At 65.6% G+C, this 57,671-nt stretch carries 46 protein-coding genes and 1 pseudogene (2 of these 47 cut by a window edge); 33 read left to right on the top strand and 14 right to left on the bottom strand.

Annotation, left to right across the window (positions count from 1 at the left end):
* Positions 1 to 1,655, bottom strand: partial view of a phosphoenolpyruvate synthase gene (gene ppsA / locus CFK21_RS11640; RefSeq protein ID WP_096366817.1) — the 5' portion only. Its footprint begins 721 nt before the window's first position; the window shows 1,655 of its 2,376 coding nt (coding positions 1-1,655); the start codon lies at positions 1,653 to 1,655; its stop codon lies beyond the left edge, outside the window.
* A gap of 313 nt (positions 1,656 to 1,968) precedes the next feature.
* Here ppsA and gdhA point away from each other — a divergent pair, with 313 nt between their 5' ends.
* Together gdhA and CFK21_RS11630 are read left to right on the top strand one after the other, a co-directional pair.
* Positions 1,969 to 3,312: an NADP-specific glutamate dehydrogenase gene (gene gdhA, locus CFK21_RS11635; protein ID WP_096366816.1), complete on the top strand. Its 1,344-nt coding sequence runs from the start codon at positions 1,969 to 1,971 to the stop codon at positions 3,310 to 3,312.
* Between the two features lie 27 nt (positions 3,313 to 3,339).
* Entirely contained in the window at positions 3,340 to 4,158 is an 819-nt protein-coding gene (locus CFK21_RS11630) for a pyruvate, water dikinase regulatory protein (RefSeq protein ID WP_096366815.1), read from the top strand.
* A 31-nt stretch (positions 4,159 to 4,189) separates the two neighbouring features.
* Here the strand turns inward: CFK21_RS11630 and CFK21_RS11625 are convergent, their stop codons facing one another.
* Entirely contained in the window at positions 4,190 to 5,821 is a 1,632-nt protein-coding gene (locus CFK21_RS11625; protein ID WP_096366814.1) for an alpha-D-glucose phosphate-specific phosphoglucomutase, read from the bottom strand.
* Between the two features lie 155 nt (positions 5,822 to 5,976).
* Between CFK21_RS11625 and CFK21_RS11620 the strand changes: the two genes are divergently transcribed.
* Together CFK21_RS11620 and CFK21_RS11615 are read left to right on the top strand one after the other, a co-directional pair.
* On the top strand, positions 5,977 to 6,492 hold the full coding sequence (locus tag CFK21_RS11620) for a DUF1249 domain-containing protein (RefSeq protein ID WP_096366813.1): 516 nt from the start codon (positions 5,977 to 5,979) through the stop codon (positions 6,490 to 6,492).
* Between the two features lie 174 nt (positions 6,493 to 6,666).
* The gene (locus CFK21_RS11615; RefSeq protein WP_096366812.1) at positions 6,667 to 7,149 is read left to right on the top strand and encodes an Rrf2 family transcriptional regulator; all 483 of its coding nucleotides are present in this window, start codon (positions 6,667 to 6,669) and stop codon (positions 7,147 to 7,149) included.
* A 111-nt stretch (positions 7,150 to 7,260) separates the two neighbouring features.
* Here the strand turns inward: CFK21_RS11615 and CFK21_RS11610 are convergent, their stop codons facing one another.
* From CFK21_RS11610 to CFK21_RS11600, 3 genes are read right to left on the bottom strand one after another with little or no spacing between them, the layout of a single operon-like run.
* Positions 7,261 to 7,869 carry a DUF938 domain-containing protein gene (locus tag CFK21_RS11610; RefSeq protein WP_096366811.1) on the bottom strand — a complete coding sequence of 203 codons (609 nt, stop codon included), beginning with the start codon at positions 7,867 to 7,869 and terminating at the stop codon, positions 7,261 to 7,263.
* Positions 7,870 to 7,871: 2 nt separating this feature from the next.
* Positions 7,872 to 9,059: an iron-containing alcohol dehydrogenase gene (locus CFK21_RS11605; protein WP_096366810.1), complete on the bottom strand. Its 1,188-nt coding sequence runs from the start codon at positions 9,057 to 9,059 to the stop codon at positions 7,872 to 7,874.
* A complete protein-coding gene (locus CFK21_RS11600) occupies positions 9,056 to 9,364 on the bottom strand; it encodes an antibiotic biosynthesis monooxygenase (RefSeq protein ID WP_096366809.1) in 309 nt (102 codons plus the stop codon). The genes CFK21_RS11605 and CFK21_RS11600 overlap by 4 nt, the downstream gene beginning before the upstream one ends.
* A gap of 112 nt (positions 9,365 to 9,476) precedes the next feature.
* Here CFK21_RS11600 and CFK21_RS11595 point away from each other — a divergent pair, with 112 nt between their 5' ends.
* The 3 genes from CFK21_RS11595 (at position 9,477) to CFK21_RS11585 (ending at position 15,897) form a co-directional block, all read left to right on the top strand.
* Positions 9,477 to 10,988 (top strand): HDOD domain-containing protein, encoded by a 1,512-nt coding sequence (locus tag CFK21_RS11595; protein WP_096366808.1) that lies wholly within the window; start codon positions 9,477 to 9,479, stop codon positions 10,986 to 10,988.
* 21 nt (positions 10,989 to 11,009) lie between these two features.
* Positions 11,010 to 12,860, top strand: a complete 1,851-nt coding sequence (locus tag CFK21_RS11590) for a putative bifunctional diguanylate cyclase/phosphodiesterase (protein ID WP_096366807.1) — start codon at positions 11,010 to 11,012, stop codon at positions 12,858 to 12,860.
* Between the two features lie 169 nt (positions 12,861 to 13,029).
* Positions 13,030 to 15,897 carry a bifunctional diguanylate cyclase/phosphodiesterase gene (locus CFK21_RS11585; RefSeq protein WP_172844298.1) on the top strand — a complete coding sequence of 956 codons (2,868 nt, stop codon included), beginning with the start codon at positions 13,030 to 13,032 and terminating at the stop codon, positions 15,895 to 15,897.
* Between the two features lie 89 nt (positions 15,898 to 15,986).
* On the opposite strand, the gene CFK21_RS11580 is transcribed toward CFK21_RS11585, so the two are convergent.
* From CFK21_RS11580 to CFK21_RS11565, 4 genes are all read right to left on the bottom strand, one after another.
* A complete protein-coding gene (locus tag CFK21_RS11580; protein WP_096366805.1) occupies positions 15,987 to 16,661 on the bottom strand; it encodes a 3'-5' exonuclease in 675 nt (224 codons plus the stop codon).
* The gene (locus CFK21_RS11575) at positions 16,661 to 18,340 is read right to left on the bottom strand and encodes a putative nucleotidyltransferase substrate binding domain-containing protein (RefSeq protein ID WP_231971505.1); all 1,680 of its coding nucleotides are present in this window, start codon (positions 18,338 to 18,340) and stop codon (positions 16,661 to 16,663) included. The genes CFK21_RS11580 and CFK21_RS11575 overlap by 1 nt, the downstream gene beginning before the upstream one ends.
* A gap of 185 nt (positions 18,341 to 18,525) precedes the next feature.
* Positions 18,526 to 20,304 (bottom strand): sodium:solute symporter family protein, encoded by a 1,779-nt coding sequence (locus CFK21_RS11570; protein ID WP_096366804.1) that lies wholly within the window; start codon positions 20,302 to 20,304, stop codon positions 18,526 to 18,528.
* Between the two features lie 7 nt (positions 20,305 to 20,311).
* The gene (locus tag CFK21_RS11565; RefSeq protein ID WP_096366803.1) at positions 20,312 to 20,566 is read right to left on the bottom strand and encodes a DUF4212 domain-containing protein; all 255 of its coding nucleotides are present in this window, start codon (positions 20,564 to 20,566) and stop codon (positions 20,312 to 20,314) included.
* 175 nt (positions 20,567 to 20,741) lie between these two features.
* On the opposite strand from CFK21_RS11565, the gene CFK21_RS11560 reads away from it, so the two are divergent.
* From CFK21_RS11560 to CFK21_RS11490, 15 genes are all read left to right on the top strand, one after another.
* The gene (locus tag CFK21_RS11560) at positions 20,742 to 21,473 is read left to right on the top strand and encodes a BON domain-containing protein (RefSeq protein WP_096366802.1); all 732 of its coding nucleotides are present in this window, start codon (positions 20,742 to 20,744) and stop codon (positions 21,471 to 21,473) included.
* A gap of 111 nt (positions 21,474 to 21,584) precedes the next feature.
* A complete protein-coding gene (locus CFK21_RS11555) occupies positions 21,585 to 22,871 on the top strand; it encodes a hypothetical protein (RefSeq protein WP_096366801.1) in 1,287 nt (428 codons plus the stop codon).
* Positions 22,858 to 23,412 carry a hypothetical protein gene (locus CFK21_RS11550; RefSeq protein WP_197702949.1) on the top strand — a complete coding sequence of 185 codons (555 nt, stop codon included), beginning with the start codon at positions 22,858 to 22,860 and terminating at the stop codon, positions 23,410 to 23,412. The genes CFK21_RS11555 and CFK21_RS11550 overlap by 14 nt, the downstream gene beginning before the upstream one ends.
* Positions 23,413 to 23,481: 69 nt before the next feature.
* Entirely contained in the window at positions 23,482 to 24,270 is a 789-nt protein-coding gene (locus tag CFK21_RS11545) for a dienelactone hydrolase family protein (RefSeq protein WP_096366800.1), read from the top strand.
* A 74-nt stretch (positions 24,271 to 24,344) separates the two neighbouring features.
* Positions 24,345 to 24,812 carry a hemerythrin domain-containing protein gene (locus CFK21_RS11540; protein WP_096366799.1) on the top strand — a complete coding sequence of 156 codons (468 nt, stop codon included), beginning with the start codon at positions 24,345 to 24,347 and terminating at the stop codon, positions 24,810 to 24,812.
* An 8-nt stretch (positions 24,813 to 24,820) separates the two neighbouring features.
* Positions 24,821 to 27,325 carry a glycogen/starch/alpha-glucan phosphorylase gene (locus CFK21_RS11535; RefSeq protein ID WP_096367598.1) on the top strand — a complete coding sequence of 835 codons (2,505 nt, stop codon included), beginning with the start codon at positions 24,821 to 24,823 and terminating at the stop codon, positions 27,323 to 27,325.
* 82 nt (positions 27,326 to 27,407) lie between these two features.
* Positions 27,408 to 27,803: an HIT family protein gene (locus CFK21_RS11530; RefSeq protein ID WP_096366798.1), complete on the top strand. Its 396-nt coding sequence runs from the start codon at positions 27,408 to 27,410 to the stop codon at positions 27,801 to 27,803.
* A 16-nt stretch (positions 27,804 to 27,819) separates the two neighbouring features.
* Positions 27,820 to 28,098, top strand: a complete 279-nt coding sequence (locus tag CFK21_RS11525; protein ID WP_096366797.1) for an MTH1187 family thiamine-binding protein — start codon at positions 27,820 to 27,822, stop codon at positions 28,096 to 28,098.
* A 180-nt stretch (positions 28,099 to 28,278) separates the two neighbouring features.
* Entirely contained in the window at positions 28,279 to 28,665 is a 387-nt protein-coding gene (locus CFK21_RS11520) for a glutaredoxin family protein (protein WP_096366796.1), read from the top strand.
* Positions 28,666 to 28,889: 224 nt separating this feature from the next.
* Positions 28,890 to 30,254, top strand: coding sequence for a membrane-bound lytic murein transglycosylase MltF (mltF, locus tag CFK21_RS11515; protein ID WP_096366795.1), 1,365 nt, complete (start codon positions 28,890 to 28,892; stop codon positions 30,252 to 30,254).
* Positions 30,255 to 30,259: 5 nt separating this feature from the next.
* Positions 30,260 to 31,195, top strand: a complete 936-nt coding sequence (locus tag CFK21_RS11510; RefSeq protein WP_172844331.1) for an aldo/keto reductase — start codon at positions 30,260 to 30,262, stop codon at positions 31,193 to 31,195.
* 277 nt (positions 31,196 to 31,472) lie between these two features.
* Positions 31,473 to 31,946 (top strand): (2Fe-2S)-binding protein, encoded by a 474-nt coding sequence (locus tag CFK21_RS11505; RefSeq protein WP_096366794.1) that lies wholly within the window; start codon positions 31,473 to 31,475, stop codon positions 31,944 to 31,946.
* Positions 31,943 to 34,147 (top strand): xanthine dehydrogenase family protein molybdopterin-binding subunit, encoded by a 2,205-nt coding sequence (locus tag CFK21_RS11500; RefSeq protein WP_096366793.1) that lies wholly within the window; start codon positions 31,943 to 31,945, stop codon positions 34,145 to 34,147. Before CFK21_RS11505 ends, CFK21_RS11500 begins: the two co-directional genes overlap by 4 nt.
* 8 nt (positions 34,148 to 34,155) lie before the next feature.
* Entirely contained in the window at positions 34,156 to 35,145 is a 990-nt protein-coding gene (locus tag CFK21_RS11495) for an XdhC family protein (RefSeq protein WP_096366792.1), read from the top strand.
* 8 nt (positions 35,146 to 35,153) lie between these two features.
* On the top strand, positions 35,154 to 35,735 hold the full coding sequence (locus CFK21_RS11490; protein WP_231971504.1) for a nucleotidyltransferase family protein: 582 nt from the start codon (positions 35,154 to 35,156) through the stop codon (positions 35,733 to 35,735).
* Positions 35,736 to 35,810: 75 nt separating this feature from the next.
* Here the strand turns inward: CFK21_RS11490 and CFK21_RS11485 are convergent, their stop codons facing one another.
* Both CFK21_RS11485 and CFK21_RS11480 read right to left on the bottom strand, forming a co-directional pair.
* Positions 35,811 to 36,596: a phytanoyl-CoA dioxygenase family protein gene (locus tag CFK21_RS11485; protein ID WP_096366790.1), complete on the bottom strand. Its 786-nt coding sequence runs from the start codon at positions 36,594 to 36,596 to the stop codon at positions 35,811 to 35,813.
* Positions 36,597 to 36,790: 194 nt separating this feature from the next.
* Positions 36,791 to 38,401, bottom strand: a complete 1,611-nt coding sequence (locus CFK21_RS11480) for a LysM peptidoglycan-binding domain-containing protein (protein WP_096366789.1) — start codon at positions 38,399 to 38,401, stop codon at positions 36,791 to 36,793.
* A gap of 86 nt (positions 38,402 to 38,487) precedes the next feature.
* On the opposite strand from CFK21_RS11480, the gene CFK21_RS11475 reads away from it, so the two are divergent.
* The 11 genes and pseudogenes from CFK21_RS11475 (at position 38,488) to prsT (CFK21_RS11425) (ending at position 54,236) form a co-directional block, all read left to right on the top strand.
* Entirely contained in the window at positions 38,488 to 39,255 is a 768-nt protein-coding gene (locus CFK21_RS11475; protein ID WP_096366788.1) for a methyltransferase domain-containing protein, read from the top strand.
* Positions 39,256 to 39,267: 12 nt separating this feature from the next.
* The gene (gene rnhA, locus CFK21_RS11470; RefSeq protein WP_096366787.1) at positions 39,268 to 39,717 is read left to right on the top strand and encodes a ribonuclease HI; all 450 of its coding nucleotides are present in this window, start codon (positions 39,268 to 39,270) and stop codon (positions 39,715 to 39,717) included.
* 168 nt (positions 39,718 to 39,885) lie between these two features.
* Positions 39,886 to 40,614 (top strand): DNA polymerase III subunit epsilon, encoded by a 729-nt coding sequence (gene dnaQ, locus CFK21_RS11465; protein ID WP_096366786.1) that lies wholly within the window; start codon positions 39,886 to 39,888, stop codon positions 40,612 to 40,614.
* 109 nt (positions 40,615 to 40,723) lie between these two features.
* Positions 40,724 to 41,998 (top strand): annotated as a pseudogene (tviB, locus tag CFK21_RS11460) (Vi polysaccharide biosynthesis UDP-N-acetylglucosamine C-6 dehydrogenase TviB).
* A gap of 145 nt (positions 41,999 to 42,143) precedes the next feature.
* Positions 42,144 to 43,151 (top strand): NAD-dependent epimerase, encoded by a 1,008-nt coding sequence (locus CFK21_RS11455; RefSeq protein ID WP_096366785.1) that lies wholly within the window; start codon positions 42,144 to 42,146, stop codon positions 43,149 to 43,151.
* Between the two features lie 18 nt (positions 43,152 to 43,169).
* Positions 43,170 to 43,643 (top strand): cyclic nucleotide-binding domain-containing protein, encoded by a 474-nt coding sequence (locus CFK21_RS11450; RefSeq protein WP_096366784.1) that lies wholly within the window; start codon positions 43,170 to 43,172, stop codon positions 43,641 to 43,643.
* 143 nt (positions 43,644 to 43,786) lie between these two features.
* Positions 43,787 to 45,187, top strand: coding sequence for a TIGR03013 family XrtA/PEP-CTERM system glycosyltransferase (locus CFK21_RS11445; protein WP_096366783.1), 1,401 nt, complete (start codon positions 43,787 to 43,789; stop codon positions 45,185 to 45,187).
* A gap of 181 nt (positions 45,188 to 45,368) precedes the next feature.
* Complete coding sequence (gene prsK, locus CFK21_RS11440; protein WP_157745643.1) at positions 45,369 to 47,432, top strand: XrtA/PEP-CTERM system histidine kinase PrsK; 2,064 nt, start codon at positions 45,369 to 45,371, stop codon at positions 47,430 to 47,432.
* A 43-nt stretch (positions 47,433 to 47,475) separates the two neighbouring features.
* Positions 47,476 to 48,840: a PEP-CTERM-box response regulator transcription factor gene (gene prsR / locus CFK21_RS11435; protein WP_096367596.1), complete on the top strand. Its 1,365-nt coding sequence runs from the start codon at positions 47,476 to 47,478 to the stop codon at positions 48,838 to 48,840.
* Positions 48,841 to 48,861: 21 nt separating this feature from the next.
* Positions 48,862 to 51,624 (top strand): XrtA/PEP-CTERM system TPR-repeat protein PrsT, encoded by a 2,763-nt coding sequence (gene prsT / locus CFK21_RS11430; RefSeq protein WP_172844297.1) that lies wholly within the window; start codon positions 48,862 to 48,864, stop codon positions 51,622 to 51,624.
* A gap of 119 nt (positions 51,625 to 51,743) precedes the next feature.
* A complete protein-coding gene (gene prsT, locus CFK21_RS11425) occupies positions 51,744 to 54,236 on the top strand; it encodes an XrtA/PEP-CTERM system TPR-repeat protein PrsT (RefSeq protein WP_231971503.1) in 2,493 nt (830 codons plus the stop codon).
* 24 nt (positions 54,237 to 54,260) lie between these two features.
* Here the strand turns inward: prsT (CFK21_RS11425) and CFK21_RS11420 are convergent, their stop codons facing one another.
* The 3 genes from CFK21_RS11420 to CFK21_RS11410 form a co-directional block, all read right to left on the bottom strand.
* Entirely contained in the window at positions 54,261 to 55,133 is an 873-nt protein-coding gene (locus CFK21_RS11420) for a class I SAM-dependent methyltransferase (protein WP_096366779.1), read from the bottom strand.
* 389 nt (positions 55,134 to 55,522) lie between these two features.
* Positions 55,523 to 56,437, bottom strand: coding sequence for a flocculation-associated PEP-CTERM protein PepA (pepA, locus tag CFK21_RS11415; protein WP_096366778.1), 915 nt, complete (start codon positions 56,435 to 56,437; stop codon positions 55,523 to 55,525).
* 271 nt (positions 56,438 to 56,708) lie between these two features.
* Positions 56,709 to 57,671 carry the 3' portion of a ThiF family adenylyltransferase gene (locus CFK21_RS11410; RefSeq protein ID WP_096366777.1) on the bottom strand. The gene runs 1,005 nt beyond the window's last position, so 963 of the gene's 1,968 nt are visible here — the last part of the coding sequence; its start codon lies off the right edge, out of view; the stop codon is at positions 56,709 to 56,711.

Raw genomic sequence — 57,671 nt, 5'->3', positions numbered from 1 at the left:
AAACTGATCGGGTCGGTATAGCCGGCGCTGAGTCGGTCGATCTGCTGTTTGATCTCGTCCGACTGGCCGGCGTACTCCAATACCGCGCGTGGATGCACGGCGATGGACTTGTTGATGATGAACTCCAGCCGGGCCAGCCCGACGCCGTGATTGGGCAGGGCCTGGAAGTTGAAGGCCTGATCGGGGTTGGCGACGTTCATCATGATCTTCACCGGCAGTTCCGGCAGCCGGTCCAGGTCGTGGGTGCTGCGTTCGTAATCCAGTTTGCCGCGATAGACATTGCCGGCGTCGCCCTCGGCGCAGGAGACCGTCACGGCCGCGCCGTCGGGGACCTGTTCGGTGGCGTCGCCGCAGCCGACCACCGCGGGGATACCCAACTCGCGGGCGATGATGGCGGCGTGACAGGTGCGGCCGCCGCGGTTGGTGACAATGGCCGCGGCGCGTTTCATCACCGGCTCCCAGTCCGGGTCGGTCATGTCGGTGATCAGCACATCGCCGGCCTCGACCCGGTGCATGTCCTCGATGCGGTCGACGATGCGGGCCGGGCCGTCGCCGATGCGGCCGCCGATGGCGCGGCCCTCGGCTAAAATCTCGCCGCGTTCGTGCAGACGGTATTCCTCCAGCTGCAACGCGTCGCTGCGGCTCTTTACGGTTTCGGGCCGGGCCTGGACGATGAAGATGCCGCCGTCGCCGCCGTCCTTCGCCCATTCGATGTCCATGGGCCGGCCGTAGTGATCCTCGATGGTGATGGCCTGGCGCCCGAGCTCGATCAAGTCGTCGTCGTCGAGTGCAAACCGCAGTCGCTCGGCCTCGGGAACCTCCACGGTCTCCACCGGCGGCTCGCCCGGCGCGGCCTCGCGGTAGACCATCTTGATGGCTTTCTCGCCGCGGATGCGACGGATGATGGCGGGTCTGCCCTCGCGCAGCAGCGGCTTGTGCAGGTAGAACTCGTCGGGATTGACCGCACCCTGCACCACGGTCTCGCCCAGACCCCAGGCGGCGGTGATGAAGACGGCGTCGCGGAAGCCGGATTCGGTGTCCAGGGTGAACATCACCCCGGAGGCGCCGATGTCGCTGCGCACCATGCGCTGCACGCCGGCCGAGAGCGCCACCTGATCGTGCTCGAAGCCGTGGTGTTCGCGGTAGGTGATGGCGCGGTCGTTGAACAGGGAGGCGAATACGCCCTTGACCGCGTGCAGCACCGCGTCGATGCCTGCGATGTTGAGAAAGGTCTCCTGCTGACCGGCGAAGGAGGCGTTGGGCAGATCCTCTGCCGTGGCCGAGGAGCGCACCGCCACCGAGACGCCCTCGGTATGGCGACGCTCCATCTCGGCATAGGCGTCACGGATGGCGGTCTCCAGTTCGGCGGGGAAGGGTGTATCCATGATCCATTGTCGGATCTGACCGCCGGTGCGGCTCAGGGCCTGAACGTCCTCGATGTCGAGTTCGCGCAGCGCGGCGTAGATGCGCTGATCCAGTTCCTCATGGGCGAGGAAGGTGCGGTAGGCATCGGCGGTGGTGGCGAAGCCGCCGGGCACCTGCACGCCGGCCGCGGTCAGTTCGCGTACCATCTCGCCGAGCGAAGCGTTCTTGCCGCCGACGCTGGGTACGTCATCGATAGTCAGTTCCTCGAACCAGACAACCAGACTGTTCATTGTGTTCCTGCCTGCCGAAGGGGATGTGTGGGTGTGGATATGATCCGTCTGCGAGCCTAGCACGGGCCCGATCGGGATAAAACCAGAGTCGCCGGGCCGCCGTTCCCGCGGCCTGTTCCGGGCAGGCCGCAGAGGAGTGAACGGATTCCCAACAGGATGGTGGCATGAGGTGCCCGGCTGCTTACTCTTTCTGCGTCAGGTTGCTGTATCATGCGCGGCTGACCCCGCTGGTGCAGCGGCACCGTGAGGCCCGCTCCGGTTATGGTGATGTCGCAGCCTTATCGTAGCGGAAGGTGCCTTAAGGAGAGTTTCCATGAAATATCACTCGATTGATGAATTCCTCGCTCATGTAGCAGAACGCAATCCCGGCCAGCCGGAGTTCCTGCAGGCGGTCACCAAGGTGATGAAAAGCCTCTGGCCCTTCATCCAGACGCATCCCAGATATGCCGAACACGGGCTGCTGGATCGACTGGTCGAGCCGGAGCGCATTGTCATGTTCCGCGTTTCATGGGTGAACGACCAGGGCGAGGTGCAGGTCAATCGTGGCTATCGGGTGCAGTACAGTTCGGCGATCGGCCCCTACAAGGGAGGGCTGCGTTTCCATCCCTCGGTGAATCTGTCTATCCTGAAGTTCCTCGCCTTTGAGCAGACCTTCAAGAATGCGCTTACCACCCTGCCGCTGGGCGGGGGCAAGGGCGGCTCGGATTTCGATCCCAAGGGCCGCAGTCCCGGCGAGGTGATGCGTTTCTGCCAGGCCTTTGCCGCGGAACTGTTCCGGCATGTGGGTTCCGATACCGATGTGCCGGCTGGTGATATCGGTGTGGGCGCGCGCGAGGTCGGATTCATGACCGGCATGGTGAAAAAGCTCACCAATCGTGCCGACTGCGTGTTCACCGGGAAAGGGCTGAGCTTCGGCGGTTCTCTGATCCGCCCCGAGGCGACCGGCTATGGCACGGTATATTTTGCCGAGGAGATGCTCAATCGCATGGGCCGCGGCCTGGATGGCCTGCGCGTGGGCGTGTCCGGTTCAGGCAACGTGGCACAGTATGCAGTGGAGAAGGCCACGGCCCTGGGCGGCAGGGTGGTGACAGTCTCGGATTCCAGCGGCGTCATCGTGGATGAAGACGGCTTTACCGCCGAGAAGCTGGCCGAACTGATGGAAGTGAAGAACCACCTCTACGGACGAGTGAGCGACTACGCGGAACGGGTGCGGGTGAAATTCATCCCCGGCAAGCGGCCGTGGCATGTGCCAGTGGATGTTGCCCTGCCCTGCGCGACCCAGAATGAACTGGACGAGGGGGATGCCGAGCAGCTGGTGAAAAACGGTGTGCTGTGTGTGTCCGAGGGCGCCAACATGCCCTGCACACCCGAGGCGGTGAAATGCCTCGAGGATAACGGCGTGCTGTACGCACCCAGCAAGGCGTGCAATGCCGGCGGTGTGGCCACCTCTGGACTGGAGATGAGTCAGAATGCCATGCGCTTGTCCTGGCGTCGGGATGAGGTTGATGACCGTCTGCGCATCATCATGCGCAGTATCCACGAGGCCTGTCTCGAACACGGGCAACGCGAAGACGGCGGTTTCAGCTATGTGGACGGGGCCAATGTGGCCGGATTCGTCAAGGTGGCCGATGCCATGCTGGCGCAAGGTGTGGTATAGCCTTTCCTCTCCATGACGGGAAGCAAGATGAGCGATGAGACACCCTATCCGGTCTTTCTGCTGTCCGACCACACCGGCATCACGGTGGAGAAGCTGGCGCGCAGTCTGCTGTCGCAGTTCACCGGGCTGGAGTTCGATATCCATACCATACCCTTTGTCGATACCGCTGCAGCGCTCTGCTCGGCGGTCGACCGTATCGACGCCAGCGCCGAGGCAGCCGGCGTGCCGCCGCTGGTCTTCGCCACCCTGATCGATGCCCCCCTGCGCGAGCAGCTGCGCGGCTGTCGGGGTACGGTGTTCGACATCTACGCCGTCCTGCTGGGGCCGGTGGCCGAGGCCCTGCATGCCGAGGCCACGCCGCGCCGGGGCCAGACCCATGGCGGGGCCGACAATGGCTATCTCGATCGTATCGGCGCCCTGGAGTTCGCGCTCGCCACCGACGACGGGGTGGCGGTCAAGCGCTACCAGGATGCCGACCTGATCCTGATCGGCCTGTCGCGCAGCGGCAAGACCCCGACCTCGCTCTATCTGGCGCTGCAGTACGGCCTGCGTGCGGCCAACGATCCGTTGACCGAGGAGGATCTGGACAGTCCGCAGTTGCCCGGGCGCCTGCGATCCTTCCGTCACAAGCTGATCGCGCTGCGCATCGAACCGGAGCGTCTGCACCGGGTGCGCGAGCAGCGCCGCCCCGGCAGCCGCTATGCGTCACTGGAGCAGTGCCGCCGCGAGGTCAGGCAGTTCGAGACGATGCTGGCAGGACTGGACATTCCGGTGTTGGACAGCTCGCGCATGTCGATCGAGGAGCTGGCGGCGAGTGTGGTGAGGATGGTGAGGAGTGAGGAGTGAGGATAGCTTCCCCTTCACTCCGCACTCGACTTCATGTAATCACCGACGGCGCCTCGCGTCCGGTATGGGTGCGGATACCGGCCACCTCGTCGGCCAGGCGGATCAGTCCGGCCAGCGCGGTCTGGGCATCCTGGTGTTGCTGGTCGGGGTCGGCCTCGTAGCGTTCCAGGTAGACGCGCAGGGTCGCGCCCTGGGTGCCGGTGCCGGAGAGTCGGAATACCATGCGCGAGCCGTCGCTGAAGCCGATGCGCACGCCCTGAGCCTCGCTCACACTCTGATCGATGGGATCCTCGTAGCGGAAGTCGTCGGCATAGGCGACTTCGTGCTCGCCCAGCCGCCGGCCCTGGAGCTCGGGCAGGCGCTGCCTGAGGGCCTGCATCAGGGTGTGCGCGCCCTCACTTTCCACATCCTCGTAATCATGGCGGGAGTAGTAATTGCGGCCATAGGTGGCCCAGTGATCATGTACCAGCTGCTCGACCGACTTGCCGGTCACCGCCAGCAGATTGAGCCAGAACAGTACCGCCCACAGGCCGTCCTTCTCCCGCACATGCGCGGAGCCGGTGCCGAAGCTCTCCTCGCCGCACAGGGTGACCTCGCCGGCGTCCAGCAGGTTGCCGAAGAACTTCCAGCCGGTCGGGGTCTCGTAGCACTTGATCCCGAGTGCCGCGGCCACCCGGTCGGCGGCCTGGCTGGTGGGCATGGAGCGGGCCACGCCCTTGAGGCCCTCGGCATAGCCGGGCACCAGGGTGGCATTGGCGGTGAGCACGGCCAGGCTGTCGCTTGGCGTGACGAAGAATCGGCGGCCCAATATCATGTTGCGATCGCCGTCGCCGTCGGAGGCCGCGCCGAAGTCCGGGGCGTCGTCGGCGTAGAGGATATCCACCAGTTCGCGCGCATAGGTGAGGTTGGGGTCGGGATGGCCGCCGGCAAAATCCTCCAGCGGCACGGTGTGCATCAGGCTGCGGGTCGGGGCGCCGAGGCGCCGCACCAGGATCTCCTCGGCGTAGGGACCGGTCACGGCATGCATGGCATCGAAGCGCAGGCTGAAATCGCCCTGCAGCAGGGTGCGGATGCGGTCGAAGTCGAACAGTTCCTCCATCAGGCCGGCATAGTCGTCCACCGGATCGATGACATCCACCGTCATGCCTCCCAGTTCAGTGCTGCCGGTACGGGACAGGTCGATGTCCCCGGCCTCCAGGATGCGATAGCGGTCGAGTTCGCGGCTGCGGCTGAAAATGGCCTCGGTGATGCGTTCCGGCGCCGGACCTCCGTTGGCGGTGTTGTACTTGATGCCGAAATCCGCATCCGGGCCGGCCGGATTGTGGCTGGCCGAGAGAATGATGCCGCCGAAGCAGTGATACTTGCGGATCACGCAGGAGGCGGCCGGCGTGGAGAGGATGCCGTCGCGTCCGACCAGGATGCGGCCCACGCCATTGGCCGCAGCCATTCTCAGGATGATCTGGATGGCGCTGCGGTTGTAATAGCGTCCGTCGCCGCCGACGACCAGGGTCTGACCCTCGAGCCCGTCCAGGCTGTCGAAGATGGACTGGACGAAATTCTCCAGGTAATGCGGCTGTTGAAAGACCCTGACCTTCTTGCGCAGCCCCGAGGTACCTGGGCGCTGGTCGGGGAAGGGCTGGGTCGGGATTTCAAGGCTGGACATCGAGGCTCTCTGCGGCTGCTGAGGGTAGGGATGGTATCGTTATATTATGGGGTCTGCCGACACCGCTTTGAAGTGGTACTGAAAGATATTGCGTGACGGCCGCTAGAGGTATAGCTTTCGGTTGAAATGCGAACGACTGTGGTATCCTGACAAGTATGCTGGTTACTGATCACAAAACCCGGTTGCACGGTCGCCAGAACGATCTGAGTGATCTGATGGCCATCTACGAGTGCAACTATATCCGCCTGCGCCAGCTGCTGCGGGAGCTGGACGCCTACGCGCTGGATACCAGCTATGTCTCGCAGGCGGCGCGGGCGCTTGACCTGCATCTGCACCTGCATGAACGCAGCCGCTACACCACCACCCTGTCACTGACCTATCTGTTCCAGGACGCGTTGGGTGAATTCCCCGCGCCGGACATCCGCGTACGCCTGTATCACGATGCCCGCCTCGCCGAGGTCATCGCCTGCGGCCGGCGGCGCGGGCGGCGGGACGCCGTCTATGACCGGATGCGCAACCGCTACAGTCTGGACCGCAAGTGGCACATGAACCGTTTCCTGCAGAAATGGCTCGGCTACTGCCTGCGCCAGGGACACCGTTTCCTCCCGCCCGGGGAGGCCGATGCGGCGCTGCCGGACTGGGAAGGCCTGGCCGGCGGTCCGCTCCGCTAGCCGCGCGCCTCGCGACTTTATTCCACTCTGTTGATTTCGCTGATATAACCGCCGTCGCCGGCCGGCTCCGCCGGCAGTGTCCCGGCAAAAACCCTGCACGCCTTATAGTTGACTGATTTGCTCAGGATTAGTATAAAGCCTTACTAATCATGTAAGGATTTGCAGGTATACCTCATGCGACTTTCAACCAAGGGCCGTTATGCGGTCACCGCAATGATGGATCTGGCGGTGCATCAGGACACCGGGCCGGTCACGCTGGCGGACATCTCGCGCTGTCAGGGCATCTCCCTGTCCTACCTGGAGCAGCTGTTCGCCAAGCTGCGCCGCCAGGGTCTGGTCAAGGGTGTACGCGGGCCCGGTGGCGGCTACCGCCTGGCCAAGCCGCCGTGCGACATCTCGGTGGCCGACATCATCCTGGCCGTCGACGAGAAGGTCGACACCACCCTGTGCGAGGGGCAGGAGAACTGCCAGGGCGGCAAGCGCTGCCTGACCCATGAGTTGTGGAACAATCTCTCGCAGCAGATCTACGACTACCTCGCCCAGATCAACCTCGAGGAGTTCCTCTCCCGTCCCTCGGTGCGCGAGGTGATCGAGCGCCAGGGCGAGGCAGGACAGCACAAGCACGAGCACGAAGTCCGGCGCTTTACCCTGGCCTGAGCGGTGGCCGCAGGCCGCAAGCCGTCACGCGCGGCCTGATCGGTTGCGTCGGCCAGCCTTCTGTCCGCTCGGGCGTCAGACCGGGAGGGTGTCTCTGCCCGGTTACTGCCTTCAGTCCGCATTGGCGGGTTTTTCCCATACCAGGATACGGTTGTTCTCCGGCATTTCGTAGTCTTCGGCCGGCCTGAGTCCCGCCTGTTCCGCCAGGGCGTTGAGATCATCCACATCGCGGATGCCGCTTTCCGGGTCGCGTTCCTTCAACCACTGATCGAAGCGTTCGTTGCTCGGGCTGGTGTAGGTGCCGTGATAGTTGAACGGCCCGTACAGACAGAAGCGGCCGCCCGACCTGAGGATGCGGCCGATGCCGCGGAACATGGCCTCCACCTCGTGCCAGTGCATGATGTGCACGGTGTTGGCGCTGAACACGCCGTCGAAGCTCTGTTCCGGCCAGGCATCGGTGGCCACGTCCAGGGCGATGGGCGGGACCAGGTTTGCCAGATCCGCCTCTTCCAGCCACTGTACGATTCCCGCATGCATGTCGCGCACGTCGCTGGTGTGCCAGCGCAGGTGCGGCAGTTCAGTGCTGAAGAAGACTGCATGCTGGCCGGTGCCGCTGCCGATCTCCAGCACACTCTCGATGCCGGCGAATTCGTGTTGCAGCACGGCCAGGATGGGCAGCTTGTTCTGCTCACTGGATTCGGCGAAGGGTTTGTTTGTCATCGTCAGAGCCTTTGTTCCAGCAGGTGGGTGATATCGGCGTCGGTCAGGACCACCGGGTTGGTCTTCATGCTGCTGCCGCGGCTGCTGGCCACGATGCGCGGCAGGTCGGTCGCTTCCACGCCCAATTCGCCGAGCTCCGGCAGATCCAGCTGTTCGGTCCAGTCATAGAGCAGCTGTACCAGTTTTTCCCTGGCCGCCTCGGGCTCGCGGATGCGCTGCTGGCACAGGATCTCGGCCAGGCGGGCGTACTTGGCCAGCGCCGGATTGTCGGGTTCGCGCTCGCGCATCACATCGATGTTGACCCGCGTCGCCTCGGCCACGAGGGTGCCGCAGACCACGCCATGACCGATGGGGAAGTAGGCGCCCAGCGGCGAGGCCAGGCCGTGCACCGAGCCCAGCCCGGTCTGGGCCAGGGTGATGCCCGAGATCAGGGCGGCATAGGCCATGCGGGCGCGCGCCTCCAGGGCGCTGCTGCCGTGGTGGTACCAGTCCAGCAGGCCGTCGCGCGCCGCCCGCAGCCCGGAGATGGCGAGCGCATCGGTGAAGGTGTTGGCCCGCAACGAGACATAGGATTCGATCAGCTGGGTCAGGGCGTCCATGCCGTTGGCCGCGATCAGCTCCGGCGGACAGCCGCTGAGCAGGTCGGGATCGACCACGGCGTATTCCGGCACCAGCTGCTCATCGCGGAAGGATTTCTTGAAGCCGGTCTCGCCCTGGCGGCTGAGCACGGCGTTCTTGGTCGCCTCGCTGCCGGTGCCGGCGGTGGTCGGCACGGCAATGAAGGGCACGGCCGGTCCCGCGTAAGGCAGTTCCGGGCCGACGCCTTCCAGGTAGTCCATCACCGAGTTCCCCACCCGCAGCAGCCCGGCGACGGCCTTGGCGGCATCCAGTACGCTGCCGCCGCCGATGCCGATGACCACGGCGAAATCCCCGTCACGGTATTTCGCCACGGCGGCGTCGACCAGTTCGGGCGAGGGTTCGCCGGCCACCTGGAACTGTTTCCAGCTCAGCCCCGCCTCCTTCAGCCCCGAATACAGACCGGCGGCGTGGGGCGAATCGGTGAAGGAGCGGGCACCCGTGATCAGCAGGGCACGACTGCCGTAGCGGGCGGCCAGCGCGGGTACCCCCTGCAGCCGGCCGCTGCCGAATTCGATACGCGGCAGGCGGGCGAGGGAGAAGGGCGCGATCATGCCCCGGCTCCGCCGTGCGGGAACAGGCCCCGCCAGGGGATGCCCTGGCGGGGTTCGGCCATCCAGTCGGCCACCGCATCGCGCCAGGCCTGGTAGTGCGGGGTGTCCTTGTGCGCCCGGGCCGCATCGGTGTCGGTATAGGCCTCGTAGAGCAGAAAGCGGGTGGCGTCCTCGGGCGACTGCAGCACGTCGAAGCGCAGATTGCCCGGCTCCTGGATCGAGGCCCGGTGATTGGCCTCGGTCGCGGCGATGAAGTCCTCCAGGTGTTCGGGCCGGACATGAACCTGGACCAGAGTGACGTGCATGACAACCTCCTGTTGCTGATAGGGTTTTTCTGAGCCGGCAAGCCGGGGTTCAAGCCCTTGCGCTGCTGTCCGACATATTATGATAAGCCGTTAAACCCCTCCCGAGTCCATTATGGCAGATGATGCAATCCTGCAGGCCGACGCCCAGGTGTCCACGCCCGAGCCTGACGCGAAGAATCCGCGCAACCTGGCCGAATGGGTCGATGTGCTGAGCCAGCAGGGCATGCCCATTTTCACCCATACCCTGCGCTCGATCTCGGGGATGGCGGCCGACCGTCAGAGTTCGGCCTCGGAACTGGCCAACGTGATCCTGCAGGATGCGGCCATGACCGCCAAGCTGCTGCGCATCGCCAACAGTCCCTACTACAACACCCAGGCCAAGAGCATCAGCACCGTCTCACGCGCGGTGGTGCTGCTGGGCTTCGATGCCGTGCGCAGCCTGGCGCTGTCCATCGCGGTGGTGGAGTCGGCCGCCAGGGGGGCGAACAAGGCGCGTCTGGCGGCGGACATGGCGCGGGCTATCCATGCCGCGGTGCAGGCGCGCGCCTTCGCACAGCAGCGGCGCGACCGCTCCCCCGAGGAGGTGTTCATCGCCACCCTGCTGTTCAGCCTGGGGCGCCTGGCCTTCTGGGGCCATACCAGCGAAGTGGCCGACCGGCTCAACGCCGAGTTGGAGCAGCCCGGTGCCGATCCCGTGGTGCTGGAGCGCGAACTGCTGGGTTTCGCCTTCGATGAGTTGTCGCTGCAACTGGCCCGCGAGTGGCGGCTCGGCACCCTGGTGGAGAACGCCCTGGAGGGCAAAGGCGAAGCCGATCCGCGCGTGAGCAACGTGGAACTGGCCCGCGAACTGGCCCTGACCGCCGAGCAGGGCTGGGACACGCCGGAGATGAAGCAGCTGTTGAGCCGGTTGGCGGAGAATCTGTACCTGCCGGTCAATGATGTGGAGCAGATGGTGGTCAGGAATGCCGGCGAAGCCCAGAAGGCCGCTGCCTGCTTCGGTGCCGGCGATGCCTCGGAACTGATCCCGCTGCCGCAGAAGCCGCGGGCGCGGGTGCGTCGCGAGGCCGAGGATGAACCGGGACAGATCAACCGCTTCCCCGAACCCGATCCCATGCTGCAACTCAAGATCCTGCGCGAGGTGACCTCGCTGGTCGAGGGGCGGTTCGATTTCAACCTGATGCTGGAGATGGTGCTGGAAGGCATCTACCGCGGCGTGGGCATGGACCGCACCCTGTTCGCCCTGCTGTCCCGCGACCGCAGCCAGCTCAAGGCCCGCTATGTGCTGGGATGGGACCAGCAGGCGCTGCGCCAGCACTTCGCCTTCGAGGTGTCGCCGGTCAAGGCCAACATCTTTCTGCACGTGCTCGACAGCCACGAACCCTGCTGGATTTCACGCGAGAGCGATTCCCGCCTGCTCGGTCTGGTCACCGACGAGGTCCGTTATGTGACCGGCGAGGCGCCGTTCATGGCCATGCCGATCCTGATCCAGAACCGGGCCATCGGATTGTTCTATGCCGATCGTCTGCCCAGCCGGCGGCCGCTGCGCGAGGACGATTACTCCAGTTTCAGGCATTTCGGGCAGCAGGCCAACATGGCCTTGTCGCTGCTGTATCAGGGCAGGTAGGCGCAGGTGGCGGAGGCGGATATGAGCGCAAGCGGGATTGACAGTGTCGATGAACGCCTGCGTCTGTCGCGGGCGCTGCTCACCGCCACCGCCGGCATGATGCGCAGTACCGATCCGGCCATGATGTTCCGGGCCATCTGCGACGCCCTGCCGGCCGCCAGTCCCCGCATCCAGCTGGCCTGGCTGGTGCTGGGTGAGTTGGATACGCCCATTCTGCATCCGGAGTATGCGGTCGGCCCGGCCGCGGTCTATGCCGAGGCGGTGCAGGTCCCGCGCAGCCCGCAGGCGGCCGAGCACTGTCCGGTGCGTGATGCCATCCGCCGCTGGGAGGCGGTCAGCGGCAACATCCCCGCCAGCGGGGGAGCGGCGGGCGCGGCCGGTCTGCGCAGCCTGCTGGCCCTGCCTCTGGGGCGGGCGGGCAATGGCCTGAACGGGCTGATCGTGCTGTATGCCGACTGGCCGGATTATTTCGAGCAGGTCGGCATGGCACTGTTCCAGGCCTTTGTGCACCTGGGCAATGCTTCGCTGGAGCAGGCTGCGCTGCTGAACAATCTCACTCATCTCGCGACCCATGACCTGCTCACCGGTGTGCTCAACCGGCGAGGCATCCAGGAGAGCATGGAACGCGAACTGGCCCGCAGCCAGCGCCGCCAGCTGCCGTTCTCGGTGCTGCTGTTCGACATCGATCGCTTCAAGCTGGTCAATGACCGGCTGGGCCATCGCGAGGGGGATATCGTATTGCGCTGCGTGGCCGATGCCGCCCGCGCGGTACTGCGCAACGAGGATTATCTCGGCCGCTGGGGCGGGGAGGAGTTCATCTGCCTGATGCCCGAGACCGATTGCGAGACCGCCCTGACCCTGGCCGAGCGCATTCGCCGCGCTGTGCGGGAAACCCCCATTGCCGTGTCCTCGGGTGAGTTGCAGGCCACCGTCAGCGTGGGCGTGGCCAGCTACCCCGGGGATGGTGAGTCGCTGGACAAGCTCATCGCCACGGCCGACTCCGCCCTGTATCAGGCCAAGCGCAGCGGCCGTGACCGGGTGGTGTGCGCCAGCCGGGTCGAGCAGCATGTGCACAGCCTGGGCAACATGCTCGATGCCGCCCTGCGCGAGCGGCGCATCGTGGCGGCCTATCAGCCCATTGTGGATCTGGCCACCGGCGAGGTGGTGGCTGAGGAGACCCTGGCACGGCTGATCACGCCCGATGGAGACATCATTCCGGCCGGCGATTTCATCGAGGCCGCCCAGCAGCTGCAGCTGCTGCACCGGATCGATCACACTATCCTGATGCAGGCCTTCAGCCACTGCGTGACCGGGCTGAAGACCGGCATGAACCGGCTCAATCACTTCGTCAACATCTCCGCCGATCTGCTGCGTCACCGCGAACTGGTCGAAGAGATCCTGGCCGCGGCCTGCGAGCACTGCCGGGGCTGCGGCGATGCCATTGGCGACACCAAACCCATGATCATCGAGATCACCGAGCGCGAGCTGCTGGCCGACATCGACCAGGCCCGGGAACTGCTGCTGCCCTTCACCGAGTTCGGCCTGCGGCTGGCGCTGGACGACTTCGGCAGCGGCTATTCCTCCTACCAGTATCTGGCCGATCTGCCGGTGCAGTTCATCAAGATCGACGGCAGTCTGGTGCAGCGGGTGAGCGAGCCCAAGGTCAGGGCCATTCTCGAGGGCATTCAGGGCATGGCCGAGCAGTTGGGCGTCATCACCCTGGCCGAGTTCATCGAGACTGCCGAGACCGAGGCCCGGCTGCGCGAGATCGGCATCCACTGGGGCCAGGGCTACTATTACGGCAAGCCGACCATCATCAGCAGCCAGGGCCTGCTCGGCAGTCTGCCGGCGCTGGCTGCGCGCGGGATCTGATGCCCCCGGCCAATGGGGAATGCATTTGCCCGCGTCTCCCGGAGCGGGTATTGTCCATGACTGTCTTGCGACCCAGGGATGGCGTCATAAGCTGTATATTTTCTGGAGGTTTTACCTCCTTTCGTTGAGTTGTCAGCGGCGCCCGACGGTGCCGTCCCATGGGGAAGCCTTGAACGTTCGATACCCACCCGCCCCGACCACGCCCGCGGGGCTGGCCGCTGCCTGGCTGCTGCTTGCCGCCGGCTACTTCCTGGCCGCGCTGGTGAGCTCGCAGTTCGTCCTCTCCAGCAGCCAGGACATCGGCCTGTGGTCGCCCCTGTGGCTGCCCACCGGTCTGGGCGTGGCGGCGGTGCTGCGCCTGGGTGCGCGGGTCTGGCCCGGCATCCTGTTCGGGGCCCTGGCACATGATCTCCTCATCCTGGAACTGCCGCTGGCCCTGGCCCTGAGCCTGGATGCCGGCAATGTGCTGGAGGCCCTGGTCGGTGCCGCGCTGTTCCGGCGGCTGAGCGGCAGCGGCGACCCCCTGGCGGGAGCGCGAACCGTCATGCTGTTCGCGCTGGCCGTGTTCACCGCCGTCGCCTGCCTGAGCGCGTCCCTGGGCGTCGGCGCCCTGATCCTCGGTGGGGTGGTGAGCTGGAACGACGCCGGCCTGATGTGGTGGATCTGGAGCCTGGGCAACACCGCCGGTGCGCTGGCCCTGGCACCGTTACTGCTCAGCTGGCATGACGTCGGTGGCCGCGGCTGGAACCGCCGCCGCCTGCTGGAATCGGCATTGATCATCGCCCTGGCCCTGGTGGTGACGCATGGCGCCTTCGGCGGCTGGCTGAACACGCCGGGCAGCGGTCTGCCGCTGAGCTTCCTGGCCCTGCCGTTCCTGGCCTGGACGGCCTTCCGCAGCGGCATCCGCGGTACCGCCGTTCTGGTGTTCCTGCTGAGTCTGACCAGTCTGTGGAATACCGTCCACGGCGCCGGCCCCTTCGTGCGGGACTCGGGTCTGGAGTCGGTCTGGCTGCTGCAGGGCTACATCCTGGTGTTGAGCCTGACCGGCCTGCTGCTGGGGGCGGTGATCGGCGAACGCGAGCGGGCCAGGCACTCACTGCAGCAGACGCTGAATGAGCAGGAAGACCGCATCCAGTCCGGAACCCGCGAACTGCGCCAGGCCAACGCCACCCTGGAGCGGGAGATCGGCGAGCGCACCCGGGCCGAACGGATCAGCCGTGGCCATGGCAGGGTCCTGGAGCAGTTGGCCACCGGCAAGCCGCTGCAGGACATTCTTTATGTCCTGCTCGAGGAGACCGAGGCCGCACGTCCGGGCATTGTGTGTTCCATCCTGCTGCTGGATGCGGACGGTCGGCACCTGCGCCACGGCGCCGCGCCCAGCCTGCCGCAGCATTACTGCGAGGCGGTCGACGGCCTGGAGATCGGGCCCCGGGTCGGCTCCTGCGGTGCGGCGAGCTACACCGGCGAGCGGGTCATCGTCGAGGACATCATGACCCACCCCTACTGGGATGGTCTGCGCGAACCGGCCGCCGCCGCGGGCCTGCGCGCCTGCTGGTCCGAGCCCGTCAAGTCCGCCGCCGGCGAGGTGCTGGGCGCCTTCGGCATCTACCAGCGGGAAGTGGCCTCCCCCCGCCCGGAGGACCTGGAACTGTTGACCGGCGCCGCCCATCTGGCCGGCATCGCCATCGAGCGCAAGCAGGTCGAGGAACGCCTGTTCGAACTGGCCAACTACGACAAACTGACCGGGTTGGCCAACCGCTCGGCCTTCACCTCGGCGCTCAATCATGCCCTGCAGCATGCCCATCGCCAGCAGGCCAGGATCGGCATCTTCTTTCTGGACCTGGACAACTTCAAGCTCATCAATGACACGTTAGGACATGACGTCGGCGACCAGCTGCTGCAGGACGTGGCCCGGCGTCTGGACGAGAACGTGCGCAGCGATGATCAGCTGGCCCGGCTGGGCGGCGACGAATTCACGGTACTGTTGAGCGATGCCGACGATTTCCAGCGGGTGGGCGAACTGGCCGAGCGCCTGCTGGAAGTGCTGGCCCGGCCTTACCAGCTGGCCGGTCAGGATACCGCGGTCACTGCCAGCATCGGCATCAGTCTTTATCCCGACGATGCCGAGGACGCCGCCACCCTGCTCAAGAATGCCGATATCGCCATGTACCGCAGTAAACGCCAGGGCGGGCACAGCGTGCAGTTCTACACCCCCGAGATGAACGCCGAGGCGCATGACCGCCTGCAGCTGGAAAACGAACTGCGCAAGGCGCTGGAACGCGACGAATTCCTGCTGTATTTCCAGCCGCAGTGGGATCTGGGCGGCGGCACCCTGGTGGGGCTGGAGGTGTTGCTGCGCTGGCAGCACCCCGTCCACGGCCTGATCGGACCCGACCGCTTCATGCCTACGGCCGAGCACAGCGGCCTGATCGTGCCCATCGGCAACCGGGTGCTGCGCGCGGCCTGCGAGCAGGGGGTGGCCTGGCGGGAGCAGGGACTGCTGCCGCAGCGCATCGCGGTGAACATCTCCTCGCGCCAGTTCCAGCGCCAGGACATGATCGAGGTGATCTCACGCACCCTGGCGGAGACCGGTTTCGACGCCGGCCGGCTGGAACTGGAACTGACCGAGACGGTGCTGATGGATAACGGCGATGCCACCGTGACCATGCTGCGCGCGCTCAAGGCCATGGGTGTGCATCTGGCCATCGATGACTTCGGCACCGGCTATTCCTCCCTGGCCTACCTCAAGCTCTTCCCCATCGACCGGCTCAAGATCGACCGCTCCTTCGTCATGGATCTGACCCACGACTCGGACGATGCCGCCATCGTGGCCGCCACCATTGCCCTGGGACACAACCTCAACCGCACCGTCATCGCCGAGGGTGTGGAGACGCCGGCCCAACTCGAGTTCCTGCGTCAGCACGGCTGCGATCTGGTGCAGGGCTATCTGCTGAGCCGGCCGCTGCCGGCAGAAGAAATCACTGAATTGCTGCGGGCGCAGCGGGTGGCGACACCCGAGGCGGATGTCCCGGCCTGAGGCTCGCCTGTTGCGCATCCAACGCGCATGGCATTCTTTGCCTCTCAGCGCCTTTGCGCCCTCTGCGTTTGTATCTCCCCGACCGATCTTCAGCACAGCACCTCGGACAACCGGCAGTCGGCGTCCGGGAGCAGCGCCAGGAACAACTCCGCCGTGGCCAAGGCATCACTCAACGCATGGTGGGCACGGTAGCGCGGCAGCCCCAGTTCGGTACGCAGGTTGGGCAGGCGCAGATCGCGGCCGCGGAAGGCCTGGCCGCTGCGCTGCAGACGCCGCCGCGCCAGGGTCTGGGTATCGACCACCCGGGTCAGCAGCGGGGCGTCGTACCAGTCCCGGCACAGCCGGTTCAGAAAGCCCAGTTCCAGTGCGGCGTGATGCGCCAGCAGCACCCGGCCGGCCAGCTGTTCCAGCAGTTCGGGCAGGACCAGACGCAGCGGCAGGCCGGCCGCGGCCTGATCGTCGGTAATGCGATGGATGCGCACATTGTCCTCTGTCAGCGCCCGGCCCGGCCGTACCAGCCGGTACCAGGCGCTGTCGAGCTGGACGGCCAGATCACGGATGACCACCGTCCCCAGGCTCAGGATGCGGTCACGGGCCGGATCCAGGCCGCTGGTTTCGATGTCCAGGGCCAGCAATTCCAGTTCCCGACAGCGGGCCCGGGGTGCGGGCAGAGGCGCGGCCAGGTAGGCCTGCAGGGGATTGGGTGGCAGCCGCCGACGCAGCCAGCGGCGGCGCAGGTCCGCACCGGGCAGCCGCGTCCACATCAGCCGAAGCGCCCCGCCTGGTAGCGGTTCCCGAGGGTTGCCTGCAGGCTCTGGATCAGCCGGAAGGCGTCCTTGAGGTGGCTGCGTTCCAGAGCGGAGAGCGTATCCGGCGGCAGATAGTTGTCGGGTGCGCGACCGGCGCGCAGGCAGTCCGACTGGTGGTGGATGCGCAGCCCGGCGATGAACTCCAGCGCATCCAGCAGACTCCCGCCCAAGTCACGGCCGAGGGCGCCGGCGGCCATGGCCGCCTTCAGGCGCTCGCGGGTGTTGACCGCGCCGATGCCCTCGGACAGGGCATAGACCCGGGCCAGGTCGACGATCGGGAGCAGGCCGCGGCGCTTGAGATCCAGGGTGGCGTCGTGCTCGCCGTCGTGGATGAGCACGAAATTGCGGAAAAACCCCAGCGGCGGCCGGTGCTGCAGGGCGGCGGCGGTCAGGTGGGCAATGAAGATGCGATTGGCGCGGGTCTGTGCCAGTACCTGTTCCTGCAGGGTGTGCAGCAGTGCGGCCTCGCCGTGGACGGCGCGCAGGTCGAAGAAGATGCTGGCGTGCATCAGCGCCTGCGGCTGCGGCCGTTCGATCCAGCCGGTGAAACAGTCGCCCCATACCTGCAGCGGCTGGCGCCACTGCGGGTTGCTGGCCATGGCATTGCCCGGGCAATAGGGGAAACCGCAGGCGTTCAGGCCGTCGCTGACGAAGCGGGCGAGTTCGGTGAAGTATTCCCTGTCCGGCGCATTCAGCTCATCGGCGATGATCAGGGCATGATCCTGATCCGAGTGCACCGTCTGTTCCTGCCGGCCCTGGGAGCCGCCCGCGGCCCAGACATAGGGCACCGGTGCCGATCCCAGCCGGGATTCGGCCAGTTCCAGCAGCCGGCGGGTGAGGGCGTCGGTGATCGAGGCGATGGCCGCACCGATATGCGCGGCCCGGGTATTGGCATTGTCTAACTGTAATTGGAGTTCAGGAAGCCGGCGGCTGATCGCGGTCAGCGTCTCGATGTCGGCGGCGCGCTGGATGTCGGTGGCGAGCAGCACCGGGCTGCCGCCCTGGTGCCGGGCCAGGTCGGACAGGGTCAGCATGCCGGCGAGCCGGCCGCGTATCAGCACCGGCAGGTGATGGACCTGCAGCCGGGTCATGCGCAGCAGGGCCTCGGCCAGCACCTCCTCGCCGTCGAGGGTGACCGGGTCCGGGGTCATGATGCTGCGCGCCGGGCTGTCCGCGCCCAGGCCCCTGGCCAGGCAGCGGTGGCGCAGGTCGCTGTCGGTGATCAGACCGACCAGGCCCTCGCCCTCGGTGATCAGTACCGAGGAAACCCGCTGGGCCGACATGAGTTGTGCGGCCTGGCGGATGTTCATGTCGCCGTCCAGGGTCACGGGCTCGCGGTGGAGCAGGTCGGCCGCCTTCACGCTCAGTACATCCAGTCCCGCGGCCGCCCGCGGTGCGCTCGCCCGGTGCAGGCGCTCGGCGCGGTCGGCGGCGAACTGGCGGTCGAAGGCCGGCGAGGCCTCGCGCAGACTGGCCAGGGCCCGGCAGTCGAGCAGATACAGCAGACTGTCCTCGACCGTGACGCCGGTGCCGGCGGAGTCGGCTTCACACAAACCGGCATACAGGTCGCCTTCACCCAGCTTGTCTGACAGGGTGCCGTCGCTGTCGCGCAGTTCGACGGCGCCGCTGCGCACGATGTACAGGGCGGCGTCTCCGGCGTCGGTGGGGGAAAGGGGCTGCCGCGGCGCAGATAGCGCACGACCAGCTGGCGCGGCAGCACCTCCAGCAGTTCCGGACTCAGCACATCGAAGGGCGCATGGGCGGCGAGAAAGTCCCGGATCTCGAGCAGTTCGACTTCCATGCTTCCCGCCTGCCGTGCTCAGCGCCGCGCGGTGAGTATGGCCGCGCGCGGCACCCGGATGTCCTCGACCAGGTGCTGGATGTGTTCGGGCGGGGCGGCGGTGACCCGCGCCACCACCAGGGCTACGGCGAAATTGATCAGGGCGCCGACCGCACCGAAGGATTCGGGCTGTATCCCCAGCAGCCAGTGTTCGGCCGTGTTGGGCAGGTTGTTGGTGCCCGGGATGAACAGCCAGCCCTTGTAGACGAAGATGTAGACCAGGGTCGCGCCCAGTCCGGCCAGCATGCCGGCCACGGCGCCGGCGCGGTTCATGCGCTTGTGGAAGATGCCCAGCATCAGCGCCGGAAAGATGGAGGAGGCGGCCAGGCCGAAGGCCAGCGCCACCACCTCGGCGGCGAAGCCGGGCGGGTTCATGCCCAGGTAACCGGCCAGGACGATGGCGCCGAACATGGCCAGACGCCCGGCCAGCAACTCGCGCTTCTCCGAGATGCCGGGCATGAGTACGCCCTTGAGCAGGTCATGCGAGATGGCCGAGGAGATGGCCAGCAGCAGCCCCGCCGCGGTGGACAGTGCCGCGGCCAGGCCGCCGGCGGCGACCAGGGCGATGACCCAGTTGGGCAGCCCGGCGATTTCCGGGTTGGCCAGCACCATGATGTCGCGGTCGACCGTGACCAGTTCGTTGCCCTCCCAGCCCCACTGCCGCGCCCGTTCGGCGAAGTCGGGATCGGCTTCGTTGTAGTACTGGATGCGGCCGTCGTTGTTCTTGTCCTGGAACGCCAGCAGCCCGGTGGTCTCCCAGGTGCGGAACCACTGCGGTCGCTCCGCATACAGCAGGTTGGCCCCGGGCTCGCCCACCGGCCCGGTCTGGACCGTCTCGGTCAGGTTGAGCCGGGCCATGGAGCCGACCGCCGGCGCGGTGGTGTAGAGGATGGCGATGAACAGCAGCGCCCAGCCGGCCGAGTAGCGCGCGTCGCGCACCTTCGGCACGGTGAAGAAACGGATGATCACGTGCGGCAGGCCGGCGGTGCCGATCATCAGCGACAGGGTCAGCAGACTGAGATTCAGGGTCGACCCCTTCTGCTCGGTGTAGGCGGCAAAGCCCAGGTCGGTGATGATCCGATCCAGCTTGTCCAGCATATAGGCGCCGTTGCCGGCCAGTTCGCTGCCCAGGCCCAGCTGCGGGAGGGGGGTGCCGGTGAGCTGCAGCGAGATGAACACGGCCGGCACGGTGTAGGCGAAGATCAGCACGCAGTACTGGGCGATCTGGGTGTAGGTGATGCCCTTCATGCCGCCGAGCACGGCATAGAAGAAGACGATGCCCATGCCGACCAGCACCCCGGTCTCGAACTCCACTTCCAGGAACCGGCCGAAGGCCACGCCCACGCCCTTCATCTGGCCGATGACATAGGTGATGGAGGCCGCGATCAGGCACACCACCGCCACCAGCCGCGCGGTCTGGGAATAGTAGCGCTCGCCGATGAACTCGGGCACGGTGAACTTGCCGAACTTGCGCAGGTAGGGGGCGAGCAGCATGGCCAGCAGCACATAGCCGCCGGTCCAGCCCATCAGATAGACCGAGGCGTCGTAGCCGCTGAAGGCGATCAGCCCGGCCATGGAGATGAAGGAGGCCGCCGACATCCAGTCCGCGGCCGTGGCCATGCCGTTGGCGACCGGGTGCACGCCCTTGCCGGCGACGTAGAACTCACCGGTGCTGCCCGCCCGGGCCCAGATGGCGATGCCGATGTAGAGCAGGAAGGTGGCGCCCACCACCAGGTAGATCAGGGTCTGCAGTTCCATGGCGACTTCAGTCCTCGTGTACGCCGAAGCGGCGGTCCAGGCGGTTCATCCCGATGGCGTAGACGAAGATCAGGACCAGGAAGGTGTAGATGGAGCCCTGCTGGGCGAACCAGAAGCCCAGCTTGACGCCGCCCAGGCGGATGCTGTTCAGCGGCTCCACCAGCAGGATGCCGAACACGTAGGAGACCAGAAACCAGATGATCAGCAGCAGGCCGACCAGGCGGAGGTTGGCCTTCCAGTAGGCGCGGGCAGGGTCCTGCATGGCGTTGTCTCCCGTGGTGGCCCCAGGCCCGGTCAATGTAAAACAATTGAAATCAATCCGGTAGTCCGGCGCGGCCGTGGGCGGGAGCGGCTGCGCGGGCGCCGCGGTTCCGGTATCCGGCCCCGCTTGCAGACTGGCCTATACTTGAAGGCAGAAGACGGCATTGGGAGGCCTTATGGACAACAACTCTTCCAATCGGCTGGTGCGGCTGGTCATGGCGGCGCTGGCCAATCATCCCGAAATCGACATGCACCATTATCCCATCCGGGTCATCCACCGCGACTCCGGCCTGATTCTGGAAGGCGAGGTGGAGAATATCGCCGCCAAGCGTTGTGCTGCGGCCGTGGTGCGCCGCATCGCCCACCAGATGCCGGTGCTGGACCACCTGCGGGTGGTGCCGGCCCAGGTGGAGGAGGACGGCGCGCTGCGCGACGAGGTGGTGCGCAACCTCAGCCAGGAATCGGCGTTCAACGACTATCTGCTGTGCGTGACCCGCAACGGCGTGACCGAACGCATCCGCGAGGGTCACAACGGCGAGCGCGGCTGGATCGAGATCGAGGCCGCCGACGGGGTGGTCGGGCTGCACGGCCAGGTCGGCAGCCTGACCCATCGACGCCTGGCGGATGTCCTGGCCTGGTGGTCCGGCGGCTGCGAGGATGTACAGAATGACCTGCGGGTGGTGCCGGCGGAGCGTGACAACGACGGGGAACTGGCCGATGCCGTGCGCATCGTGCTGGAAAAGGATCCGCTGGTGCACGCCGAACAGCTGAGTGTCAGGGCCCGCGACGGCCGGGTGATCCTGCAGGGCTCGGTCTCCAGCCGCGAGGAGAAGCGCCTGGCCAAGCTGGATGCCTGGTATGTGCTGGGCGTGCATGAGGTGCAGGACCGGATCCAGACGCATGGTTGATCTGGGTCAATGGCAACGCCGGGACCGGAGAGCCGACGTTGACGCGCGATCCCCAACCGCGCTTAAATTGCGCTCTCTCGCAGTCCGACAACAAGATCAGGGAACCGGGCCATGACTGTTTCATTCCACCGCCTCATTGCCGCCATCGGCATCTTCCTCCTCGCCGGCGTGTTCGCCGACGCCGATGCCATGCCGGCCTTCGCCCGCAAGTACGATATGAGCTGCGCCGCCTGCCATTCGGCCTTCCCCAGGCTGAACCAGTTCGGGGAGCACTTCGCGGCCAACAACATGCGCCTGCCCAACTGGAAGGACGGAACGATGTCGGGCGGCGACGAGCGCCTGGCCCTGCCGAAGGAACTGCCGCTGGCGGTGCGCGCCCAGGCCTACATGCAGGCGCGCCAGGCCGATAACATCAACCCGCTGGACGGCAGCAGCCGTTCGGCCACCACCGATTTCCAATCGCCCTATCTGATCAAGCTGCTGTCCAGCGCACCGCTCAGCGACCACATCACCTATTACTTCTATGCCATCTTCGCCGAGAAGGGCGGTAACGGCGAGGTGGTGGTCGAGGACGCCTGGTTCCAGCACGACGATATTTTCGGCACGGGTACCAGCCTGATGCTGGGTCAGTTTCAGATTTCGGATCTGATGTTTCCGCGCGAGGTGCGCCTGCCGTTCCAGGACTACATGGCCTACCGCCTGGCCGGCATCACCTATGATCGCGGCGTGCTGTTCGGCCGCGACCTCGGCCCGGTCGAGGCCTCGCTCGGCCTGGTCAACGGCAACGGGGTGAGCAGCAGCTTCGATCTCAACAGCCCCGGCCTGAACCGGCCCGATAACATGTTCGACAACGACAACAGCAAGACCGCCTTCGGCCGACTCGGGACCGATATCGGTCCGGTCAATGTCGGCCTGTTCGGCCTGACCGGCAAGCAGCGCAGCATCACCGGCCCGGCCGGGCTGGACGAGGGGCTGCACAACCGCGACAAGGAGGTCTGGGGGCTGGATGCCTCGGGCAGCATCGGCCCGGACATTCACTGGTACGCCCAGTTCCTGCACAATCGCTGGGACCGCTTCATCGACGGCGGCCCGGATCGGGACTATGAATGGTCCGGCGGTTTCGCCGGCGTTGACTACATCCCCAACGACCGCTGGGCGTATTCCCTGCTGTACAACTACGCCGATGCCAACGACCTGGATGACACCGACACCATCTACGAAGGCATCGACATCAACAGCCTGACGCTGACCGCGTCCTACTATTTCATGCGCAACGTCAAGGGCATCGCCGAGCTCAATGTGGATCTGCAGGACAAGGAAGACAAGACCGGCCAGTACTGGACCGGCCATCTCAGCCGCGAGCACTACTTCCTGTTCGGATTCGATGCGGCCTTCTGAGTTGCCGCGCCGCGCGCTTGCCGCGCTGCTGGCGCTGGGTCTGGGCAGTCAGGCGCCGGCCGCGTTCGGGGTGGAGCGCTTCCGCGTCGACTCCGAACCGGCCGGGGCCCAGGTCTTCACCATCGCCGGCCGCGCAGGCACCACGCCCCTGACCCTGTCCGAGCGCGATATCTATCCCAACAGTTACCCGCCGGAGGATGTCGACCTCTACGGCATCATCATCCTGCGCAAGGATGGCTGTACCGATTATCGCCGGCGGGTGACGCGCAGCGATATCGAGCAGGGCATCGTGGCGCAGCTGGACTGCGGAGCGTCTGCGGGCGCCGTCGCCCCCGCCGTGCCGGCCTTGGAACCGCCCGCTGCCCGAGCGGCGCCGGCCCGCCCGGGCGCCGCCCCCGCGCCATCCCCGAAGGCGGCAGTGGAGTCTCCCGCCCAGCGCCGCCTGCGTCAGCTGCGGGTAATCCAGGAACTGCACGACGAAGGGCTGCTGAGCGACGCGGAAGAGCAGCGCATCCGCCGCCGCATCCTGGAAGCGGACTGATTCCGCTGTGCGGTTCGCTGCATTCCCGGCTACAATCCAGGGCAATACCAACACCATCCGGAGGGTGCCATGAGACGTTTTCTGATCGTGCTGACCGCGCTGCTTGCCGCTCCCCTGGCCGGGGCTGCAGTGGTCGGCGAGGAAGTGGTCTATACCAGCGGTGACACCGAACTGCACGGCTACATTGCTCATGACGAGGCGGTCAAGGGCAAACGTCCGGGCGTACTGGTGGTACACGAGTGGTGGGGACACAACGACTATGCCCGCGATCGGGCCAGGCAGCTGGCCGAACTGGGCTATGTCGCCCTGGCGGTGGACATGTACGGCCAGGGCAAACGCGCCGACCACCCTGAGGATGCGGGCAAGTTCGCCGGCGAGGTCAGGTCCAACCTGGCTGCGGCCGAGGCCCGCTTCCGTGCCGCCATGCAGCGGCTGCAGCAGCATCCGCTGGTGCGCGAGGATGACATCGCCGCCATCGGCTACTGCTTCGGCGGCGGCATGGTGCTGGAGATGGCCCGCCGCGGCCTGCCGCTGGACGCCGTGGCCAGCTTCCACGGTTCCCTGACCACCGACAATCCGGCCGGGCCGGGCGTGATCCAGGCCGAGATCCTGGTGGCCAACGGCGGTGCCGATCCCTTCGTCAAACTGGAACAGATCCAGGCCTTCGTCGCCGAGATGGAGCGGGCCGGCGCGGCCTATACCTACGTCAGCTATCCCGGGGTGAAGCACAGCTTCACCAATCCGGGCGCGGACGCGATGGGGGAGAAATTCGACCTGCCGCTGGTGTACGACGCCGCGGCCGACCGGGATTCCTGGGAGAAGATGAAGGCCCTGCTGACAGAGGTGTTTGCGCGCTAGCCGACAGCGGACCGTGCAATCCGGCCCGCATTTGTTATAGTCAACCGAGTAGGACGGATACCCCGGGAGGCGCCATGAACACCACCGACAACTGGCTGGTCCATGACCATCGCAAGTACGAGACTGCCCTGCGCGAGGTGGAACTGGCCGCGGGCGCCGGTCGGTGGGAGGAGGCCGAGCGCCTGTTCCGGGAATTCGTGGAGGACTTCAAACTGCACATGCGCATCGAGGACGAGGTGCTTTATCCCATGTTTCGCGAGACGGTAGCCGATTCACGCGAGGATATCGACAGCCTGGTCGAGGACCATGACGACATTGTCCGCATGCTGCACGATCTCGCCTATGTGCTCAGGCACCGCGAATCCGAGCACTTCGAGGCCTCGCTCGAGCCGCTGTATCGGATGATGCTCGATCACGATGCCTACGAGGAAGAGGTGTTCAGCCGTTTCGGGGACAGCACCCTGCTGGCGCGCCGCGACGAGGCCATGGCCCGGCTCAATCGCATGCAGCCGTCGGACAACCGTCGGGAGTGGTCCTTCTGACCGCGTCCATGCAGCAGGATCGTTCCAATATCCTCACCGTCCATCCCGAGCTGACCGATCTGCCGCCGCTGGCGATGGAGGGTCCGGCCCTGGATGAGGACTTCCTGCGCTATTTCAATCGTACCCTGGGCCGGGACCGGCAGCACTGCACCAATCATTACCTGTACGAGGCCCTGGCCTATGCCGTGCGCGACCGCCTGATGGAGCGCTGGAAGGCCACCCGGGCGGCCTACGAGAAGCGCAATGCCAGGCGCACCTGCTACCTGTCGCTGGAATTCCTCATGGGCCGGGCGCTCGGCAATGCCATGCTCAACCTGGATATCACCGACGCCATACGCGAACTCCTGCACCGTTACGGCATCGCCCTGGAGGAACTGGCCGAGGCCGAGCATGATGCCGGGCTGGGCAACGGCGGTCTGGGCCGGCTGGCGGCCTGCTTCCTCGACAGCTGCGCCACCCTGCAGCTGCCGGTGCTGGGCTACGGCCTGCGCTATGAATACGGAATGTTCCGTCAGGAGATCGTCGACGGCCGCCAGGTCGAGGAGCCCGATCACTGGCTGCGCGACGGCCATGTGTGGGAACTGGAGCGGCCCGAGTACACCCAGCGCATCCACTTCGGGGGGCGTACCGAGTTCTACCGCGATCAGGATGGACAGCAGCGGGTGCGCTGGGTCGACACCCACGATGTGCTGGCCGTGCCCTACGACGTACCGGTGCCGGGCTATCGCAACGACACCGTCAACAGTCTGCGCCTGTGGTCAGCCAGTTCCACCGACGAGTTCGACCTGGACGATTTCAATGCCGGCGACTATGACCGGGCCGTGGAGTCCAAATACGATGCCGAGCACATCACCATGGTGCTCTATCCCAACGACGCCAGCGAGAACGGCAAGGAACTGCGGCTGCGCCAGCAGTATTTCCTGGCTTCGGCCAGCCTCAAGGACGTGCTGCGCCGCCACCTGCGGCTCAATGGCACTGACTTCGAGCAGCTGGCCGAACGCAACTGCTTCCAGCTCAATGATACCCATCCCAGCATCGCCGTGGCCGAGCTGATGCGGCTGCTGGTCGATGAGCAGCGCCTGGACTGGGACCGGGCCTGGTCCATCGTCACCCGTTCCATGGCCTACACCAACCATACCCTGTTGCCGGAGGCGCTGGAGAGGTGGCCGGTATACCTGTTCGAGAAGCTGCTGCCGCGGCTGCTGGAAATCATCTACGAGATCAATGCCCGTTTCCTGGACGAGGTCGGACGGCGCTGGCCCGGCGATGCCGTCCGGCTGCAGCGCATGTCGCTGATCGAGGAGGGCGACACGCCCATGGTGCGTATGGCCTGGCTGGCCATCGTCGGCAGCTTCTCGGTCAACGGCGTGGCCGGCCTGCACTCGCGGCTGCTCACCGAAGGACTGTTCCGCGACTTCTACGAATTATGGCCGGAGAAGTTCAACAACAAAACCAACGGCGTGACCCAGCGACGCTGGCTGGCCATGTGCAATCCGCAGCTGAATCGCCTGATCACGGAGCGCATCGGTGATGGCTGGGTGACTGACCTTGCCCAACTCAGGCAACTCGAGGCCATGGCTGAAGACGCCGATTTCCAGCGCCGCTGGCGCGAGGTCAAGCAGTTCAACAAGCAACGTCTGGCGACGCTGGTCCGGGACGAGACCGGGGTGGTGTTCGATCCCGAAGCCCTGTTCGATATCCAGGTCAAGCGTATCCACGAGTACAAGCGCCAATTGCTCAACTGCCTGCACGTGATCCATCTCTATGCCCGCATCAAGCGCGGCGACACCACCGACTGGACCCCGCGCTGCGTACTGATCGGCGGCAAGGCGGCACCGGGCTACGCCATGGCCAAGCTGATCATCCGGCTGATCAACAATGTGGCCCGGGTGGTCAATGGCGATCCGGACGTGGGCGACCGTCTCCGGGTGGTGTTCCTGCCCAATTACCGCGTCTCCAGCATGGAACTGATCTGCCCCGGCGCGGACCTGTCGGAGCAGATCTCCACCGCCGGCAAGGAGGCCTCGGGGACCGGCAACATGAAGTTCATGATGAACGGCGCCATCACCATCGGGACCTACGACGGCGCCAACATCGAGATCCTGGACGAGGTCGGTGATGATAATTTCTTCCGCTTCGGCCTGAGCGCCGAAGAGGTGGCCGCCACCCGCGCCGACTACCGCCCGCAGGCGATCATCGACAGTGATCCTGACCTGCAGCAGGTGATGGAACTGTTGCAGGACGAGCGGTTCAGTCCCGGTGAACCCGGTCTGTTCGCCCCCCTGATCCGGGCCCTGACCAGCCCGGACGATCCCTGGCTCACGCTGGCCGATTTCCGCAGTTATGCCGACGCCCAGGCGCAGGCCGCTGCGGCCTATCGCGATCCGGCGCGCTGGACCCGCATGAGCATCATCAACAGCGCCCGCAGCGGGCGTTTCTCCACCGACCGCACCATGCAGGAATACAACCGCGATATCTGGAAACTCGAGGCCACGCCGCCCGAGGCCCTGTAAAGACCCTGCCCGGGACCTGCCTTCTCCGGGAACGAATGGGGTATAATGCCGCGCTGGATTTCAAGCAAGCGGTGAATGCTCCATGTCTGAATCGGAAAAAACCTGTCTGTTCTGCCGCCAGCACGACAAGGTGCTGGAAAATGAACTGGCCTGGGCCAGCTTCGACACCTATCCGGTCTCGCCCGGTCATATGCTGGTCATGCCCAAGCGCCATGTGGCGAATTATTTCGACATGACGCGGGAAGAGAAGATCGCCGTCATGGAACTGGTTGACGAGTGCAAGGCGCTCAACGACCGCGAGCGCCAGCCGGACGGCTACAATGTGGGCGTGAACTGCGGGCCCGCCGCTGGCCAGTCGGTCATGCATGTGCACATTCATGTCATGCCCCGCTACTGGGGCGACATGGAAAACCCGCGCGGCGGTGTGCGCGGCGTGATCCCGGACAAGCAGAAATACGTGAAGCAGCAGAGTGCCTGAAGCAGGCGAGGCGGATATGCAGGCGACAGCGGAATTTCAGGTGGTCCCCATCGGCACCGGCGTCTCGGTCCGGCCCCAGATCATGCGCGTGATGGAACTGCTGCAGGGGCATGACTTCCTCATCGAGACCCACGCCTCCGGCACCAACATCCAGGGCGAGCTCGCTGCCATCCTGGCGGCGGTGCAGGAGGTGCACGCTGCCCTGCACGCCGAGGGTACGGTGCGGCTGGTGAGCTATCTCAAGCTCGAGACCCGCACCGACAAGCCCCCGACCCTGGCCGGCAAGCGGTTGTGATCTGATTGTGTTCCAAATCTCTCAACGCAGAGGCGCAAAGGCGCAGAGGACGCAAAGGTTCTGAACGTATATGAATACCATTCAGGAGTTTGTTTGTTAATAATAATTACTTTGCGTTCTTAGCGCCTTTACGCCTCTGCGTTGAATAAATTCAAATCAAATCATCATGAAAATATCCGCATGCGACAACTGATCCGACTCTTCTTCCGCGGCGTGCGCGCCGTGCTCGGTCCCTTCATGCTGCTGGGGGAAAAGCTCAGCCGTGCCCAGCCGATCGAACGCAGTGCCGCCGAGCAGGCCGAAGTGGATGCCGCCACCCGCCGTCTGGCACTGTACCAGTACCGGACCTGTCCCTTCTGCATCAAGGTGCGGCGCACGCTGCGGGCGCTGGCATTGAACATCGAACTGCGCGATGCCCAGCATGACCCCGGACACCGGCAGGCGCTCGAAGCCGGCGGCGGCAAGGTTCAGGTCCCCTGCCTGCGCATCGAGGAGGGCGACGGCAGCGTGACCTGGCTGTACGAGTCCGATGCCATCAACCAGTACCTGCATAGCCGCTTCGGCTGATCCGGTTATTCTGGTCTGGTTTGCGGGGGGCTGAAATACTGATTGCAAACCCAGAAACATCGCCTCCCCCGTGCCACTTACGTCATCCCCGCGCAGGCGGGGATCCAGCCACCGCGAGGGTTTTCGGATTCCCGCCTGCGCGTGAATGACGTTGGGTGTCGCGATGTATCCTGACACCTCGGTCGAAAGCCTCTCCGGCTTGTTGCCGCGAGTGAGGAGGAACCATGTACTTCAGAGCCATTCTGCTCCTGCCGCTGGTCATGCTGCTGATGAGTCCGGGCTGCAGCCGGGCCCCGGACTTCGGCATTGCCTACCGGGACCTGGCGTCGATCCGCGAGTCCGGCAAACTGGTGGTCCTCACCCGCAACGCCCCCACCACCTGGTACATCGGCCGTGACGACGCGCCGACCGGTCCCGAACACGACATGGTCGAGGCCTTCGCCGCCCATCTGGGCGTAGAGGCCGAATACCGCGTCAAGGCCGGTGTGCCCGAGATTCTGCAGGCCCTGGAGGCGGGCGAGGGCGATCTGGCCGCGGCCGGTCTGACCCGCCTCGACAGTCGCCGCGAACAGTTCGCCTATGGACCGGCCTACCAGGACGTGACCCAGCAGGTGGTGTGCAGGCGCGACAATGTGCAGCCGGAGACGGTGGAGGAACTGGTCGGGCTCGAGCTTGAGGTGATCGCCGACAGCAGCTACAGCCGGCGGCTGCAGCAGCTGCGGCAGGATCATCCGCGGCTGGAATGGCAGGAGACTGCAGAGCGCACTACCGAAGAGCTGCTGCGCGCCGTATGGGAGCGCGAGCTGGACTGCACCGTGGCCGATTCCACCATTGTCGACATCAATCGCCGCTACTTTCCCGAGTTGATCACGCCCATGAACCTCGCCCGCGCCCAGTCCCTGGGCTGGATGCTTGCGCGCGGCAACGATTCACTGCAGCGCGCAGTGCACGACTGGTTTGAGGATTTCTCCGCCAGCGGCCGCCTTGCCAGCCTGCAGGAACGTTACTATGGTTTCTTCGAGGTGTTCGATTATGTGGACATCCGGACCTACATCCGCCGTATCGATGCCCGCTTCCCCGAATACCGCGGATTGTTCCGGCAGGCAGCGGAGGAATACGGGCTGCCCTACACGGTGCTGGCCGCGCAGGGGTACCAGGAATCGCACTGGAATGCCCGGGCCCGCTCGCCCACCGGGGTCCGCGGCATCATGATGCTGACCCTGAGCACCGCCCGCGCGATGGGGGTGGAGAACCGGCTGGACCCGGAACAGAGCATCTTCGGCGGCGCCAGGTACCTGGCGCGGATGATGGAGCGCTTCTCCGATGAGGTGACGGGCGAAGACCGCCTCTGGCTGGCACTGGCGGCCTACAACCTCGGCCGGGCCCACATGCACGATGCCCAGGTCCTGGCGCGGCGTCTGGATCTGAGTCCGCATCACTGGCGCGACCTCAAGCAGGTATTGCCGCTGCTGGCGAAGAAGGAATATTACAAGGATCTCAAATACGGTTATGCCCGCGGCACCGAACCTGTCCGCTACGTGCAACGTATCCGTGAATACCGGCATGTACTGGAGAATCACCTGGAATAGAAACGCTGCAGCGGGAGTGGCCAGTGCGTTCTGACCGCCGCCGCTTCCTGCAGGGGCTGGCCGGGCTGGGCGCGGCACTCGCCCTGCGCCCGGTCCACGCCGGCTGCGAGCCCCGGCGCACCCGCCCCATTCCGGGCAGCGATGCGGCCATTCCGGTCATCGGGATGGGCACCTGGCTGACTTTCGGTATCGACCCCGGCAATGAAAGCGCGCTGGCGCAGCGTACCGCCGTGCTGCGCACCCTGCTCGAGGCGGGCGGCGGCATGGTGGATTCCTCGCCCATGTACGGCACCTCGGAACAGGTGATCGGCCGCTGTCTGCAGCGTATCGGCCATCATCGCGGCCTGTTCGGCGCCACCAAGGTCTGGACCACCACCGCCCGCCAAGGCTATGTCCAGATGGAACATTCCAAGGCGCTGTGGGGCCTGCCGCGGCTCGATCTGATGCAGGTGCACAACCTGCTGGACTGGAAGACCCACCTGCCCAATCTGTTCGCCATGAAGGCGCGGGGCGAGATCCGCTATGTTGGCGTGACCACCTCCCACGGCCGCCGCCATGAGGAACTGATCGGCATCATGCAGCGCGCGCCGCTGGATTTCGTCCAGTTCACCTACAACGTGCTGGACCGGGAAGCCGAGCAGACGCTGCTGCCGCTGGCCCGGGACCGCGGCATGGCAGTGATCGTCAACCGGCCGTTTCGCCGCGGCGCCCTGTTCGAGCATATCGGCAATGCCCCGCTGCCGGGCTGGGCGGCGGAGATCGAGTGCGACAACTGGGCGCAGGTGCTGTTGAAATACATCATTTCGCATCCCGCCGTCACCTGCGCCATCCCGGCCACCCGGCGGGTGGACCACCTGCGGCAGAATCTGGGCGCGGCCTGCGGAGTGCTGCCGGATGCGGCCATGCGCCGGCGGATTGCGAGACATGTTGCCGACTTGTAACCTGGGTCGGGAAGACGCGTGACGGACCGGCTTCTATACTCAGATGCGAATGGCGCTCAGTTCAGCTGGGAGATGGCTGTCATTGCGAGGAACAGAGTGACGTGGCAATCTCCAACCAACTGATTTCACGGTATGAGATTGCCGCGTTGTGCCCATAGAGTCCCTTCGGGCTTCACTATGGGTACCCCACCCAATGGGTCTGTGTATCGCCATGACGCTTGAGTAAGCGTTACTGCACCTTGACACCGAAAGCGAACACCAACAGCGGGGAGTCCCCATGATCAAACTCACTGTCAACGGAGAGCCGCGGTCACTGGATGTCGATCCCGACATGCCGCTGCTGTGGGCGCTGCGCGATGTGCTGGGCCTGACTGGCACCAAGTACGGCTGCGGCATCGCCCGCTGCGGCGCCTGCTATGTGCACATGGACGGCCACGCCCTGCCGTCCTGCGTCACCCCGGTGAGCGCGGCCGAGGGCAAGGCCATCACCACCATCGAGGGGGTGGAATCCGACACGGCACGCGCGGTGCGTGCGGCCTGGGCCGAACTGAACGTGGTCCAGTGCGGCTATTGCCAGTCCGGCCAGATTATGAGCGCCATCGATCTGCTGAACGGCAATGCCGAACCGGACGACGCCGCCATCAACGCCGCCATGCAGGGCAATCTGTGCCGCTGCAACACCTACGCCCGCATCCGTCAGGCGATCAAGCAGGCGGCCGCCTCACTCCGGGCGCAGGGAGGTGAGGCATGAACGCACCCTTCAGCCTGACCCGCCGCCAGTTCCTGGTCCGCAGCCTGTCCACCGGCGCCGGGCTGACCCTGGCCCTGTACCTGCCCGGCTGCGGCCGCGAGCCCGAAGCTGATACGGGCACCGCCGGTCCCGGTCAGGCCGGGGCGCGGGTCGCCCCCGAGGCCGAATTCGAGCCCAACGCCTTCGTTCGCATCCTGCCTGACGACCGCGTCGAGGTGGTGATCAAGCACCTGGAGATGGGGCAGGGCACCTTCACCGGGCTGGCCACCCTGGTGGCCGAGGAACTCGACGCCGACTGGTCGCAGATCGTGCCGGTGCCGGCGCCGGCCGATCCGGAGCGCTACAACAATCTGAACTGGGGCAAACTGCAGGGCACCGGCGGCAGTACCGCCATCGCCAACGCCTACACCCAGATGCGCCAGGCCGGCGCCACGGCGCGCCATATGCTGGTGCAGGCCGCCGTGGCCGAATGGGGCGTGCCGGCCAGTGAGATCCGGGTCAGCAAGGGTGAGCTCAGCCATCCCGACAGCGGCCGCACGGCCCGCTTCGGCGAACTGGCCGCGGCCGCGGCCGCGCAGCCGGTACCGGAGGAGGTCCTGCTCAAGGAGCCCGGAGAATTCACTCTGATCGGGACCTTCCTGCCGCGACTGGACAACGCGGCCAAGCTCGACGGCAGCGCCGTCTATACCCAGGATATCCAACTGCCCGGCATGCGCGTGGCGGTGGTGGCGCATCCGCCGCGCTTCGGGGCCAGGGTCAAGGCCTACGACGCTGCGGCGGCGAAGCAGGTGAAGGGTGTCACCGAAGTGGTCGGGATCCCGACCGGCGTGGCCGTCCTCGCCGACAATACCTGGAGCGCCATCAAGGGTCGTGAAGCACTCAAGGTGGAGTGGGACGAATCCGCTGCCTTTCGCATGAGCAGTCGTGAGATCCTGGACGACTACCGGGGCAGGGCGCAGGGACCCGCGGCGGTCGCGCGCAGCGAGGGCGATGCCGCCGCCGCGCTGGAGCGCGCCTCCACCCGCCTGACCGCGGCCATGCACATGCCCTATCTGGCCCACGCCGCCATGGAGCCGCTCAACTGCGTGATGCAACTCACCGAGGACGGCTGCGAGATCTGGAACGGCGAGCAGTTCCAGACCGTCGACCAGCAGAACGTGGCGCAGGTACTGGGCCTGGAGCCGGGACAGGTGAAGATCAACATGCTCTATGCCGGCGGCTCCTTCGGCCGGCGTGCCAATCCGCATTCGGACTACCTGGTGGAGACGGCGCATATTGTGAAATCCGCCTCGGGCAAGGCCCCGGTGAAACTGGTCTGGACCCGCGAGGACGATATGCTCGGCGGCTACTACCGGCCGTTCTACTACCATGAGCTCGAGGCCGGTCTGGACGGCGAGGGCATGCCGGTCGCCTGGCGTCACCGCATCGTGGGCCAGTCCATCATGACCGGGACCGTCATGGAGGGCGGCATGGTCAGGGACGGGGTGGACGCCACCTCGGTGGAGGGCGCGGCCAATCTGCCCTATGCCATTCCCAATCTCGAGGTGGACCTGGTCACCACCGAGTTGCCGGTCACGGTGCAGTGGTGGCGCTCGGTAGGCTCGACCCACACCGCCTTCGCCGTCGAGACCTTCATCGACCGACTGGCCCGCGCCGCCGGCCGCGATCCGGTCGACTACCGCCGCGGGCTGCTCAAGGACCATCCGCGTCACCTCGGCGTGCTGGAACTGGCCGCTCAGAAGGCCGGCTGGGGTAGGCCGCTGCCGGAGGGCAGGGCACGCGGGGTGGCGGTGCACGAGTCCTTCAACTCCTACGTGGCCGAGGTGGCCGAGGTCAGCATCGGCGACAACGGACGCATCAATGTGGAGCGGGTGGTGATTGCCGTGGACTGCGGCGTGGCGGTCAATCCCGACAATATCCGTGCCCAGATGGAAGGCGGCATGGCCTTCGGCCTGGCCGCGGCCCTGATGAGCGAGATCACGCTGGAGGACGGGCAGGTGGTGCAGTCCAATTTCGACGGCTACGAGGTGCTGGGGATCGACCGCATGCCCGTGGTCGAGGTGCATATCGTGCCCTCGACCGAGCCGCCCACCGGTGTGGGCGAGCCGGCCACGCCGGTGATCGCACCGGCGGTGGCCAACGCCCTGAGCGTACTCACCGGGCAGGACTTCGACCGGCTGCCACTGCAGCTGGCGGTCTGATCGAGGTTATGAACGGATCTCGCGTCTGCAGCGACGATTACGGGCTCCTGACGACTGCCCGCGACTGGCTGGCCGCCGGCCGCCAGCCGGCGCTGGTCACGGTGCTGAAGACCTGGGGCTCTTCGCCGCGTCCGCCCGGCTCGCTGCTGGTCATGTGCCGCGATGGCAGTCATGCCGGCTCGGTCTCCGGCGGCTGCGTGGAGGAGGATCTGCTGGCGCGCTACCGGTCCGGCGAACTGGGCGAGCTGCCTACCCGCATCGACTATGGCGTCAACCGCGAGGAGGCGACGCGTTTCGGTCTGCCCTGCGGCGGGCGGCTGGAGCTGCTGGTCGAGGCGCTGACCGATACCGCCGAGCTGGATGCGCTGCTCGCGGCCATGGACGGCCACCGGCTGCTGGCGCGCGAAGTCGATCCGGCCAGCGGCAGGGTGCAGCTGCGGCCGGCCGGCCCGGAGCCGACCTTTGCCTGCGGCGAGTCGAGTGTCATCCGGGTGTTCGGACCGGCCTGGCGCATGCTGTTGATCGGGGCCGGGCATCTTTCCCAGTACGTTTCGCGCCTGGGGCTGATGCTGGATTTCGACGTCATTGTCTGCGATCCCCGGGAGGAGTACGCGCGTGACTGGCAGGTGCCCGGCACCCGGCTGGTCACCCTGATGCCCGACGATGCCGTCGCCGCCCATACCGGCCATTCGCGCAGCATCGTGCTGGCCCTGACCCATGACCCCAAGCTGGACGATATGGCGCTGCTGGACGCACTGGCCTCCGATGCCTTCTACGTCGGCGCCATCGGCTCGCACCGCAACTGCGAACTGCGCCGGCAACGGCTGCGCGACCTGGGGGTGCCGGAGACGCAGCTGCAGCGTCTGCACGCCCCGGTCGGCCTGCCCATCGGCAGCCACACCCCGCCTGAGATCGCCGTCGCCATCCTGGCCGAGATCACCGCCCTGCGTAATGCCGCGGCGCCCGCCGCCGGCGTGCACCGCATCAGCGCCGCATGAGCCGCCCCGTGGGTATCCTGCTGGCGGCTGGACAGAGTCGCCGCTTCGGCAGCGACAAGCTGCTGCAGCCATTGCCGGACGGCACCCCGCTGGCCCTGGCCGCGGCTGAAAACCTGCGCCTGGCGCTGCCTGAAACCGTCGCCGTGGTGGCAAAGGCCGATGGCGCCGTGGCCGGGCTGCTGCGCGCTGCCGGCATACCGGTGGTGGTCAATCCCGGGGCCGAGGCGGGCATGGGGACCAGCATTGCCTGCGGCGTGCGGGCCCGGGATTCGGCGGCGGGCTGGGTGATCGCCCTGGCGGACATGCCGTTCATCCGGCCGGAGACCATTGCCGCCATCGCGGCCACGCTTGTAGACGAACATGTGATCGGGGCGCCTGCGTACGCGGGAAAACGGGGCCATCCGGTGGGCTTCGGCGCGGCGTATCGCGACGCATTGCTCAAGCTCGACGGCGATGTCGGCGCGCGCGGGATCGTGCAGGCGCATGCGCATCGGCTCCGCCGGGTGCCGACGGACGATCCCGGCGTCCTGCGTGACATTGACCGCCCGGAGGATTTTCAGAACCTTCATCGATGGCGTAGGTCGGGTTAGCCTGCAAGGCCTAACCCGACGTCTACCCCGCGTGTCGGGTTACGCTGCGCTAACCCGACCTACGGCTGCCCCGACCTACTCCGGCAGCAGCAGTTCCGGCACCCCGGCCGAGCGGGTGCCTGGTTTGGGCGGGTTGTCGGCGGCGCGGAAGGTGAATACCACCGAGTACTTGGTGCGGTCGCTGTAGTTGCGGGTGGCGGCGTGCAGGGTACGGGCGTGGAAGAACAGCACGTCGCCCGGCTCCAGCAGGGCGATCTGCTGCTGCGCGATCAGCGTGCGGTTCTCTTCCAGGTCCTCGCGGAAGAATTCCTGTTCATCGTAACGTTCACGCGGCAGTTCCAGCCGGTGGCTGCCGGGGATCAGCCGCATGCAGCCGTTGTCTTCGCGTTCCGGCCCCAGCGCCAGCCAGGCGTTGACCAGGTCGGGGCGGGTGAAATTCCAGTAACGGGTGTCCTGGTGCCAGCCGGTATCGGAACTGAACTGCGGCTGCTTGGTCATGATGCAGTTGTGGTGGGCCAGCGGCACGATCAGCGCAGGGCCGAGCAGCTGACGCACCCGGTTGAGCAGGGGCGGGTGGGTGAGCCACTCGCTGAAGGCCCAGTCGCGCGACTGCGCGCGCAGCAGACGGCGCACGGTGCGCCCGCCGGCCTGCTCGCGCGAGGTGGGGGCGCCCGGGTAGTGCAGATCGGCCTCGTATTCGAGCGGCGGCACCTGGGCGGCCAGCTGGGCCTCGGCGACCTCGAGCAGCCGCTGCATCAGGGCCGGCGGTGCCAGGTTGCGGACGATGACGTAGCCGTCACGGGAAAAACCGGCCTGTTCCCCGGTGCTGAAGGCGGCGGTCTGCTGGGCGGTATCGGGCATGGCGGCGGGTATCGGTCCGGGTCGCTGACAATCTCCCGGGCAGCGTGCCCGGACCGCCCATTTTATCCTATTGCGGGCCGAGGATTACAGAGCAAGTAGGATGGGTGAAGGCGCGCGGCGCCGCACCCATTATCCAGCTGGCGATGGGTTGCGCTGTGCTTCACCCATCCTGCTCGCTATTGCGGGCCGCGGGCTCAACCGTTGCCGGCCTGGCGGGTGACGTCGACGTAGAGGGTCAGTACCTGGCCCGGCTGCAGGTAGCGGCGGCGGTCCAGATCGTTCCACTGCTCCAGGTCGCGGATGCTGACCTTGAAGCGCTGCGAGATGCGCGCCAGCGAATCCCCCTGGCGGACCCGGTAGCGCACCCGCTGCAGGGCGATATTGGGATTGGCGGCTGCCGGCGTCTGGGTCCAGACCACCAGTTTCTGCCCTACCCGCAGGGTATCGGTCGGGGCCATGCTGTTCCAGCCGGCCAGTTCCCTCACCCCCACCTTGTAGCGCCGCGCCAGATCCCAGAAGCTGTCGCCCGCGCGCACCACATGCACCTGCCTGTTGCCGGCACGCTTGCGGTTCTGCAGCGCCAGTTTGCGCTGGCCGGCCGACAGGCTGTAGCGCTCCAGCGACTCCCGGGCAGTGGGAATGAGCAGGTGATCCCCCTGGCGGATGCGGTGATCACGCAGCTGGTTGACCTCCTGCAGCAGCGCCACGGTGGTGTGATACTGACTGGCCAGACCGATCAGGGTGTCGCCGGCCGCGACCCGGTGGCGTTGCCACTGTACCCGCTGAGCCTCGGGCAGTTCGGCCAGCGCCTGGCTGAATCTGGCAGATGCGCCGTGCGGCAGCACCAGCCGGTGCGGCCCGTCGGGCGGGGTGGCCCAGCGGTTGAAACCGGGATTGAGCCGGTAGAGGGTCTCCAGCGGCAGCCCGGCCAGTTCGGCGGCCAGCGCCAGGTCCAGCTGGCCGCCGGTCTCGACCAGTTCCAGGCGCTGGTCCGGGTCCAGCGGCGGCAGTTCCAGGCCGTAGTCCGCGGGATGGGTGAAGACCTCGCGCAGCGCCAGCAGCTTGGGCACGTACTTTTCCGTCTCCCGCGGCAGATCCAGGGACCAGAAATCGGTGGCCCGGTTGCGCGCCCGGTTGCGTCGCTGGGCCTTGAGTACGTTACCCTCACCGGCATTGTAGGCGGCCAGGGACAGCAGCCAGTCGCCGTCGAAGCGTGCGTGGTTGGCCTGCAGGTAGGCCAGCGCGGCGTCGGTGGCGGCGACCCAGTCCCGGCGGCCGTCATACCACCAGTTCTGTTCCAGCCCGAAGCGCCGGCCGGTGGCCGGGATAAACTGCCACAGGCCGGCGGCGCGGCCGTGGGAGTAGGCAAAGGGATTGAACCCGCTTTCCACGATGGGCAGCAGGGCGATCTCGGTGGGGACCCCGGCCTGTTCGATGCGGTCCAGGATCCAGGGCAGGTAGGGTTCGGCCCGCTCTACCACCCGGCTGAGGTAATGCGGGTGACGCTTGAACCACTGCAGATGCAGCTGGACCCGGCGGTCGTCGAGACGGGTGGGCAGGGTGAAACCGGCACGCAGCCGGGTCCAGAGATCCGGCGGCGGGGCCGGTTCGATGCGGGCCTCGGGTGCGGCCGGGGTCGGCGGTGTCGTCTTCGTCTCGGGTTCGGGGGTGGCGGTCGGGTGTTCAGCGACGGCCGGGGCCGCGTCCCCGGCGCGGGGCTGCGCGTCACGCACCCACGGGGTCTGGCAGGCAGCCAGGGCCAGGGCGAGGAGGGTGCACAGTACTAGGTTGTATTTTGGGATCATGCGCGCGAATCCTGACAGCGGGCCGGGGTGAAATCAAGCAAACCTGTCTCACGCTCGCAGGCCCGCTTCGGTTATGATGCAAGCCCATGCGGCGGTTGAAAAAACAATCCGACAGCGTCAAATGTCCGATGCCGGTCTTCCCCGGCTTGCAAGAATGGTACCGGACCCCGCTCGGCCAGGCCCTGGAACAGGTCGAACTGACCGCGGTACGGGACTGTCTGACGACCCTGTTCGGCTATCACCTGTTGAGCGTGGCGCCGCCCTGGCAGGCGGATCCCCTGGACAGCAGCCGGGTGCAGCACCGGGTGGTGCAGACGCCGGAGGCCATCCCGGGCCGCACCGGACTGGTGAGCGCCAATGATGTCTGGCCGGTCAGCAGCGACAGCCTGGATGTCATCCTGCTGCCGCATGTGCTGGAGTTTGCCGCCGAGCCGCACCAGATCCTGCGCGAGGCCGAACGCTGTCTGATCCCGGAAGGGCACCTGGTCATCGTGGGATTCAATCCCTGGGGGATCTGGGGCGGGCGCAGCCTGCTGACCCGCTGGCGCGGTCGGCTGCCCTGGTGCGGGCGTTTCCTGGGGGTGGCCCGGCTGCGCGACTGGCTGGCGCTGCTGGGATTCGACACCCTGGCGGTGCAGCCGCTGCTGTACCGCCTGCCGGTCAACCATGCCGGCTTGCTGGAACGGACCCGTTTTCTCGATCAGCTGGAGGCGGTCAATCACATCCCCGGCAATGCCGGATTCCTGCTGCTGGCCCGCAAACGGGTGGTGGGCATGACGCCCATCCGACCACGCTGGCGGCCGCGACGCAGGTTTCTCTCCCCCGGTGTGATCGAACCCACCCGCCGAGGCTGACACGAAAAGTTCATGACCAGCGACAACACTACAGTCGAGATCTACACCGACGGCGCGTGCCGCGGCAATCCCGGTCCCGGCGGCTGGGGCGCGGTGCTGCGCTACGGCGGCCACGAACGCGAACTCTACGGTGGCGAGCTCCATACCACCAACAACCGCATGGAGTTGCTGGCCGCCATCCGGGCGCTGGAGGCGCTCAAACGCCCCTGCCGGGTGCAGCTGACCACCGATTCGCAGTATGTGCGCAAGGGCATTACCGAGTGGCTGCCGAACTGGAAGCGCAAACACTGGAAAACCGCGGCCGGCAAACCGGTGAAGAACGCCGATCTGTGGCGTGAACTGGATGAACTGGCGGCCCGACATCAGGTAGACTGGCACTGGGTGCGCGGCCATACCGGCCACCCCGAGAACGAACGTGCCGACCAGCTGGCCAACCGCGGCATCGACGAACTGGCGGACTGACTTGACGATGGTGAGATTAACGCCGAGGACGCAAAGGCGCAGAGGTTCTGAAACTTCTATTTTCTTCGCGTCCCTGTGCCTCTGCGACCTTCCGTTATTGCCGGAACAGTCAGGCGCATGCACACCACGGTACCTGGCCGCCATGAATGAAGCGAGGGGAAGGGCATAATGCGGCAGATCGTACTGGACACCGAAACCACCGGCCTGGAGCCCAGCCAGGGGCACCGGATCATCGAGATCGGCTGTGTGGAACTGGTCAACCGGCGCCACACCCGCCGCAGCTTCCACCAGTACCTGCAGCCGGACCGCGAGATCGACGAGGGCGCGATCGAGGTCCATGGCATCACCAACGAGTTCCTCACCGACAAACCGCGCTTTGCCGACGTGGCAGAGGATTTCCTGAAGTTCATCAGCGGGGCGGAACTGGTGATCCACAACGCCCCCTTCGACGTCGGCTTCATCAACCACGAACTGTCGCTGTTGGGCGGAGGACAGGGCCGGCTGGAGGATCACTGCACGGTACTGGATACCCTGGAACTGGCGCGGCGGCTGCATCCAGGGCAGAAGAACAACCTGGATGCCCTGTGCCGGCGCTACGAGGTGGACAACTCCAACCGCGAACTGCACGGAGCGCTGCTCGACGCCGAGATCCTGGCCGACGTCTATCTGCACATGACCGGCGGCCAGACCAGCCTCACCCTGGAAGGCCGGGAGGCGGAGCAGGCCGGGCAGGGCGGGGCTCAGGCCATTCGCCGGCTGGCGGCGGACCGCCCGCCGCTGCCGGTACTGCGGGCCAGCACGACCGAGTGCGAGGCCCACAGGCGTTATCTGGAGACGCTGGCCGCCGCCGGCAGCTGCGCCTGGCTGGAACTGGAATCCCTCCCGGGCGACAGCTGACGCCTCCTCCCGGTTACAGAATCTGCGGCGACGGGCCGATACCCGGCGGGAGCCGGTTGTGTCGGTCGAGAGAATAAAACTCAGTACAATCAAGGGGTATATCAGGATGATGAAGCTGGAACAGGCCCGGATCGCGGTCGTCGGACTGGGCTATGTGGGGCTGCCGCTGGCGGTCGAGTTCGGCCGGCGCTATGACACCCTGGGCTTCGATATCAATGCCGGGCGCATCGCCGAGCTGCGCCGGGGCCATGACAGCACGCTGGAAGTCAGCGACGAGGAACTGCACCAGGCAGCCCGGCTGCGCTACACCGACGACGCCGGCGAACTCGCCGATGCCAATGTCTATATCGCCACCGTGCCCACCCCGATCGACGACGCCAAGCGTCCGGACCTGCGGCCGCTGGAAGGCGCCAGCCGCACCATCGGTCGCGCGCTGAAGCCGGGCGATGTCGCCATCTTCGAGTCCACCGTCTACCCGGGGGCGACCGAGGAGGTCTGCGTGCCGATCATGGAGACCGAGTCCGGACTGACGTTCAACCGGGACTTCTTCGTCGGCTACAGCCCCGAGCGCATCAATCCGGGCGACAAGGAGCATCGCGTCACCACCATCCTCAAGGTCACCTCGGGCTCGACCCCGGAGACGGCCGAGTTCGTCGATGCGCTGTACCGTTCCGTGATCACGGCCGGCACCCACAAGGCCAGCAGCATCCGGGTGGCCGAGGCCGCCAAGGTGATCGAGAACACCCAGCGCGACGTCAACATCGCCCTGGTCAACGAACTGGCCCTGATCTTCAACCGCCTCGGCATCGACACCGAGGAGGTGCTCAAGGCCGCCGGCACCAAGTGGAACTTCCTGCCCTTCCGCCCCGGCCTGGTCGGCGGCCACTGCATCGGCGTGGATCCCTATTATCTGACCCACAAGGCGTAGCAGATCGGCTATCACCCCAGCATGATCCTGGCCGGGCGGCGGGTGAACGACGGCATGGGCGCCTTTGTGGCCGAGCAGGTCATCAAGCTGATGACCAAGAAGCGCATCCACGTTTCAGATGCCAACATCCTGATCATGGGGCTGACCTTCAAGGAGGACTGCCCGGATCTGCGCAACACCCGGGTGGTGGATGTGGTCGCGGAGTTCAGGGATTACCATCCGCGCGTGGACGTCTACGATCCCTGGGTCGATCCCGATGAGGCGCGCGAGGAATACGGCATCGAGGTCATCCCCGAGCCTGAACCCGGCAGCTACGACGCCATTATTCTGGCCGTGGCGCATCGCCAGTTCGTGGAGATGGGTGCCGAGCGCATCCGCGCCCTGGGCAAACCCGGCGCGGTGCTGTTCGACGTGAAATACGTGCTGCCGCCGGAGATGGTGGACGGGCGGCTCTAGCGATTTTCAACGCAGAGTCGCACAGACGCAGAGGATGCAAGGCTTTTTGTAGTAATGATGCTTTGCGTCCCCCGCGTCTGTGCGACTCTGCGTTGGGGTTTTATCTTGTTCATGTATCAGCCGAGATTTCGCAAGGGAGAGAATAATGAAGGTTCTGATCACGGGTTCGGCGGGTTTCATCGGCTCCACACTGGCGCTGCGGCTGCTCGAGCGCGGCGACGAGGTCATCGGCATCGACAATCTCAACGACTATTACGATGTCAGCCTCAAGCAGGCGCGGCTGGACCGCACCCTCGGCCACTCCGGCTACACCGATGTGCGCATCGACCTGGAGGACCGGGAGGGCATCGCCCGGGTGTTCGAGCAGCACCGGCCGCAGCGGGTGGTCAATCTGGCCGCTCAGGCCGGCGTGCGCTATTCGATCGAGAACCCGCTCGCCTATGTCGACACCAACCTGGTCGGCTTCGCCAACATCCTGGAGGGCTGCCGCCACAACGGGGTCGAGCACCTGGTCTATGCCTCCAGCAGTTCGGTTTACGGGGCCAATACCAAGATGCCCTTCTCGGTGCACGACAATGTGGATCATCCGGTCAGCCTGTACGCCGCCTCCAAGAAGGCCAACGAGCTGATGGCGCATACCTACAGCCACCTGTACCGGATCCCGACCACGGGGCTGCGCTTCTTCACCGTCTACGGCCCCTGGGGGCGGCCGGACATGGCGCTGTTCAAGTTCACCCGCAGCATCCTGGCCGGCGAACCCATCGACGTGTTCAATTACGGCAAGCATCGGCGCGATTTCACCTACATCGACGACATCGTCGAGGGTGTGATCCGCACCCTGGACCGGGTGCCCGAGCCCAACCCCGAGTGGAGCGGCGACGCGCCGGACTCGGCCTCCTCGACCGCCCCTTACCGGCTGTACAACATCGGCAACAATCAGCCGGTGGAACTGCTGCACTACATCAAGGTGCTGGAGGACTGCCTGGGCCGCAAGGCGGAGATGAACATGCTGCCGCTGCAGCCCGGTGACGTGCCGGATACCTACGCCGACGTCCAGGACCTGATCCGCGATGTCGGCTACAAGCCCGCCACCACCGTGGAGGAGGGGGTGGCGCGTTTCGTGGACTGGTACCGGGATTTCTACAGGGTCTGAGCACAGGGGAGGCTTGCAGTGGTGCCGTCTCTGCAGTCGCTGCTGCAGCACCCCGGATTCGCCGAGGGCAGGTACTGGCACCGGGCCGACTATCCGGCCAACCACTGTCTGTTCCGGGCCGGGGATCCGGGCGATGAAGTCTATGTGCTGCTCAGCGGGCGGGTGCGCGTCACCGGTGACGTCAGCCTGGACGATGAGCGCCATATTCGTCCCGGGGTGTGCGACCTCGGGCCGGGCGCGGTGTTCGGCGAACTGGCGCTGTTCGATGCCGGCCCGCGTTCGGCCAGCGTGACCACGCTGGAACCGGTGGAACTGGCCGTGCTCGACGGGGTGGAACTGCTGCGCTTCTTCGATGCCCATCCGGATATAGGTTATCCGGTGCTGCGCGAGATCATCGAGATGCTGGTGGGGCGGCTGCGGCTGACCAACGACAAGGTCTGGTCGCTGCTGGCCTGGGGGCTGAAGGTGCATTCCATCGATCGGCTGCTGTAGTCCGCATTGGCGGTCAATTTTCATTCCCGGCCGCCGATAGCCACAATATAGTCCAGACTATAAGGAAGCCGCCTCCGGGAAGCGGCTTGTACCGAGGTGACAATCCCGGCGGAGTGCCCCGCATTCCGCCATGGAACGGCATAATGGCAACGATCAGGATATTCCGCCACTACATCCCCACCGCCTTTCTCTATCTGGCGGTGCTCGAGGGTGTGTTCTTCTTTCTCGCCTTCGAATGGGCCGTGGCCATCCGCTTCTGGGAGTCCGATCCGGCCACCGTGGCCAGCGTCCAGCCGGTCTGGCCCAAGGCGATCGTGTTCTCCCTGACGCTGGTACTCAGCATGGCCGGGATGGGACTGTACGAGCGGCGCACCCGGGACGGCTTCGAGGGCCTGCTGCTGCGCGCCATGGCCAGTTTCGCGCTGAGCCTGGTGCCGCTGGCGGTGATCTTCTACCTGGCGCCGGAACTGTTCCTCGGCCGCGGGGCACTGGCCATCGCCTATTCCATCAGCCTGCTCGGGCTGGTCCTCACCCGCGGCCTGTTCCTGCGCCTGGGTGACCAGTCCATGCTCAAGCGGCGGGTGCTGGTGCTGGGTACGGGCAGAAAGGCCGCCCTGATCACCCGCTACCGGCGCAGCAGCGACATGCGGGAACTGCATCTGGTCGGGTTTGCCCGCATGGGCGATGCCGAGGAGCAGGTCGATCCCGAACGCATCCTCGAAATCGACAGCCCGCTGGCAGAATATGTCACCGATCATGATATCGACGAAATCGTGGTGGCGGTGGACGACCGTCGCCGCGGCCTGCCTGTGGACGAGATCCTGGACTGCAAGATGAGCGGCGTCGACGTGGTCGACCTGCTGAGTTTCTTCGAGCGCGAACTGGGCAAGATCAAACTCGATGTGCTGGACCCGAGTTGGATGTTCCTCTCGGACGGGTTCCGGGGCGGGGCGGTGCGTGCTTATCTCAAGCGCCTGTTCGATCTCACGCTGGCCCTGGTGCTGCTGCCGCTGCTGCTGCCGTTCATGCTGGTGGTGGCCATCGCCGTGTTCGTCGAGGGCGGTTTCCGCGGGCCGATCCTGTACCGTCAGGTGCGGGTCGGGGAAAACGGCCGTCCCTTCCGGATCGTGAAGTTCCGCAGCATGCGCACGGATGCCGAAAAGGACGGCGCCCAATGGGCCAGCCGCAACGATGCCCGGGTGACGCGCGTGGGCGGGATCATACGCAAGGTGCGTCTGGACGAACTGCCGCAGATCTTCAATGTGCTCCGGGGCAACATGAGTTTCGTCGGGCCGCGTCCGGAACGGCCCGAGTTCGTGGAGCAGCTGGCCGAGAAGATCCCGTATTACAACGAGCGTCACCGGGTCAAACCGGGACTGACCGGCTGGGCACAGGTCTGCTACCAATACGGCTCTTCGGAAGAGGACGCCTTCGAGAAGCTGCAGTACGATCTGTACTATGTGAAGAACTACAGCCTGCTGCTGGATCTGATGATACTGGTGCAGACCGTGGAGGTTGTTCTGATGGGCAAAGGGGCCCACTGAAGCCCCGGCGCTGTCAATCGGCCGCGGCCCGGTTGTGTTTCCTCATCAGCATTGCCCGCCGGGCACGGCACTTTCATAATGCAGGTATCCGGGCCCGTGATGGTGGGCTGAGCGGCATGCAGGCGGGGCGTCTCGCTGACTGCTGAATCTGACCGGGACCGATCAAACCGTCGAGGGAAGATTGAGCATCGGTATATACAGCTACGGACTGGCCGCTCTGGCCTACCTGATCCTGACGCTGGTGCTTGCCAGTGGCTGGCGTGGCCGCCTTCAGGGCGGGGTGCTGCTGGCAGGGGTGGGCGTCTCGGCGCTGTGGGCTGTGCATGCCATGCTGGTGGCGGCAGAGTATCCGCTTGCCGTGGTCTTCATCCCCACGGCAGAGGCCCTGCGGTTCATCGGCTGGTTCATCTTCCTGTTCGGTATCCTGCGCACCCAGCGCGGCGCGGCCACCTTCTTCGGGGCTTTTTCGCCCGGGCCGCTGGCGGCCTACGGCCTGTCGGGGCTGCTGGCGCTGCTGCCGCTGTTTCCGGTGGCTATCTTCAATGCCATTCCCTTCAAGCTTGTCTATGCCCTGTATCTGGGTCTGGTGGTGGGTGTGCTGTGGCTGGTCGAGAACCTGTTCCGCAACACCAAGTCCGACCAGCGCTGGGGAATCAAGTACCTGTGCTTCGGGATTGCCGGGATCTACCTCTATGATTTCATCCTCTATTCCAATGCGGTGATGTTCAATCAGCTGGATCCGGCGATCTGGCAGGCACGCGGAGCGATCAATGCCCTGGCCGTGCCTCTGATCGCGGTTTCTGCCGCGCGCAATCCGGACTGGTCGCTGGACGTTTTTGTCTCGAGGCGCATGGTCTTTCACACGGCCACTCTGATCGGAACGGGCATTTATCTGCTGGTGATGGCGGCAGCCGGTTACTATATCCGCGCGGTAGGCGGCGAATGGGGGGATGTTCTCCAGATTGTGTTTGTCGCCGCCGCCCTGCTGGGGCTGGCCGCGCTGTTGTTTTCGGGGCATGCGCGGGCGCAGCTGCGGGTATTCTTCAGCAAGCACTTCTTCAATTACCAGTACGACTATCGCGAACAGTGGCTGCGCTTTACCCGCACCCTGTCGGCCTGCAAACAGGAAGCCGATCCCAGGGTCTGCGTGATCCGGGCCGTGGCCAGCATCGTGGACAGTCCGGCGGGTATCCTGTGGCTGCGCCGCTCGACCACGGCCTACACACCGGTTGCCCACTGGAACCAACCCTTTGAGGCGGCCTGGATGCTGGAGGCGGAATCGGATCTGGTGCGCTTCGTCGAGGCCAATGGGTGGGTCATAGATCTGCAGGAATGGCGCGAGCGCCCGGAGCGCTATGCCGACATGCACCTGCCGGGGTGGCTGCCCGAGATCCCCCAGGCCTGGCTGATTGTGCCGCTGCTTGACGGGGGGGAGCTTATCGGACTGATTTTCCTCGCGAAGCCCCTGGCGACGGTGCGACTGGACTGGGAAGTGATGGACCTGCTCAAGACCGCGACCTGCCAGGCCGCGGCCTACCTGGGGCAACTCGAGGCCAACCTGGCGCTCACCGAGGCCCGGCAGTTCGAGGGCTTCCACCGGCTCTCGGCCTATATTCTTCATGATTTGAAGAATATAATTGCCCAACAATCAATAATTACCAAGAACGCCGCCAAGCATAAACACAATCCGGCCTTTATCGACGATGTGGTCGCCGTAATGGAACACTCGGTCACCAAGATGAACCGCCTGATGAATCTGCTCAAGTCCGGATTGAGCGAGAACCGGCCACGCCCGATCAGGCTGGAGCGGCTGTTGAACTCGGTGATGGAGGAGTTGTCCGTCTATGAGCCCCGTCCCCAACTGCACAACGAGCTCGCGGAGATCGAGTTGACCGTGGATCCGGACCGGCTGCGCACTGCCCTGCGCAATATCGTGCAGAATGCCCAGCAGGCCACTACCCGGGACGGTCATGTCCGGGTCAGCGTGGAGCGCACGGAGGGGCATGTCCAGGTGAGCGTCAGTGACGACGGCATCGGCATGGAACCCGAGTTCATCCAGGAACGCCTGTTCCGTCCCTTCGACACCACCAAGGGTGACGTCGGCATGGGGGTCGGTGCATACGAGAGTCGCGAATACATCCGGTCGCTGGGCGGCGATATCATGGTGCAGAGCCAGCCGGGTGCGGGATCAACCTTCAGGATTCTGTTGCCCTGCCCCGACACGGAGCAGGAGCAGGTCGCCTGAATGTGCGGGGAATCCGATCACCTCAGCTGATGTGGGAGTACAGGTGAACGCAAGGAAGAAAACACTGCTGATCGTCGAGGATGACCCCGGTCTGCAAAGCGCGCTGAAATGGTCATTCGATGAGTTCGAGGTCGTCACCGCCAGTGACCGCGAGAACGCCATCGCCCAGCTGCGGCGTCACGAACCGGCGGTGGTGACGCTGGATCTGGGATTGCCGCCGGACCCGGGCGGCGCCACCGAGGGGCTGGCCACGCTGGGCCAGATTCTGTCCCTGGCGCCCAGGACCAAGGTGATCGTGGTCACCGGCAACAACGACAGTGAAAATGCCATTCGCGCCATCGCTGAGGGTGCCTGGCTGTTCTGCCAGAAACCGGCGGATCCGGAACTGCTGGGTTTCATCGTGGAACGGGCCTGGCATCTGCATGAACTGGAAGAACAGCAGCGGAGTGTGAATCCGGCCGCCGAATCCCCCCTGGCGGGCATCATCGCGACCAGCCCCGAAATGCTCGAGGTCTGCCGCAAGATCGAGAAGCTCGCGCCCACCGATGCCACGGCCCTGCTGCTGGGGGATTCCGGCACCGGCAAGGAACTGCTCGCCCGCAGCCTCCATGAACTGAGCCCGCGCGCCGACCAGCCCTGGATTGCCATCAACTGTGCCGCCATCCCGGAGAACCTGCTGGAAAGCGAGTTGTTCGGTTATGAGAAGGGCGCTTTCACCGGCGCCAACAAGACTACCCCGGGCAACGTCGAGTGCGCCAACGGCGGCACCCTGTTCCTGGACGAGGTGGGTGATCTGCCGCTGCCGTTGCAGGCCAAGCTGCTCCGCTTCCTGCAGGAACGGGTGATCGTGCGTGTGGGCGGGCGCAAGGAGATCCCGGTCGATGTCCGCGTGGTCTGCGCCACCCATCGCAACCTGCAGGAACAGATCCAGCAGGGCGCCTTCCGCGAGGATCTCTACTATCGCATCAGCGAAATCACCATCAATATCCCGTCACTGAGCGAGCGTCAGGGCGAGGCGGTGGTGCTGGCGAATTATTTCCTCAATCAGTATGCCGATCAGTTCAAGAAGAATTCCGTCCGCTTTGCCCCCGACGCCCTGGCCGCGATCGAGAATTACAGCTGGCCGGGCAACGTGCGTGAACTGGAGAACCGGGTCAAGCGCGCCATCATCATGGCTGAGGGCAAGCACATCGCCGCCGCCGACCTGGAACTGGACCCCGGCGATCAGGACCAGTCCCTGCCCTTCAACCTGCGTCAGATCCGCGAGGAAGCGGAAAGCAAGGCGCTGCTGCGTGCCTACCAGTATGCCTCCGGCAATGTTTCGCAGGCCGCCGAACTGCTCGGCATCACCCGTCCCACCTTCTATTCACTGGTAAAGAAATACAACCTGAATATCCAGGCGAAATAGCGGAATAAAAAGGATATGACCATGCATGCCAGCACACGATTGATCCGGGGAATGATCGCAGGACTGCTGCTTCCCATCACCGCGGTGGCCGCGGACTATCTGGAGGAGGCCAGGGACTACTATGCCAGGCAGGAATACCGGGCCGCGGTGATCCAGCTGAAAAACGCCCTGAAGGAGGCGCCGGACAACCGTGATGCCCGGCTGCTGCTGGCCCGGATCCATCTCGAAACCGGCGATGCCGCGGCGGCGGAAAAGGAGTTCAGGCAGGCGCGGCGGCTAAAGGCGGCGCGCGCCGACTGGGTCACCGGACTGGCCCAGTCCCTGCTGCGGCAGGCCAGGTTCGACGAGGTACTGCAGGAAATCGAGGTCACGGCGGATGATCCGGCGGCGCTGGCCGCCGATATCCGGGTGCTGCGTGCCCAGGCCCTGATGGCCCAGGGCGAACTGACTCAGGCCGAGGAGCAGTTCCGCCAGGCGCTGACCCTGGACGACAAGCACGCCGATGCCCATCTCGGCCTGGCCCAGCTGGCCTACAACGCCGGCGATCATGCACAGGCGCACCAGCTTGTCGACCGGGCGCTGGACAGCGATCGCGGCAGCTACAGTGCCAACCTGGTCAAGGCACAGATTCTCGCGGCCGAGAAACGACCGGAGGCGGTGACCTGGTTCGACCGGGCGCTGGAGGTCAGGCCGGACGATATCGTTGCCCGTCTCGGCAAGGCCCAGGCGCTGATCGTCCAGGGCGAGTTCTCCGCGGCGCGTCCGGTTGTCGACGAGTTGCTGGAAGTGCTGCCGGAGAACGCCCAGGTGATACACCTTGATGGCCTGCTCGAATTCAGTGCCGGCAACCATGATCAGGCGCTCGCCGCCTTCAACAAGGTCCTGTCGGTGCAGCCCAAGCACGCGCCGGCGATGCTGTTCCTGGGGACCATTCATCATCAGCGCGGCAATCTGGATCAGGCCCGGCTCTATCTGAGCGATTATCTGGAATACGCCCCGGCGCATGTACCGGCAAGGCAGATGCTGGGCAGCATCAGTCTGCAGCAGGGCAAGGTGAAGGAGGCGATCGAGATCATGCAGCCGGCCGCCGAAGCCGCCAGGGACAATGCCGGGTATCTGGCTCAACTCGGTGCGGCCTACATGCAGGTCGGCGAGGTCGAACGGGCCATGGAGTATCTGGAACGGGCGCGGGAAATCGCGCCGGAAGCGCTGCCGGTCCAGGCGCAGCTGGCGATGGGACGCATTCTGCAGGGGGACCGGGAAACGGGACTGGAGGAACTGCGTTCACTCACTGATGCCGAGGGCGGCATGGGCTATGACCGCCTGCTGGTCATGTCCTACATGGCGCTGGAGGATCATGCCGCCGCCTTGCGTGCCGTGGAGGCAATGCGCAACAGGTATCCGGACAGCGCGGAAGCGGCCAATCTGCATGCTGTGGTCCAGCTGGCCATGGGTGAGCGCAGGGCCGCGCGTCAGACCCTGCAGCAGGCGATCGACGCGGATCCGGCGTTCTCCGCTGCCTATATCAACCTGGCCAATGTCGAGTTTCAGGACGGCAATGCGGCCGCCGCCGCGGATATCCTCGAACGTGCCGAACGCCAGGGGGCGGGATCACCAGGGGTACTGCTGGCACGGGCCAGACTTGCCGAGGCCACGGGTGATCGGAAAGGCGCCGCGGACCTGTACCGGAAGGCCTATGAAGGCCATGAGAGCGAACTGCAGCCGGGACTGGCCTATGCCGATTATCTGGCCCGCAACGATGAGTTGAACAAGGCCCTGGTCGTATTGTCCGATCTGGACCGCCGGCATCCGGGACAGCCGCGGGTGCTTGCCAAGCTCGGCCTGGTGCAGATCAACAGCGGCAACCATGCCAATGCCGAGGCCACCATCAGATCACTGGTCGAAAAGACGCCGGAAAACGGCTATGCGCATTATCTGCTCGGCCGCCTGCATCTGGCGCGAAATGAGACCGGCAAGGCCATCGCCCCGCTGGAACGTGCCCTGGAACTGGGAGTGGAGGACATCGAAGCCCGGATTCTGCTGACCGAGGCCTATGCCGCGCAGGGACAGGACGACAAGGCCCTGGCCCTGATCGAACGGACGCAAGAAGAATATGCGGACATCGGCCTGGGATTCGAACTGGAAGGTGACTTTCACATGCGCCGACAGGCGCCGGCTGAGGCGCTTGAGGCCTATCGCCAGGCCTATGCCAGAAGCGCCACGCGTCCCCTGATGACCAAGCTCTACCGTGTGCATAAGGCGCAGGGAGACACCGGCCCGGCGCGGACAGTGCTTGAGACCTGGCTGCAGTCATACCCTGACGATACCGATGTTCGACTGATCTATGCCTCCGACCTCGGTCGCGCCGGCGAGTCCGCGGCCGCGCTGGAGGAATATCAGACGGTGCTCGAAAGGCAGCCGGACAACGTCCCGGCGCTGAACAATGCCGCGGTCATCGCCGCCGAAACGGATCCCGAACGCGGGCTGGAGTACGCGGCCAGGGCCTATGAGCTGTCGGCTTCACGTCCCGAGATCATCGATACCTATGGCTGGCTGCTGTTGAAGAACGACCGACCGGTCGAGGCCGAGCGGCTGCTGAAGGAAGCGGCGGTGCTGGCCCCGCATATCCCCGATATCCGCTATCACCTGGCAGCGGCCTATCACCGCAACGGCAAGAACAAGGCTGCCCTGCTGGAACTCAGGGAGATCGAACGCCGGTTCGATGAGCTGTCCCGACCCGAACAGGCGCGCTCGCTGTATCAGCAGTTGAACAGCGCAGACTGACAACCCCCCGACACGGATTATTCCAGATGATTTGTATTGGCAGATTGCTCCGCAACGCGCCCGTCATACTTGCAACCTGTGTACTTGCCCTGGCGCTTGCCGCCTGCGGCTTTGACTCAATGACCCCGGAAGAGACCCGCCTGGAGGCGAAAAGCCGGATTGCCGAGTACGACTACAAGGCGGCGGAGATCCATCTCAAGAATCTGCTGCGGGCCGACCCCGACGATATCGAGGCCAGGTGGCTGCTCGCCGATGCCTACATGAAGCAGTGGAAGCTGGATGCGGCCTACAAGGAACTGGAGAAGGCGCTGGAACTGGGCATGGCGCCGGCAGCCGTCTATCCGCGGCTGGCCAGGGCCTATTATTCCGCGCCCAGTCATCAGCGCCTGCTGGCGCTGGAACCCGAGGGGCTGGGGAGCGCGGTCACTGCACAGGTACTGGCGTACAAGTCACTGGCAACACTGCAGGCCAGGGATGTTCGGCGGGCGCAGACCTATCTGCAGCAGGCCGAGTCGCTTGCGCCGGAGCTTGGCGACGTCCAGCTGGCCGGCATCATGTACAGGCTTGGCCAGGGTGACAGGGAGACGGCCCGGGAACGTCTGGATGCCCTGGAGCCGGGTGACCCCTATCTCCAGGCATTGATCGGCCGGCTCTACCTGCGGCTGCAGGCGCTGGAACAGGCAAAGCGGCATCTTCTCGCTGCGGTGGATGCGGGCGCGCGTTTCTACAACGTCTACATCGATCTGGCGCTGATCGCGATGGCCGACTCCGATCGCGAGGCGGCCGTGGCCAATCTCAAACAGCTCAAGGCGATTGCACCCCGACACCCCGCGGTTGATTACATCGAGGGGCTGCTGCTGTTCACCGAGGCCGATTACCCGCCGGCCCTGAGTCACTTCGAACGCGTGGTCAGTACCTATGACGCCTTTGTCCCGGCCCATATGTATCTGGGACTGACCCACTATGCGCTGGGCAACGATCAGCAGGCGAATACCCATATCGAACGTTTCGTCAGTTCGATACAACGCAGCTTCTATCCGCTGGACAAGATCCGCGCACATGTCTTTTTCCGGCTCGGCGACTATCCCCGCGCCATTGAGCTGCTGCAGGGTCTGAGACAGATCCGGCCGGATGATCCTTCGGTGCTGACCCTGCTGGGTGAAACCTATCTGCGCGCTGGCGACATGGCCCGGGTCAGGGAGGTGGTCGATGCGCTGCTGGACCAGGATCCCGACAACGTTGCCTACCGGATGAACCTGGGCATGCTGCTGCTGGACTCCGGGCAGAGCGAGGCCGGTCTGGCCGAAATCGACCAGGTGGTGGAGAGCGCGGCCGAGCCGCTGGAGATCCGCAAGCTGGTCGCGCTCAAGCTGATCGACAGGGGCGAAGTCGACAAGGCCGGGGCCCTGATCGAGTCGGTGCTTGCCGAGTCCCCGGATAATGCCGATTTCCGCGAACTGCGTGCCCTGATTCATGCCTCCAGAGGCGAGTCGGAGCAGGCCGAAGACGCCTTCCTCGCCGCCATCGAGGCCGATCCCGACGATATCGGTGCGCTCAGCAATCTGGCTGTGTTCTATATGCGCTCGGGCGATCTGGAGGACGCCGAGTCCTACTATCGCAGGATTCTGGCCATTGAGCCGCAGGAGCCCCGGGCCAACCTCGGACTGGCACGGATCATGACACAGCGTGGCGAGGCCGGGGCAGCCGAGACTCACATCGAGCGTGCCCTGCATGACAACGATCCGCGCACTCGCGTCAGTGCCGCGAATATCTACACGCTGCTCGGGCGCTACGACAAGGCGGTCGGTCTGCTGCGCAGCGAGACATCCGGCGCCGTTGGTACCCAGGCCGGGCTGGCCCTGGCACGGGCCTATCTCGAACAGGGCAACTTCCCCTCCGCCGACTATGCCCTCAGCGGGCTGCCGGCCTCGGTTCTGGACAGTCTGGAGTATCTGCAGCTGCGGGCCCGTACCTCGCTGGCGCTGGGGCAGCCGCAGCAGGCGGCTGCGGCGGCACAGCGCATCCTGGAACGGGATGAGAGGAACTTCACCGCGCTGATGATCCGGTCCCAGGCCGCGCTGCTGGAAGGCCGGGTCGAGACCGCGGCAGCGACGGTCGCGCGGCTGGAGCAGTTCTACCCGGACAGTCGGGAAGCCAGGATGTTCGCCGGCGTCCTCGAGTCGGTCCAGGGCAACGAGGAGGGCTCCATCCAGTATTTCGAGGCGCTGTATGAGCAACTGCATCTGCCGCGGATCGCGATTCTGCTGTCGGACAAGTACCTCAGAACCGGCGCAGCCGATCGGGCGGAGGCGGTCCTGGACGATTGGCTGAAACAGGAAGGCGAGGATCTGGAGGTGATGGCGGCCCTGGGGAGGGTTTATATCCAGACCGGGGCGCACGCCCGGGCCAGGGAGTTGTACCAGCGTCTGCTCGAGCGGGCCCCGGATCATGTCGCCGCGCTCAACAACTACGCCATGCTGATTGCCGAGGAGCGGCCCGAAGAAGCCCTGCGGCATGCCGAGAAGGCCTACCTGATGCAGCGCAACAATCCGGCGGTCAAGGATACCTATAACAGGATGCTGGAGCTCAACGGCAGGGCGCCGGTGGAATGAGGGGAAGCCGGACCGCGTCCGGGATCACACCAGGCCGCATTTCATCCCGGCCAGCCGGAAGATGGTTTTCAGATCCTTCAGATCGGTCTTGTGATTCGGCGGCAGGGCGGCGGCGATTGCGGCCAGCGCCGGACGCAGCCGCGCCTGCTCGGTGCTGCGTGCCGCACTCTTTACCGCCAGCATGAAGGGCATGACATGCGGGGCGTAGAGCCGGGCCCGGCCGTCCAGGTGCGCGGTCGCGGCGCGGAAGTCGGCCACACTGAAGGCCGCCTTGAGCGAGTAGAGATAATCGAGCGTGAACAACTCGGGCTGGCGGTCCGCGTACTGGTAGGCAAAGTACTGGATGGAGGCCGGTGACCTGAGCCGGGCGAAATCCGCCAGGTAGATCCCGCCTCCGGGCCTGAGCACCCGGCTGATCTCGCGGAAGGTGGCCTCCAGATGCGCCGGGTCCGGCAGATGGTGCAGGGCCATGGTGGAGAAGACCGCATCCACGCTGTTGTCCTCCAGGGCCTGCAGGCGGCTGATGTCGCTGCGCAGCAGCGAGACATTGTCATACCCCCGTTCCTGGATGTAGCGCTCCGCGATCCCGAGCATTTCATCGGACAGATCGATGCCGGTGAAATTCACCTCGGGGGCGAGTTCGGCCACCATGCCCAGCTGGGTGGCAGGGCCGCAGGCCAGATCGATGGCCCGGTCGCCGGGTTTCAGGATCTCCAGGATATTGGCGCCGTGGAAGAGATAGACCGGCGCCATGACGCCGTCCACGCGTCCGGCCCGGGTATAGGCCGCCACCTTGTCCGGGTCGTCCATGACCAGATCCGGCTCGGGCTCGCGCTCGACCTGGCTGAAGGTGAACAACTCCCGGAGCATGACTCTGGCGATGGCGAGACTGGGCATGGGCGGGGCTCTATCCGGTTGGCTCTCGGTATTGGAAAAGATCTCTCCGCGAAGGCGCAAAGGCGCAGAGACCGTGAGTTTTACCTGACAGTTGCATGAAGAAGCTGTCAGACATCATGTAGTACTGATTTCCGTCATTCCCGCGCAGGCGGGAATCCAGATACCGCTGTGGTGACTGGATCCCCGCCTGCGCGGGGATGACGACGCGGTTATGATAACCGAATATAGGCAATGACCGGGCCTGCTGATAGGAGAAGTTTCTACTGGATCAACAATAGCTGCGTCCTGCGTGCCCTGGCGTCGCTGCGTTGTGATATTTTTGCAGTGTACATAAAAAAAGCCCGCAATCTGAATTGCGGGCTTTTTCGTGAGTGCCTGAGTTGGTGCGATCAGGCGGACTTGCGGCGGCGGCTCGTCAGGGTCAGCCCCAGGATGCCGGCGCCCAGCAGGGCCAGGATGCCCGGCTCGGGGATGCGGAAGCTGCCATCTTCCTCGAAGCAGAAGTTGGTGGCGGAGTTGCCGCAGTTGAAGGCGCCGATGTTGAAGCTGAAGGGCGTGCCGGTGCCGTCCGGATCGGAGTCGAAGTTGGAATCCGACATGCCGATCAGGGTGCCGTCAGCGGTCAGGCTGTCGCCGTCCTTGTCCAGGAACACACCGGGCAGGGCCCAGTCGAGCTCGAAGCGGGCGTCGTCGGAGCCGTCGCCGGTCAGGAAGCTGAAGACACCGCCGTCACCGGCCCTGATCAGGAAGGTGGCGATGTGGGTGCCGTCGTCAGCCTGCGGGGCGGCTGCGGACAGGGCCGACTTGGAGCCGTCGGTGATGTCGTCGATGTAGAACTTCAGTTCACCGGTGGTGCCCGCCATGCCGGCGGCCAGGTGGGTGAACTCGGCGGAGCCGGCGTTGAGCGCGGTGTAGGCGCCGCTCACCTCGAAGGTGAAGGTCATTTCCCAGCCGTTCTGGGCACCGGAGGAGGCGTCGGTGTTGAGCAGGATGGGGGACACGCTGCTGCCGCCGTTGTCGACGAAGTCGCTGATGCGGCCGTTGGCGAAGACGTCGAAGGTCTCGCCGACGCTGGGCAGGCCGTCGCCGTTGGTGTCGTTGGTCACCGACAGCCCCTGGGCCAGGAAGGACATCTGGCTGATCCCGGAGACCACGGTGTGCGGTGTGCCGAGCACGTCACCGGCCACCAGGCCGTCGACGCCTGTCACGTCCAGGGTCCAGTCATCCAGCAGAAAGGCGGCATTGGCCGCGCCGCTGACGGCCAGCATGCTTGCCCCAAGGCTTGCCAAGAGTTGCTTTTTCATTATCCGACTCCCGTTGTACCGATTTTCGAAGGCTGATAGCACGTATCAGGGTTGCCAAGAGCAAAGCAGTTTGCGTGCCAATTTAAAATATGACTAAAAATCATATATTTATTATTGCCGAGGAATGGCGCCGGATGTGAATGTAAAAAAAATGGACATGATCGGGCGTCGGCCATGCCACTCAATTGCGCTGCGCCGGGATGATTTGCCCGGTCAGTTGCAACCAACTGGAAAATATGAAAAATATTCTGTAAAAAAGCCTGACAATCACTCAGTCAGGACGCATGAGGCTGTCCAGGGGCTTGCGTGTCGAGCGTGCCCGGGGCGGGTCGCCGGCGCCGATCCGACCCAGGAAGAGGGCCCGATGGCAGGCCTCCTGGCCGAACAGTTCACGCAGCCGCTGGCTGACCTGGCGCGCGCGCGCGCGGGACGGCGCATGTTCGGTGAAGGGTGTGTCCAGCCGGACGTATTCGTCGAACACCAGCGGCGTGTATTCGGGCTGGAGTTGCAGCCCCAGGCGGCTGGCGGTGAGCCAGAACCGCTGCACGGCCTCGCCGCCGGCGATGTAGTCCCGGTGGTCCACCGGCGGGCGTGGGGCGACGAGCAGGAAATGCGCGCCGCACAGCAGGGCGGGCAGCACATCGAGCTGCAGCCGTGGCATCAGGGTGCCGGCCAGGTAGCGGTTCATGAAGGCCACCCGGTTCCAGCTGCCGAGCACCCATTGCATCAAGCGGGCGGTGAGGTAATCGACCCCCACGGCCTGTTCCGGGATGCGGTCGGTGCTGTAGCGGGCCCCCCACTCGATGATGCTGCTGTGGGTGGGGTAGGCCTCGGGCAGGGTCAGACGCAGCTTGCCGTTCAGTGACAACAGCCCGGCCATCTGCCGCCGCGAGCGCCAGCCCTCCAGCCATACCAGCCCGTAATCCGGCCCGACGGCGGCCTCCAGCCGGGCCTTTTCCCGGGCGGTCAGCGCCCGGGTCGACAGGGGGCGGCGCTGAACAGCCCGGTGGGTGATGAAATGGCGCAGGGGATCGGGACTGACGGTGGGATCCGGCTCCAGCCGTACCCGCAGCCGCGGAGCCTGCTCGTGCGAGTCGGGCTCGAACCCGGCCTGCAGCCGGCAGCCTTCACCGCTGGCCGCGATGCGGGCCGTCGCCAGGAGGGTGCCGACAGCGAGCTGGCTGGCATGGCCGTTGAGGTCATAGACACAGTGGTCACGGGTATCACAGCCCTG

The sequence above is a fragment of the Thiohalobacter thiocyanaticus genome (assembly GCF_002356355.1).
GTDB lineage: Bacteria > Pseudomonadota > Gammaproteobacteria > Thiohalobacterales > Thiohalobacteraceae > Thiohalobacter > Thiohalobacter thiocyanaticus_A.
Note: the sequence above shows the minus strand (reverse complement) of the source record. Positions and strands in the feature narration are given on the sequence as shown.

Coding starts and splice junctions, on each gene's coding strand:
- gdhA (WP_096366816.1), top strand. CDS start 1,969: ATGAAATATCACTCGATTGATGAATTCCTCGCTCATGTAGCAGAACGC.
- CFK21_RS11630 (WP_096366815.1), top strand. CDS start 3,340: ATGAGCGATGAGACACCCTATCCGGTCTTTCTGCTGTCCGACCACACC.
- CFK21_RS11625 (WP_096366814.1), bottom strand. CDS start 5,821: ATGTCCAGCCTTGAAATCCCGACCCAGCCCTTCCCCGACCAGCGCCCA.
- CFK21_RS11620 (WP_096366813.1), top strand. CDS start 5,977: ATGCTGGTTACTGATCACAAAACCCGGTTGCACGGTCGCCAGAACGAT.
- CFK21_RS11615 (WP_096366812.1), top strand. CDS start 6,667: ATGCGACTTTCAACCAAGGGCCGTTATGCGGTCACCGCAATGATGGAT.
- CFK21_RS11610 (WP_096366811.1), bottom strand. CDS start 7,869: ATGACAAACAAACCCTTCGCCGAATCCAGTGAGCAGAACAAGCTGCCC.
- CFK21_RS11605 (WP_096366810.1), bottom strand. CDS start 9,059: ATGATCGCGCCCTTCTCCCTCGCCCGCCTGCCGCGTATCGAATTCGGC.
- CFK21_RS11600 (WP_096366809.1), bottom strand. CDS start 9,364: ATGCACGTCACTCTGGTCCAGGTTCATGTCCGGCCCGAACACCTGGAG.
- CFK21_RS11595 (WP_096366808.1), top strand. CDS start 9,477: ATGGCAGATGATGCAATCCTGCAGGCCGACGCCCAGGTGTCCACGCCC.
- CFK21_RS11590 (WP_096366807.1), top strand. CDS start 11,010: ATGAGCGCAAGCGGGATTGACAGTGTCGATGAACGCCTGCGTCTGTCG.
- CFK21_RS11580 (WP_096366805.1), bottom strand. CDS start 16,661: ATGTGGACGCGGCTGCCCGGTGCGGACCTGCGCCGCCGCTGGCTGCGT.
- CFK21_RS11570 (WP_096366804.1), bottom strand. CDS start 20,304: ATGGAACTGCAGACCCTGATCTACCTGGTGGTGGGCGCCACCTTCCTG.
- CFK21_RS11565 (WP_096366803.1), bottom strand. CDS start 20,566: ATGCAGGACCCTGCCCGCGCCTACTGGAAGGCCAACCTCCGCCTGGTC.
- CFK21_RS11560 (WP_096366802.1), top strand. CDS start 20,742: ATGGACAACAACTCTTCCAATCGGCTGGTGCGGCTGGTCATGGCGGCG.
- CFK21_RS11555 (WP_096366801.1), top strand. CDS start 21,585: ATGACTGTTTCATTCCACCGCCTCATTGCCGCCATCGGCATCTTCCTC.
- CFK21_RS11550 (WP_197702949.1), top strand. CDS start 22,858: ATGCGGCCTTCTGAGTTGCCGCGCCGCGCGCTTGCCGCGCTGCTGGCG.
- CFK21_RS11545 (WP_096366800.1), top strand. CDS start 23,482: ATGAGACGTTTTCTGATCGTGCTGACCGCGCTGCTTGCCGCTCCCCTG.
- CFK21_RS11540 (WP_096366799.1), top strand. CDS start 24,345: ATGAACACCACCGACAACTGGCTGGTCCATGACCATCGCAAGTACGAG.
- CFK21_RS11535 (WP_096367598.1), top strand. CDS start 24,821: ATGCAGCAGGATCGTTCCAATATCCTCACCGTCCATCCCGAGCTGACC.
- CFK21_RS11530 (WP_096366798.1), top strand. CDS start 27,408: ATGTCTGAATCGGAAAAAACCTGTCTGTTCTGCCGCCAGCACGACAAG.
- CFK21_RS11525 (WP_096366797.1), top strand. CDS start 27,820: ATGCAGGCGACAGCGGAATTTCAGGTGGTCCCCATCGGCACCGGCGTC.
- CFK21_RS11520 (WP_096366796.1), top strand. CDS start 28,279: ATGCGACAACTGATCCGACTCTTCTTCCGCGGCGTGCGCGCCGTGCTC.
- mltF (WP_096366795.1), top strand. CDS start 28,890: ATGTACTTCAGAGCCATTCTGCTCCTGCCGCTGGTCATGCTGCTGATG.
- CFK21_RS11505 (WP_096366794.1), top strand. CDS start 31,473: ATGATCAAACTCACTGTCAACGGAGAGCCGCGGTCACTGGATGTCGAT.
- CFK21_RS11500 (WP_096366793.1), top strand. CDS start 31,943: ATGAACGCACCCTTCAGCCTGACCCGCCGCCAGTTCCTGGTCCGCAGC.
- CFK21_RS11495 (WP_096366792.1), top strand. CDS start 34,156: ATGAACGGATCTCGCGTCTGCAGCGACGATTACGGGCTCCTGACGACT.
- CFK21_RS11485 (WP_096366790.1), bottom strand. CDS start 36,596: ATGCCCGATACCGCCCAGCAGACCGCCGCCTTCAGCACCGGGGAACAG.
- CFK21_RS11480 (WP_096366789.1), bottom strand. CDS start 38,401: ATGATCCCAAAATACAACCTAGTACTGTGCACCCTCCTCGCCCTGGCC.
- CFK21_RS11475 (WP_096366788.1), top strand. CDS start 38,488: ATGCGGCGGTTGAAAAAACAATCCGACAGCGTCAAATGTCCGATGCCG.
- rnhA (WP_096366787.1), top strand. CDS start 39,268: ATGACCAGCGACAACACTACAGTCGAGATCTACACCGACGGCGCGTGC.
- dnaQ (WP_096366786.1), top strand. CDS start 39,886: ATGCGGCAGATCGTACTGGACACCGAAACCACCGGCCTGGAGCCCAGC.
- CFK21_RS11455 (WP_096366785.1), top strand. CDS start 42,144: ATGAAGGTTCTGATCACGGGTTCGGCGGGTTTCATCGGCTCCACACTG.
- CFK21_RS11445 (WP_096366783.1), top strand. CDS start 43,787: ATGGCAACGATCAGGATATTCCGCCACTACATCCCCACCGCCTTTCTC.
- prsT (WP_172844297.1), top strand. CDS start 48,862: ATGCATGCCAGCACACGATTGATCCGGGGAATGATCGCAGGACTGCTG.
- prsT (WP_231971503.1), top strand. CDS start 51,744: ATGACCCCGGAAGAGACCCGCCTGGAGGCGAAAAGCCGGATTGCCGAG.
- CFK21_RS11420 (WP_096366779.1), bottom strand. CDS start 55,133: ATGCCCAGTCTCGCCATCGCCAGAGTCATGCTCCGGGAGTTGTTCACC.
- pepA (WP_096366778.1), bottom strand. CDS start 56,437: ATGAAAAAGCAACTCTTGGCAAGCCTTGGGGCAAGCATGCTGGCCGTC.